General features: G+C 51.8%; 50 protein-coding genes (2 of these 50 only partly in view). 20 read left to right on the top strand and 30 right to left on the bottom strand.

What is annotated here, in order from left to right; all coding sequences use genetic code 11:
* The 3 genes from rplL to rpoC all read left to right on the top strand — a co-directional run.
* Positions 1-366: the 3' portion of a 50S ribosomal protein L7/L12 gene (gene rplL / locus N7E60_RS13185; RefSeq protein WP_069586999.1), read on the top strand. Its footprint begins 3 nt before the window's first position; the window shows 366 of its 369 coding nt (coding positions 4-369); its start codon lies off the left edge, out of view; the stop codon is at positions 364-366.
* Positions 367-595: 229 nt separating this feature from the next.
* The gene (rpoB, locus tag N7E60_RS13180; RefSeq protein WP_077456043.1) at positions 596-4,621 is read left to right on the top strand and encodes a DNA-directed RNA polymerase subunit beta; all 4,026 of its coding nucleotides are present in this window, start codon (positions 596-598) and stop codon (positions 4,619-4,621) included.
* Between the two features lie 84 nt (positions 4,622-4,705).
* On the top strand, positions 4,706-8,920 hold the full coding sequence (gene rpoC, locus N7E60_RS13175; protein ID WP_269597714.1) for a DNA-directed RNA polymerase subunit beta': 4,215 nt from the start codon (positions 4,706-4,708) through the stop codon (positions 8,918-8,920).
* A 107-nt stretch (positions 8,921-9,027) separates the two neighbouring features.
* On the opposite strand, the gene N7E60_RS13170 is transcribed toward rpoC, so the two are convergent.
* The gene (locus tag N7E60_RS13170) at positions 9,028-9,513 is read right to left on the bottom strand and encodes an Rsd/AlgQ family anti-sigma factor (protein WP_069586996.1); all 486 of its coding nucleotides are present in this window, start codon (positions 9,511-9,513) and stop codon (positions 9,028-9,030) included.
* A 144-nt stretch (positions 9,514-9,657) separates the two neighbouring features.
* Here N7E60_RS13170 and nudC point away from each other — a divergent pair, with 144 nt between their 5' ends.
* Together nudC and hemE are read left to right on the top strand one after the other, a co-directional pair.
* Positions 9,658-10,428 (top strand): NAD(+) diphosphatase, encoded by a 771-nt coding sequence (gene nudC, locus N7E60_RS13165; RefSeq protein ID WP_269597713.1) that lies wholly within the window; start codon positions 9,658-9,660, stop codon positions 10,426-10,428.
* A gap of 219 nt (positions 10,429-10,647) precedes the next feature.
* Positions 10,648-11,712, top strand: coding sequence for a uroporphyrinogen decarboxylase (gene hemE, locus N7E60_RS13160; protein WP_269597712.1), 1,065 nt, complete (start codon positions 10,648-10,650; stop codon positions 11,710-11,712).
* Between the two features lie 32 nt (positions 11,713-11,744).
* Here the strand turns inward: hemE and N7E60_RS13155 are convergent, their stop codons facing one another.
* Positions 11,745-12,341 carry a uracil-DNA glycosylase family protein gene (locus N7E60_RS13155; RefSeq protein ID WP_077456046.1) on the bottom strand — a complete coding sequence of 199 codons (597 nt, stop codon included), beginning with the start codon at positions 12,339-12,341 and terminating at the stop codon, positions 11,745-11,747.
* Positions 12,342-13,247: a D-2-hydroxyacid dehydrogenase gene (locus N7E60_RS13150; RefSeq protein WP_269597710.1), complete on the bottom strand. Its 906-nt coding sequence runs from the start codon at positions 13,245-13,247 to the stop codon at positions 12,342-12,344. It lies immediately after the preceding gene.
* A gap of 92 nt (positions 13,248-13,339) precedes the next feature.
* Between N7E60_RS13150 and N7E60_RS13145 the strand changes: the two genes are divergently transcribed.
* Positions 13,340-13,927, top strand: coding sequence for a YjaG family protein (locus N7E60_RS13145; RefSeq protein WP_077456048.1), 588 nt, complete (start codon positions 13,340-13,342; stop codon positions 13,925-13,927).
* A 51-nt stretch (positions 13,928-13,978) separates the two neighbouring features.
* Here the strand turns inward: N7E60_RS13145 and N7E60_RS13140 are convergent, their stop codons facing one another.
* The gene (locus N7E60_RS13140) at positions 13,979-15,073 is read right to left on the bottom strand and encodes a CNNM domain-containing protein (RefSeq protein ID WP_077640704.1); all 1,095 of its coding nucleotides are present in this window, start codon (positions 15,071-15,073) and stop codon (positions 13,979-13,981) included.
* 224 nt (positions 15,074-15,297) lie between these two features.
* Here N7E60_RS13140 and hupA point away from each other — a divergent pair, with 224 nt between their 5' ends.
* Both hupA and N7E60_RS13130 read left to right on the top strand, forming a co-directional pair.
* A complete protein-coding gene (hupA, locus tag N7E60_RS13135) occupies positions 15,298-15,570 on the top strand; it encodes a nucleoid-associated protein HU-alpha (protein WP_069586989.1) in 273 nt (90 codons plus the stop codon).
* Between the two features lie 62 nt (positions 15,571-15,632).
* The gene (locus tag N7E60_RS13130) at positions 15,633-16,304 is read left to right on the top strand and encodes a DUF1481 domain-containing protein (protein ID WP_269597709.1); all 672 of its coding nucleotides are present in this window, start codon (positions 15,633-15,635) and stop codon (positions 16,302-16,304) included.
* Positions 16,305-16,354: 50 nt separating this feature from the next.
* Here N7E60_RS13130 and purD read toward each other — a convergent pair whose 3' ends face one another.
* Together purD and purH are read right to left on the bottom strand one after the other, a co-directional pair.
* Positions 16,355-17,644 (bottom strand): phosphoribosylamine--glycine ligase, encoded by a 1,290-nt coding sequence (purD, locus tag N7E60_RS13125; RefSeq protein ID WP_269597708.1) that lies wholly within the window; start codon positions 17,642-17,644, stop codon positions 16,355-16,357.
* A gap of 21 nt (positions 17,645-17,665) precedes the next feature.
* Positions 17,666-19,255, bottom strand: coding sequence for a bifunctional phosphoribosylaminoimidazolecarboxamide formyltransferase/IMP cyclohydrolase (gene purH, locus N7E60_RS13120; RefSeq protein ID WP_269597707.1), 1,590 nt, complete (start codon positions 19,253-19,255; stop codon positions 17,666-17,668).
* Between the two features lie 270 nt (positions 19,256-19,525).
* Between purH and zntR the strand changes: the two genes are divergently transcribed.
* Positions 19,526-19,951 carry a Zn(2+)-responsive transcriptional regulator gene (gene zntR, locus N7E60_RS13115; RefSeq protein WP_394329759.1) on the top strand — a complete coding sequence of 142 codons (426 nt, stop codon included), beginning with the start codon at positions 19,526-19,528 and terminating at the stop codon, positions 19,949-19,951.
* A gap of 89 nt (positions 19,952-20,040) precedes the next feature.
* On the opposite strand, the gene fis is transcribed toward zntR, so the two are convergent.
* From fis to prmA, 3 genes are all read right to left on the bottom strand, one after another.
* The gene (gene fis, locus N7E60_RS13110) at positions 20,041-20,337 is read right to left on the bottom strand and encodes a DNA-binding transcriptional regulator Fis (RefSeq protein ID WP_002542007.1); all 297 of its coding nucleotides are present in this window, start codon (positions 20,335-20,337) and stop codon (positions 20,041-20,043) included.
* A gap of 22 nt (positions 20,338-20,359) precedes the next feature.
* Positions 20,360-21,325: a tRNA dihydrouridine synthase DusB gene (gene dusB, locus N7E60_RS13105; RefSeq protein WP_069587013.1), complete on the bottom strand. Its 966-nt coding sequence runs from the start codon at positions 21,323-21,325 to the stop codon at positions 20,360-20,362.
* 229 nt (positions 21,326-21,554) lie between these two features.
* Complete coding sequence (prmA, locus tag N7E60_RS13100; protein ID WP_077479071.1) at positions 21,555-22,442, bottom strand: 50S ribosomal protein L11 methyltransferase; 888 nt, start codon at positions 22,440-22,442, stop codon at positions 21,555-21,557.
* 245 nt (positions 22,443-22,687) lie between these two features.
* Between prmA and N7E60_RS13095 the strand changes: the two genes are divergently transcribed.
* The gene (locus N7E60_RS13095; RefSeq protein ID WP_269597704.1) at positions 22,688-24,646 is read left to right on the top strand and encodes a methyl-accepting chemotaxis protein; all 1,959 of its coding nucleotides are present in this window, start codon (positions 22,688-22,690) and stop codon (positions 24,644-24,646) included.
* Positions 24,647-24,699: 53 nt separating this feature from the next.
* Here N7E60_RS13095 and accC read toward each other — a convergent pair whose 3' ends face one another.
* From accC to N7E60_RS13065, 6 genes are all read right to left on the bottom strand, one after another.
* Entirely contained in the window at positions 24,700-26,043 is a 1,344-nt protein-coding gene (accC, locus tag N7E60_RS13090) for an acetyl-CoA carboxylase biotin carboxylase subunit (protein WP_096630164.1), read from the bottom strand.
* A gap of 11 nt (positions 26,044-26,054) precedes the next feature.
* Positions 26,055-26,516 carry an acetyl-CoA carboxylase biotin carboxyl carrier protein gene (gene accB, locus N7E60_RS13085; RefSeq protein ID WP_077456057.1) on the bottom strand — a complete coding sequence of 154 codons (462 nt, stop codon included), beginning with the start codon at positions 26,514-26,516 and terminating at the stop codon, positions 26,055-26,057.
* Positions 26,517-26,541: 25 nt separating this feature from the next.
* A complete protein-coding gene (gene aroQ / locus N7E60_RS13080) occupies positions 26,542-26,997 on the bottom strand; it encodes a type II 3-dehydroquinate dehydratase (RefSeq protein WP_069586980.1) in 456 nt (151 codons plus the stop codon).
* Between the two features lie 347 nt (positions 26,998-27,344).
* On the bottom strand, positions 27,345-29,294 hold the full coding sequence (acs, locus tag N7E60_RS13075; protein WP_069586979.1) for an acetate--CoA ligase: 1,950 nt from the start codon (positions 29,292-29,294) through the stop codon (positions 27,345-27,347).
* A 244-nt stretch (positions 29,295-29,538) separates the two neighbouring features.
* Positions 29,539-30,162 carry a 3'-5' exonuclease gene (locus tag N7E60_RS13070; protein WP_269597703.1) on the bottom strand — a complete coding sequence of 208 codons (624 nt, stop codon included), beginning with the start codon at positions 30,160-30,162 and terminating at the stop codon, positions 29,539-29,541.
* Between the two features lies 1 nt (position 30,163).
* Positions 30,164-31,960 (bottom strand): DUF294 nucleotidyltransferase-like domain-containing protein, encoded by a 1,797-nt coding sequence (locus tag N7E60_RS13065; RefSeq protein ID WP_269597702.1) that lies wholly within the window; start codon positions 31,958-31,960, stop codon positions 30,164-30,166.
* Positions 31,961-32,157: 197 nt separating this feature from the next.
* On the opposite strand from N7E60_RS13065, the gene N7E60_RS13060 reads away from it, so the two are divergent.
* The 3 genes from N7E60_RS13060 (at position 32,158) to N7E60_RS13050 (ending at position 37,113) form a co-directional block, all read left to right on the top strand.
* Positions 32,158-33,339, top strand: a complete 1,182-nt coding sequence (locus N7E60_RS13060; protein ID WP_077456060.1) for a 3-phenylpropionate MFS transporter — start codon at positions 32,158-32,160, stop codon at positions 33,337-33,339.
* 103 nt (positions 33,340-33,442) lie between these two features.
* On the top strand, positions 33,443-36,889 hold the full coding sequence (locus tag N7E60_RS13055; protein ID WP_269597700.1) for a hybrid sensor histidine kinase/response regulator: 3,447 nt from the start codon (positions 33,443-33,445) through the stop codon (positions 36,887-36,889).
* Complete coding sequence (locus N7E60_RS13050; RefSeq protein WP_269597698.1) at positions 36,889-37,113, top strand: hypothetical protein; 225 nt, start codon at positions 36,889-36,891, stop codon at positions 37,111-37,113. The genes N7E60_RS13055 and N7E60_RS13050 overlap by 1 nt, the downstream gene beginning before the upstream one ends.
* A gap of 6 nt (positions 37,114-37,119) precedes the next feature.
* On the opposite strand, the gene N7E60_RS13045 is transcribed toward N7E60_RS13050, so the two are convergent.
* From N7E60_RS13045 to N7E60_RS13015, 7 genes are all read right to left on the bottom strand, one after another.
* The gene (locus N7E60_RS13045) at positions 37,120-37,641 is read right to left on the bottom strand and encodes a hypothetical protein (protein ID WP_096630155.1); all 522 of its coding nucleotides are present in this window, start codon (positions 37,639-37,641) and stop codon (positions 37,120-37,122) included.
* A gap of 72 nt (positions 37,642-37,713) precedes the next feature.
* Entirely contained in the window at positions 37,714-39,441 is a 1,728-nt protein-coding gene (locus tag N7E60_RS13040; RefSeq protein WP_269597695.1) for a sodium:solute symporter family protein, read from the bottom strand.
* A gap of 12 nt (positions 39,442-39,453) precedes the next feature.
* Positions 39,454-39,720 carry a DUF4212 domain-containing protein gene (locus tag N7E60_RS13035; RefSeq protein ID WP_069586971.1) on the bottom strand — a complete coding sequence of 89 codons (267 nt, stop codon included), beginning with the start codon at positions 39,718-39,720 and terminating at the stop codon, positions 39,454-39,456.
* Positions 39,721-39,900: 180 nt separating this feature from the next.
* Positions 39,901-40,533 carry a MarC family protein gene (locus N7E60_RS13030; protein WP_069586970.1) on the bottom strand — a complete coding sequence of 211 codons (633 nt, stop codon included), beginning with the start codon at positions 40,531-40,533 and terminating at the stop codon, positions 39,901-39,903.
* A gap of 37 nt (positions 40,534-40,570) precedes the next feature.
* Positions 40,571-41,203 carry a response regulator transcription factor gene (locus N7E60_RS13025; RefSeq protein WP_077479082.1) on the bottom strand — a complete coding sequence of 211 codons (633 nt, stop codon included), beginning with the start codon at positions 41,201-41,203 and terminating at the stop codon, positions 40,571-40,573.
* An 87-nt stretch (positions 41,204-41,290) separates the two neighbouring features.
* On the bottom strand, positions 41,291-41,806 hold the full coding sequence (locus N7E60_RS13020; RefSeq protein WP_077640718.1) for a thioredoxin fold domain-containing protein: 516 nt from the start codon (positions 41,804-41,806) through the stop codon (positions 41,291-41,293).
* A gap of 48 nt (positions 41,807-41,854) precedes the next feature.
* The gene (locus N7E60_RS13015) at positions 41,855-42,829 is read right to left on the bottom strand and encodes a helix-turn-helix domain-containing protein (protein WP_269597691.1); all 975 of its coding nucleotides are present in this window, start codon (positions 42,827-42,829) and stop codon (positions 41,855-41,857) included.
* 185 nt (positions 42,830-43,014) lie between these two features.
* Between N7E60_RS13015 and N7E60_RS13010 the strand changes: the two genes are divergently transcribed.
* Together N7E60_RS13010 and N7E60_RS13005 are read left to right on the top strand one after the other, a co-directional pair.
* A complete protein-coding gene (locus tag N7E60_RS13010) occupies positions 43,015-45,027 on the top strand; it encodes a TonB-dependent receptor domain-containing protein (protein ID WP_269597689.1) in 2,013 nt (670 codons plus the stop codon).
* A gap of 43 nt (positions 45,028-45,070) precedes the next feature.
* Positions 45,071-45,364: a DUF2218 domain-containing protein gene (locus N7E60_RS13005; RefSeq protein WP_077640721.1), complete on the top strand. Its 294-nt coding sequence runs from the start codon at positions 45,071-45,073 to the stop codon at positions 45,362-45,364.
* Here the strand turns inward: N7E60_RS13005 and ykgO are convergent.
* Together ykgO and N7E60_RS12995 are read right to left on the bottom strand one after the other, a co-directional pair.
* Positions 45,361-45,504 carry a type B 50S ribosomal protein L36 gene (gene ykgO, locus N7E60_RS13000; protein ID WP_046074543.1) on the bottom strand — a complete coding sequence of 48 codons (144 nt, stop codon included), beginning with the start codon at positions 45,502-45,504 and terminating at the stop codon, positions 45,361-45,363. The genes N7E60_RS13005 and ykgO overlap by 4 nt on opposite strands.
* Positions 45,501-45,770 (bottom strand): type B 50S ribosomal protein L31, encoded by a 270-nt coding sequence (locus N7E60_RS12995; RefSeq protein WP_069586964.1) that lies wholly within the window; start codon positions 45,768-45,770, stop codon positions 45,501-45,503. The genes ykgO and N7E60_RS12995 overlap by 4 nt, the downstream gene beginning before the upstream one ends.
* Before the next feature lie 412 nt (positions 45,771-46,182).
* Between N7E60_RS12995 and N7E60_RS12990 the strand changes: the two genes are divergently transcribed.
* Positions 46,183-47,493, top strand: a complete 1,311-nt coding sequence (locus tag N7E60_RS12990; protein ID WP_077765153.1) for an anaerobic C4-dicarboxylate transporter family protein — start codon at positions 46,183-46,185, stop codon at positions 47,491-47,493.
* Between the two features lie 71 nt (positions 47,494-47,564).
* On the opposite strand, the gene aspA is transcribed toward N7E60_RS12990, so the two are convergent.
* On the bottom strand, positions 47,565-49,016 hold the full coding sequence (aspA, locus tag N7E60_RS12985; RefSeq protein WP_408642351.1) for an aspartate ammonia-lyase: 1,452 nt from the start codon (positions 49,014-49,016) through the stop codon (positions 47,565-47,567).
* Positions 49,017-49,322: 306 nt separating this feature from the next.
* Here aspA and N7E60_RS12980 point away from each other — a divergent pair, with 306 nt between their 5' ends.
* Complete coding sequence (locus N7E60_RS12980; protein WP_069586961.1) at positions 49,323-49,838, top strand: FxsA family protein; 516 nt, start codon at positions 49,323-49,325, stop codon at positions 49,836-49,838.
* A gap of 69 nt (positions 49,839-49,907) precedes the next feature.
* Here the strand turns inward: N7E60_RS12980 and N7E60_RS12975 are convergent, their stop codons facing one another.
* From N7E60_RS12975 to N7E60_RS12960, 4 genes are read right to left on the bottom strand one after another with little or no spacing between them, the layout of a single operon-like run.
* A complete protein-coding gene (locus N7E60_RS12975) occupies positions 49,908-51,866 on the bottom strand; it encodes an acetoacetate--CoA ligase (protein WP_269597687.1) in 1,959 nt (652 codons plus the stop codon).
* Positions 51,867-51,875: 9 nt separating this feature from the next.
* A complete protein-coding gene (gene maiA, locus N7E60_RS12970) occupies positions 51,876-52,496 on the bottom strand; it encodes a maleylacetoacetate isomerase (RefSeq protein WP_167314896.1) in 621 nt (206 codons plus the stop codon).
* 60 nt (positions 52,497-52,556) lie between these two features.
* Positions 52,557-53,543: a fumarylacetoacetate hydrolase family protein gene (locus tag N7E60_RS12965; protein WP_077663347.1), complete on the bottom strand. Its 987-nt coding sequence runs from the start codon at positions 53,541-53,543 to the stop codon at positions 52,557-52,559.
* A gap of 14 nt (positions 53,544-53,557) precedes the next feature.
* Positions 53,558-54,697, bottom strand: coding sequence for a homogentisate 1,2-dioxygenase (locus N7E60_RS12960; RefSeq protein WP_069586957.1), 1,140 nt, complete (start codon positions 54,695-54,697; stop codon positions 53,558-53,560).
* A 247-nt stretch (positions 54,698-54,944) separates the two neighbouring features.
* Here N7E60_RS12960 and N7E60_RS12955 point away from each other — a divergent pair, with 247 nt between their 5' ends.
* Positions 54,945-55,418, top strand: a complete 474-nt coding sequence (locus tag N7E60_RS12955; protein ID WP_069586956.1) for a MarR family winged helix-turn-helix transcriptional regulator — start codon at positions 54,945-54,947, stop codon at positions 55,416-55,418.
* On the opposite strand, the gene N7E60_RS12950 is transcribed toward N7E60_RS12955, so the two are convergent.
* Positions 55,388-56,737: an MATE family efflux transporter gene (locus tag N7E60_RS12950; RefSeq protein ID WP_269597686.1), complete on the bottom strand. Its 1,350-nt coding sequence runs from the start codon at positions 56,735-56,737 to the stop codon at positions 55,388-55,390. The two genes, N7E60_RS12955 and N7E60_RS12950, sit on opposite strands and share 31 nt — an antisense overlap.
* 219 nt (positions 56,738-56,956) lie before the next feature.
* Between N7E60_RS12950 and N7E60_RS12945 the strand changes: the two genes are divergently transcribed.
* Positions 56,957-57,247, top strand: a complete 291-nt coding sequence (locus N7E60_RS12945; protein WP_069586954.1) for a co-chaperone GroES — start codon at positions 56,957-56,959, stop codon at positions 57,245-57,247.
* Between the two features lie 43 nt (positions 57,248-57,290).
* A protein-coding gene (gene groL / locus N7E60_RS12940) for a chaperonin GroEL (RefSeq protein WP_077456079.1) crosses the window boundary here: on the top strand, positions 57,291-57,671 show its 5' end (the start). 1,266 nt of this gene lie beyond the right edge of the window; the window shows 381 of its 1,647 coding nt (coding positions 1-381); it begins with the start codon at positions 57,291-57,293; its stop codon lies off the right edge, out of view.

The raw sequence follows: 57,671 nt of genomic DNA, 5'->3' as shown, positions 1-57,671 counted from the left end.
TCTATCACTAACGAGCAAATCCTAGACGCAATTGCAGACATGTCTGTAATGCAAGTTGTTGAGCTAATCGAAGCAATGGAAGAAAAATTCGGCGTATCAGCTGCAGCAGCAGTTGTTGCTGGTGGTGCTGCTGAAGGCGGTGCTGCTGAAGAGCAAACCGAATTTGACGTAATCCTGAAAGAAGCTGGTGCTAACAAAGTAGCAGTTATCAAAGCGGTTCGTGGCGCAACTGGTCTAGGCCTGAAAGAAGCGAAAGCTCTGGTTGACGGCGCTCCTGCACCTCTGAAAGAAGGTGTTGAGAAAGAAGAAGCTGAAGCGCTTAAAGCTCAGCTAGAAGAAGCTGGTGCTTCTGTTGAAGTTAAGTAATTTATACTTAATTTCTTAGCCTGAAAGGGCATTGGCTGGTGGCTAAATAGCCACCGGCCTTTTTGCGCTGTAGGGCGGTAGTGAAATTTCCACCCCGTTTTATCACTGCTGACCATGCAAAAAAAATCAAAGCAAGCGCTTTGATTTTCCTACACTAAACGGTGGTTGTTTAGTCACTGTCCCTTGTACTGGACAGTTTGGGTCACTTATCAGCGAGCTGAGGAACCCTATGGTTTACTCTTATACCGAGAAAAAGCGTATCCGTAAGGATTTTGGTAAGCGTCCTCAAGTTCTGGACGTGCCATACTTGCTGTCGATCCAGCTTGAATCTTTTGAGAAGTTTATCGAGCAGGATCCAGAAGGGCAATACGGTCTTGAAGCTGCCTTTCGCTCTGTCTTTCCAATTCAGAGCTACAACGGCAATTCCGAGCTGCAATACGTTAGCTATCGTCTCGGTGAGCCAGTTTTCGATGTCAAAGAATGCCAAATTCGCGGCGTAACCTATTCGGCACCACTACGCGTGAAACTGCGCTTGGTGATGTTTGATAAAGATGCCCCGGCTGGTACCGTTAAAGACATCAAAGAACAAGAAGTCTATATGGGCGAAATTCCGCTCATGACTGAAAATGGTACCTTTGTCATCAATGGTACTGAGAGGGTTATCGTATCCCAGCTGCACCGTAGTCCGGGCGTCTTTTTCGACAGCGATAAGGGTAAAACCCATTCCTCAGGAAAAGTGCTATATAACGCACGCGTGATCCCATACCGTGGTTCATGGTTGGATTTCGAATTTGATCCTAAGGATATCGTTTACGTTCGTATCGACCGTCGTCGTAAGCTGCCTGCATCGATTATTCTGCGTGCGCTGGAATATACAACGGAAGAGATCCTGGATCTGTTCTTCGATAAAGTTGTCTTTGAAGTCAAAGGTAAAGCGCTAGTCATGGAACTGGTGCCTGATCGTCTACGTGGCGAAACAGCCAGCTTTGACATTGAAGCCAACGGCACCGTTTATGTTGAACAGGGTCGCCGTATTACCGCTCGCCACATCCGTCAGTTGGCGAAAGATAACGTCGATCACATCGAAGTGCCGGTTGAGTACATCGCAGGCAAGATTTCTGCACGTGATTACGTTAACCAAGACACAGGCGAAGTGATTGTCTCGGCTAACCAAGAGTTAAGCCTGGAGACACTGGCGCAATTGTCGCAAGCGGGTCACAAGAAAATCGAAACCCTGTTCACCAACGACTTAGATCATGGTCCGTACATGTCAGATACCTTGCGTATCGACAACACCACGGATCGTTTGACTGCGTTGGTTGAAATCTATCGCATGATGCGCCCAGGCGAGCCACCAACAAAAGAAGCGGCAGAACAACTGTTCGAAAGCCTCTTCTTCTCTGAAGATCGTTACGATCTATCAGCGGTGGGCCGTATGAAGTTCAACAGCTCATTAGGGCGTGATGAACTAACCGGTCCTGGCGTACTGAGCAAAGAAGACATCATTGAAGTGATGCGTAAACTGATCGATATCCGTAACGGTATCGGTGAAGTGGACGACATCGACCACCTAGGTAACCGTCGTATTCGTTCGGTTGGCGAAATGGCCGAGAACCAATTCCGTGTTGGTTTGGTACGTGTTGAGCGTGCGGTTAAAGAGCGTCTGAGCCTGGGTGACCTTGACAATGTGATGCCACAAGACCTGATCAACGCTAAGCCAATTTCGGCCGCGGTGAAAGAGTTCTTTGGTTCATCTCAGTTGTCACAATTTATGGACCAAAACAACCCGTTGTCTGAGGTGACGCACAAACGTCGTATCTCTGCATTGGGTCCAGGTGGTTTGACGCGTGAGCGCGCCGGCTTTGAAGTTCGAGACGTACACGCGACGCACTACGGTCGTCTCTGTCCGATCGAAACCCCTGAAGGTCCGAACATCGGTCTGATTAACTCACTGTCAGCGTTTGCGCGTTGTAACCCTTACGGCTTCTTGGAAACCCCATACCGTAAAGTGGTTGACGGTAAAGTGACCGATCAAATCGATTACCTGTCAGCGATTGAAGAAGGCCACTACGTGATTGCGCAGGCGAACGCCGCGCTGAACGAAGATGGCTCGTTCACTGATGAACTGATCACTGCGCGTGAGAAAGGGGAATCAGGTCTGCACCCACGTGACCATGTTCAGTACATGGACGTTGCAACCAACCAGGTTGTATCGGTGGCAGCCTCTCTGATCCCATTCCTTGAGCATGACGATGCGAACCGTGCCTTGATGGGTGCGAACATGCAACGTCAGGCCGTTCCAACATTGCGTGCGCAAAAGCCGCTGGTTGGTACGGGTATCGAGCGCAATGTGGCGGTTGACTCAGGTGTTACCGCGGTTGCGAAACGTGGCGGTATCATCCAGTCAGTTGATGCTTCGCGCATCGTACTGAAAGTGAATGAAGATGAGCTGGTACCTGGCGAAGCGGGTATCGACATCTACAACCTGACTAAGTACACCCGTTCTAACCAGAACACCTGTATTAACCAGCGTCCAACTGTGATGCCGGGCCACCAAGTGGCAAAAGGTGACGTACTGGCTGACGGCCCATCGACTGACTTGGGCGAGCTAGCACTGGGTCAGAACATGCGTATCGCGTTCATGCCGTGGAACGGTTATAACTTTGAGGATTCCATCCTTATTTCTGAGCGCGTCGCGCAGGAAGACCGTTTGACCACTATCCACATTCAAGAGCTTTCTTGTGTGGCGCGTGATACCAAGTTGGGCAGCGAAGAAATCACCGCGGACATTCCAAACGTGGGTGAAGCAGCGCTATCGAAACTGGATGAGTCAGGGGTTGTGTATATCGGTGCCGAAGTGAAAGGCGGCGATATCATGGTTGGTAAAGTGACGCCAAAAGGCGAAACGCAACTGACACCAGAAGAGAAACTGCTGCGTGCAATCTTCGGCGAAAAAGCCTCTGACGTGAAAGACTCGTCACTGCGTGTGCCGAACGGTGTATCAGGTACGGTTATCGATGTACAAGTCTTTACTCGCGATGGCGTAGAGAAAGACAAGCGTGCACTCGAAATCGAAGAGATGCAGCTGAAAGAAGCGAAGAAAGACCTGACCGAGGAGTTCTCTATCCTTGAAGGTGGTCTGCTAGCGCGTGTTCGCTCACTGCTTTCTCAAGCCGGTTATACCGACAACCAGTTAGACAGCATGGATCGTAAGACCATGTTGACACAAACACTGGATGATGAAGCACAGCAAACCCAGCTAGAGCAGTTGGCTGAGCAATACGACGAAATTAAAGCCGAGTTCGATAAGAAGTTCGAAACCAAGCGCCGTAAGATCACTCAAGGTGATGATTTGGCTCCTGGCGTACTGAAGATCGTTAAAGTCTACTTGGCCGTTAAACGTCGCATCCAGCCGGGTGACAAGATGGCCGGTCGTCACGGTAACAAAGGTGTAATCTCGAAGATTAACCCAGTTGAAGACATGCCTTACGACGAAAACGGTGTTCCTGTGGATCTGGTACTTAACCCGCTGGGTGTACCTTCACGTATGAACATCGGTCAGATCCTAGAAACACACATGGGTCTGGCGGCGAAAGGTATCGGTGACAAGATCAACCGCATGCTCAAAGAGCAGCAAGAGCTGGCGAAATTCCGCGAGTTCCTGCAGAAGGTCTATAGTCTGGGCGATACCCGTCAGAAAGTGGACATCAGTAAACTGACTGACGACGAAGTACGCACCTTGGTGAACAACCTGCGTGACGGTCTTCCAACGGCATCGCCTGTCTTTGACGGTGCACCAGAGCCGTTGATCAAAGAGCTACTCAAACTGGGTGATCTGCCAGAGTCAGGTCAGCTAGCGCTTTATGATGGCCGCACGGGTGAGAAGTTTGAGCGTCCAGTAACCGTGGGTTACATGTACATGCTGAAACTGAACCACTTGGTTGATGACAAGATGCACGCCCGTTCAACTGGCTCGTACAGCCTTGTAACTCAGCAGCCGCTGGGTGGTAAGGCACAGTTCGGTGGTCAGCGATTCGGTGAGATGGAAGTATGGGCACTGGAAGCATACGGTGCTGCCTATACCCTACAAGAAATGCTCACCGTGAAGTCGGATGACGTCAATGGCCGTACCAAGATGTATAAGAACATCGTGGATGGCGACCATCGTATGGAGCCGGGCATGCCGGAATCTTTCAACGTATTGCTGAAAGAAATCCGCTCGTTGGGTATCAACATCGAGCTGGAAGACGAGTAAGCCGCTGGCTGACTCTCTCCGGTAAGAATATGAAGGCGCTGCCTGTCAGCGCCTTTATGGGTCAACTCCTCACAGGAGCCGATTGTGAAAGACTTACTTAAGTTTCTGAAAGCACAGCATAAGACCGAAGAATTTGATTCGATCAAAATCGGTCTAGCCTCACCAGACATGATCCGTTCATGGTCGTTTGGTGAAGTGAAAAAGCCAGAAACCATCAACTACCGTACCTTTAAGCCTGAGCGTGACGGTTTGTTCTGTGCACGTATCTTCGGCCCGGTCAAAGACTACGAATGTCTTTGTGGTAAATACAAGCGCCTGAAGCACCGTGGCGTCATTTGTGAAAAATGTGGCGTTGAAGTTACTCAGACCAAAGTGCGCCGTGAGCGTATGGGTCACATTGAGCTGGCTTCACCTGTTGCCCACATTTGGTTCCTGAAGTCGCTACCATCACGCATTGGTTTGCTGATGGACATGCCGCTACGTGACATCGAGCGTGTGCTTTACTTTGAATCCTACGTGGTGATTGAGCCAGGTATGACCAACCTTGAGCGTGGTCAGATGCTGTCTGAAGAGCAGTACTTGGACGCGTTGGAAGAGTGGGGCGACGAATTTGATGCGCGCATGGGCGCAGAAGCAGTGAAAGCACTGCTGGCGAACATGGATCTGTCAGTTGAGACAGAGCAAATGCGTGAAGAGTTGGAAGAAACCAACTCTGAAACCAAACGTAAGAAGATCACTAAGCGTCTGAAGCTGGTGGAAGCCTTCTTGCAATCAGGTAACAACCCTGAGTGGATGATCCTGACTGTGCTGCCTGTGTTGCCGCCAGACTTGCGTCCATTGGTACCGTTGGACGGTGGTCGTTTTGCGACCTCGGATCTGAACGACCTTTACCGTCGTGTGATCAACCGTAACAACCGTTTGAAGCGCCTGCTTGATCTTGCTGCACCAGACATCATCGTGCGTAACGAAAAACGCATGCTGCAAGAGTCTGTGGATGCCCTGCTTGATAACGGTCGTCGTGGTCGTGCCATCACTGGCTCGAACAAGCGTCCGCTTAAATCGCTGGCCGACATGATCAAAGGTAAGCAGGGTCGTTTCCGTCAGAACCTGCTGGGTAAACGTGTTGACTACTCTGGCCGTTCGGTAATCACCGTAGGTCCATACTTGCGTCTGCATCAGTGTGGTCTGCCAAAGAAAATGGCACTAGAGCTATTTAAACCGTTTATCTACGGCAAGCTTGAGACTCGTGGTCTCGCGACCACCATCAAAGCCGCCAAGAAGATGGTTGAGCGCGAAGAAGCGGTCGTATGGGATATCTTGGATGAAGTCATCCGTGAACACCCTGTCCTGCTAAACCGTGCACCAACACTTCACCGTTTGGGTATCCAAGCGTTTGAACCTGTGCTTATCGAAGGTAAAGCGATTCAGCTACACCCATTGGTGTGTGCGGCCTATAACGCCGACTTCGATGGTGACCAGATGGCTGTTCACGTACCGCTGACGCTGGAAGCCCAGCTCGAAGCGCGTGCGTTAATGATGTCGACCAACAACATCCTATCGCCAGCATCCGGTGATCCTATCATCGTACCGTCTCAGGACGTGGTACTGGGTCTTTACTACATGACCCGTGAGAAGGTGAACGGCAAAGGCGAAGGCATGTACTTGGCAGGCCCAGGCGAAGCCGAAAAGGTTTACCGTACTGGCCATGCTGAACTGCATACGCGTGTAAAAGTGCGTATCAAGCAAGTTGATATCGATGAGATGGGCGCTCGTACCGAGAAAGTATCACTGGTTGATACCACCGTCGGTCGTGCCATGCTGTGGACCATCGTGCCGGAAGGCCTGTCATTTGACTTGGTTAACCAGCCGTTGGGTAAAAAGCAAATCTCTAACTTGCTCAACACCTGTTACCGTAAGCTGGGTCTGAAAGACACCGTTGTTTTTGCTGACCAAATCATGTACACCGGTTTTGCCTACGCGGCACTGTCGGGCACCTCTGTCGGTATCGACGATATGGTGATCCCACAAGCCAAGTACGACTTGATCGAAGCAGCAGAAGCAGAAGTTGCGGAAATCCAAGAGCAGTTCCAATCTGGTCTGGTTACCGCGGGCGAACGTTACAACAAAGTGATCGATATCTGGGCTGCAGCGAACGAACAAGTTGCAAAAGCCATGATGGATAACCTGTCTAACGAGACAGTGATTAACCGTGACGGCGAAGAAGAAACCCAGAAGTCGTTCAACAGTGTTTACATGATGGCCGACTCAGGCGCACGTGGTTCTGCTGCACAGATTCGTCAGCTAGCCGGTATGCGTGGTCTGATGGCGAAGCCAGATGGCTCTATCATCGAAACGCCAATCACGGCGAACTTCCGTGAAGGCCTGAACGTTCTTCAGTACTTTATCTCTACGCACGGTGCGCGTAAGGGTCTTGCAGATACCGCATTGAAGACAGCGAACTCAGGTTACCTGACTCGTCGTCTGGTTGACGTAGCCCAAGACGTGGTCGTGACCGAAACCGATTGTGGCACCGAAGGCGGTATCCACATGATGGCGGTTATCGAAGGCGGTGACGTGAAAGAAGCACTGCGTGAGCGTGTGCTGGGTCGTGTCGTCGCTGAAGACGTACTGAAGCCGGGTACTGACGAGGTGCTTGCACCACGTAACACCCTGCTGGATGAGAAGTGGTGTGACATTCTTGAGCAGCACTCTGTCGATAAGGTAAAAGTACGCTCTGTCGTAACCTGTGAAACTGACTTCGGTTGTTGTGCACACTGTTACGGTCGTGATTTGGCACGTGGTCACTTGGTGAACCACGGTGAGTCTGTGGGCGTTATCGCGGCACAGTCTATCGGTGAGCCAGGTACACAGCTGACCATGCGTACGTTCCACATCGGTGGTGCGGCATCGCGTGCGGCGGCAGAAAACAACATCCAGGTGAAGAACAAAGGTTCTATGCACCTGCACAATGTGAAATCCGTGACCAATAGCGACGGTAAGCTAGTGATTACCTCGCGTGCGTCAGAGATGACCATTGTTGATGAGTTCGGTCGTACGAAAGAAAGCTACAAAGTGCCTTACGGTGCCTTGCTGAGCAAGAAAGATGGTGAAGCGGTTGAAGCTGGCGACGTTGTTGCTAACTGGGATCCGCACACCATGCCAATCATCACCGAAGTAGAAGGTAGCGTTCGCTTCGTAGACATGATTGATGGCGTCACCATGCAGCGTCAAACTGATGAACTGACTGGCCTGTCTTCTATCGTGGTAATGGATGCCTCTGAGCGCCCATCATCCGGTAAAGATAAGCGTCCTGCAGTGAAACTGGTTGATGCGCAAGGCAATGACATGATGATCCCAGGCACTGATATGCCGGTTCAATACTTCTTGCCAGGTAACGCAATTGTTCAGCTGGATGACGGCACGAACGTTGGCATTGGTGACACCTTGGCGCGTATCCCGCAAGAAAGCGGCGGTACCAAGGATATCACCGGTGGTCTGCCACGCGTTGCTGATCTGTTTGAAGCGCGTAAGCCAAAAGAGCCAGCTATCTTGGCGGAGATCACAGGTACTGTTTCCTTCGGTAAAGAAACCAAAGGTAAACGTCGCCTGATCATCACCCCAGAAGAAGGCCAAGCCTACGAAGAGATGATTCCAAAATGGCGTCAGCTCAACGTATTCGAAGGTGAAAAAGTCGAGAAAGGTGATGTGATCGCGGATGGCCCAGAATCAGCGCACGACATCTTGCGTCTGCGTGGTGTTCACGCAGTGGCTGAGTACATCACCAACGAAGTTCAAGACGTTTACCGTCTGCAAGGCGTTAAGATCAACGATAAGCACATCGAGACCATCGTGCGTCAGATGCTGCGTAAGGTGACCATTAAGTCTGCGGGCGATACCGACTTCTTGGAAGGCGAGCAAGTGGAATACTCACGCGTGACCATTGCTAACCGTGAACTTGAAGCGGAAGGCAAGCGTCCAGCGACCTATGGTCGTGACCTGCTGGGTATCACTAAAGCCTCGTTGGCGACTGAGTCATTCATCTCAGCGGCATCGTTCCAGGAAACCACGCGCGTGCTGACAGAAGCAGCCGTAGCGGGTAAACGTGATGACTTACGTGGTCTGAAAGAGAACGTGATTGTGGGTCGTTTGATCCCAGCCGGTACTGGTTTCGCGTATCATAAAGATCGTCAAGCCAAACGTGCTGAGCCTGAACAGCCTGTTGCACCACAGATTGATGCTGAGCAAGCCTCACAAGATCTGGCAGCACTGTTGAATGCAGGACTGAACGACGACAATTAATTGATTGTCTCGCACCATTGAAAAGGCACCTCCTCGGAGGTGCCTTTTGTGTTTCTGCCCTAGAGCAAAAAAACGCCGCCAAGAGGCGACGGATTCGGTGCTTATTTTTAGGCGCCCGGCGGGTGGGCCAAACTGTCTGCAATGACACGAATCAGCGTGTCTTCTAACTCGAAACGTTGTTCCAGCAGTTCACCGACCGATGAGATGTCTTCATCAAAGTCGGGGAAGTGATAGTCCTCATCATCCCAATCAAGCTCACTAAACTTGTCGTTGAAATCGAGCAGGGGATCCGTGGTGTCAACAATACGGAAATACAAGTTATCGGTTTCTTGTGTTGCCGAAAAGCCGGTAGACTGCCATCGCTCCATGACCATGTTATAAATCTTAAAATGTCCCGTGGAGATGTAATCGACCAAGTGATCGCAGAAGCGGTCAATTTCTTCTTTGCTCGGCAGATTCTGCTTCTTTTTTACCGCGACACCTGCCACGTTGTAGTATTCAACCAGCAGCTGACGACGTAACTCGAGCCAGTAATCGATGACGTCATCGTAACCGCTCCATTGTGCTTTAGTACGTTCAAGTTTTTTCAGCATGATCGGCGTCCTCGTGATCGATCAGCGAATGGGTGGCACTATATACGGCCAACTTAAAATTAACGGGCTGCTCAATCCTTTGCATCACGTTATGAAGTTAGATTGCCAGTATTCAAGTATAGCTGCAAGGCTAAGGAAGTGACCATGTCTCAGAATCAACAAGCCGTCTATTTGTGCGCGATTGTCGACGGAAAACTCTGGCTCCCTCAGGGTACATTGCCTTTGTTACCCCTATCAGAATTGCCGTTTACGGTGCGGACGACGATCACCGTTGGTCATTATCAACACATCCCAGTGGTGGGGGCATGGAATTGTAACACCATGCTACCGAGTGATGAGATGGCGGGCTTGAGAGCGCTATTATCGGATTTACCAGCTGACTTATTTGCGCTAGTGGGACGAGTGGTTCAGCTTGATGTGATGCAAAAGCAGCAAGCATTTTGCGGTCGCTGTGGCCACCGTGCGGCATTGGATACACAGTCGGTGGCGATGTGGTGCGCCGTCTGTCAGCGTCATGATTATCCGCGTGTCTCGCCTTGTGTGATCGTGGCGGTACGCGATGATAAGCGACTACTGCTGGCACAGCATCCACGGCATAAAACCGGTATGTATACCGTGATTGCCGGATTCGTTGAGCCCGGTGAAACGCTCGAACAGTGCGTGGCGCGCGAGGTCAAAGAGGAAACGGGGGTTGAGGTGAAAGATATCCGTTATATGGATAGCCAGCCGTGGGCCTTTCCTTCCAATGTTATGATGGGCTTTTTGGCCGACTATGCAGGCGGTCAGCTACGGCCAGATTATGAGGAATTGACGGATGCTCAATGGTTTGACTGCCAATCACTCCCGCCAGTCGCACCTCAAGGGACCATTGCGCGGCGCTTGATTGATGCAAGCTGCGCACTCGCGCAGGAATAAAAAAACCCGGCCGTAGGGAAGCCGGGGTAAGATGCGAACATAATTGTCTTTCGCAGACCTATTGTCGTTATGCGTTGGTTGTATCATGTGGTGAGAAAAGCAGCAATCATCGCCCACCCTTAGGATGACAGTTTTATGATCCTGTTAACAAAGCTTCGCTTTTGTTGCGACTCGACAGTGATACAATGGCGCCTCTTTTCGCTCACAGGCTTTAACACAATGACTGAACTGAAAAACGATCGCTATTTACGCGCTTTACTCAAACAGCCAGTGGATTGCACCCCCGTGTGGATGATGCGTCAAGCTGGTCGCTATCTGCCAGAATACCGCGAAGTACGTGCGCAAGCCGGTGATTTTCTGTCATTGTGTAAAAATGCAGAGCTGGCGTGTGAAGTGACTTTACAACCATTACGCCGCTTTGATCTCGATGCCGCTATCCTGTTCTCCGACATTTTGACCATTCCCGATGCGATGGGACTGGGCTTGTATTTTGAGACCGGAGAGGGGCCGAAGTTTGAGCGCCCGATTACCTGTAAGGCGGACGTCGATAAAATTGGCATTCCCGACCCTGAAGGCGAGCTGCAATATGTGATGAATGCTGTACGCACCATTCGTCGCGGATTGAACGGAGACGTTCCCTTGATTGGTTTTTCCGGCAGCCCTTGGACGCTCGCTACCTACATGGTCGAAGGAGGCAGTTCGAAAGCCTTTACCAAGCTCAAGAAGATGATGTATGCCGAGCCACAAACTCTGCATGCATTACTCGATAAGCTTGCTGATAGTGTGGCCAGCTATTTGAATGCGCAAATCAAAGCGGGCGCCCAATCGGTGATGATTTTTGATACTTGGGGTGGGGTATTAACCCCGCGTGATTATCACGACTTCTCACTCCAATACATGCATAAAATAGTGGATGGCCTGATCCGTGAGCATGAAGGCCGTCGTGTCCCGGTGACCTTGTTTACCAAAAACGGCGGAATGTGGCTTGAGAAAATCGCGGCGACCGGTTGTGATGGTGTGGGGTTAGATTGGACAATCGATATTGCCGATGCCAAAGCACGGATTGGCGATAAAGTGGCCTTGCAAGGCAATATGGACCCGTCCATCCTCTATGCTCAGCCTGATCGTATCCGTCAAGAGGTTGCGACTATCCTAGAAGGATTTGGCGAAGGGACAGGCCATGTCTTTAATCTCGGCCACGGGATCCACCTTGATGTCCCGCCGGAAAACGCCGGTGTGTTTGTCGATGCGGTGCATGAGCTGTCCCGTCCGTATCACGACTAAGCTAGCACGCTCGCCAATGGCGAGCGTTTTTTTTACCTCGGTGCAGTGAACAACGCCTGTTGGATCTGCGTTTGCAAGGCTGGCACTACCTGTTCTTCAAACCATGGGTGACGACGTAGCCATAACGTATTTCTGGGCGAGGGGTGAGGCAGCACAAAAGTGTGCGGTGCCCACCGCCGCCAGTGTTTGACGGTTTCGGTCAATGTTTTGGGCTTATTGGCTAAATAGTACTGCTGAGCATACTGGCCAATCAGCAAGGTCACCGCAACGTTAGGGAGGAGCGCTTTGATTGCCTTGTGCCACACAGGCGCACAAATGCGGGCAGGCGGCAGATCGCCCGATTTACCTTTGCCTGGATAACAGAGCCCCATCGGCATAATGGCAAATAAGTCGGGCTGATAGAATTGCTCGCGCGTGACCCCCAGCCATTCTCGTAAGCGGTCGCCACTGGGATCATTAAAAGGCAGGCCACTGTCATGGACGCGCCTACCGGGTGCTTGGCCGATAATCAGTACCCGCGCATCCGTACTGGCTTGGATCACGGGACGAGGTCCATCGGATAGCCAATGTTGGCACAATTGGCATGCTTGTGCTGCGGATAACGCCGTCTCCAAATCCGAAAACGTCATCTAGTACCCTTTGTCAAAATCGACGTGGTGGAGCAAAGGCTCGCCAGCATGCCAGCGCCGATAGTTATCCGTAAACAGCGTAAAGACCTGATCGGGGAAGCTAACGGCAGCAATATGCGGTGTCACTGTCACCTTGGGGTGTGTCCAAAACGGATGCGGCTCGGGCAGGGGCTCCTGTTGCATCACATCCAAGACCGCGCCGCGAAGCTGCTTCGCCTCCAGTGCGTGGATCAGGGCGGGCTCATCCACGGTGGCACCGCGCCCGACGTTAATAAAGAAAAGATCCTGCGCATGCTGCCAAAACGCCGCATTCAGGCATTGGTGTGTTTTGTCTGTGGCGGGCAAGGTGCTAACTAACACATCAACCTCATGCAACCGTTGCTGCAATTCGGGCAGTGTCATGGTGTGATCAAACGCCTCGACAGGCCGGCCGGTTTGGTTGGTGCCCAGTACTGTCATGCCAAACGCGTGAGCGACGGTCGCGATATGCTGGCCAATTGCCCCTGTGCCTAAAATGGCGAGCGTTTGCCCATGCAATGACTGATAGGGCTGAGGCTGCCAGTGACACTGCGCTTGCTGTTTGGCGTACTGACCAATATGGCGAGTATTCGTCAGTAGGTGTCCGAAAACATATTCGGCCATTAAGGGGCCAAAAATACCGCGCACATTGGTGAGCTGATAGTGGCGGAACGGCGCCTGAATCAGCGCATCGGTCCCAGCGAAGGTGGATTGCAACCAGCGCAACGCGTTGGCATGAGGCAGCTTTGACACGGCAAGCGGTGGGTCAGCTAGCCAGATCGTGGCCTCTTCTGCGTTATGCGTGAGGGCGAGATCGGGGAGTTGGGCCGTCGCCAGTAATTGATGGTAGGTCGCGGCATGCTCACTGATCACATAAACTTTATCCACAAAGGCTCCTTTTTATAGGGCAGTGAATCAAGTACACTTGCACCCAATTTACCGACGGACAATTGTCCCCCGTTATTTAAGATCAATTGGCTATGTTAAGAAACCCCTTACAACTGCGTTTGGAAAAATGTGAGACTTGGCAGCACGTCAGTTTTATGGCTGCACTGGTGGAGCGTATGTACCCTAACTATGCCCTTTACTGTGCGCAAACTGAATTTGCTGACCCTCAAGCGTTTCGCAATATTCTTGATGCAGTGTGGGAATCACAAACAGTGAAAGGGGCCAAAATTGACTTTGAGCGACAGCTAGAAAAGCTGGAGCCATTGATCCCTGCGCTCACCGATGACGCGATTTACCTCACGTACCCAGCCATTGATGCCTGTGCGGCGTTATCACACCTTCTTCACGCCTTGCTTGACCGTGATGAAATGCTGACCATTACGCTGAAAGTGAGTCAGCAGTCGGTGATGAGTGTCGCGCAACTGGAAGAAGCACAAACCGGCGATGCGGTCACCGATGAAAACCAGAAGGCGAATGAAGCTGTGTGTGACGAATGGGACGCGCAGTGGGCGATCTTCCGCGTACTGAAAAGTGCGGATACCCGCGACGTTGAGATGCTCAAAGGCATTCGCCAAGAGTTACGCGAAGCGGGTGTGAGCAACTTAGGATTAAGCCTTTGAACGGCGGAAAATGAGATAAAAAGGCGGCTTCGTCCGCCTTTTGTGTTTAGGTTACCCCGATGACTCATCCGATTGACGCTGTACGGGCGGTTCATCGTCGTCTTGGCTCTCAATCATCTTATGCTGCTTTTTCCATGACTCCCAACGCTGGTAGGCCAACTGCTGCATATCGGTGACCGTGTCCGCTTCATCAATGATCTCGCGACCAGTTAAGTACTCAAAAATATCTTCCAGCGTGATAATCCCTTGTACTGTCCCGTACTCGTCCACAATCATTGCCAATTGCGCGCGGCGGATCATTAAAATATCGAACGCTTGTAATACGCTATTGCCGGGTAAAATCACCGCGAGTGGGCGCATCAGGTTACCCAAGGTGGTGCGCCGAGCTCCGCGTGTCTTAGCGGCATAGATATCGGATTTGTGGACAAAACCTAAAATATCATCACGCTGTTCGCCATAAATCAACGGGCGCGAGAAGGGACAGTCACTGTGTTCGGTTAAAAAGGTATCTACGCTCATCTCCGCAGGGACACGAAAAAGCACCGGACGTGGGGTCATCAACTGCGTGGCAGGGAGCTCACGCAGTTTCAACATGTTGTTGAGCATCTGGGTTTCATCTTCACCCATTTCACCACTTTCTGAGGCGAGCATCGCCATGGCCGAGATTTCATCACGCAGTTTGACATGGGTTGCGTCAGAGCTAAGACGCTTGGTTATTTGCTCGGATACCCACACAAAGGGGGTCAGGCCCCATACCATCCACTTCAATACAATCGCCGCCCCTGGCGCCAATTGCGGCCAGAAGTTGGCACCAATGGTTTTTGGGATAATCTCGGAGAGTAATAAAATAGCCAGTGTGAGTACTGCGGAGAATACCCCAACCCATGCATCGCCAAACACATTGGCCGCTTGTGCCCCTGCCCCTGCTGCCCCCACGGTGTGCGCAATGGTGTTTAAGGTGAGGATCGAAGCCAGTGGTCGGTCGATATTATCTTTTAAGGCGGTCAGTTTCGCCGCGGCTGGGTGTTCTTGCTGACGGAGATTCGCCAAATAGCTTGGCGTAATACTCAATAGGATTGCTTCAAGCACAGAACAAATGAAAGATACACCAATAGATAATGAGATAAATAGGACAAGAGTCAGCATATATTCCCGAGTATGAAAGCCAGTCGTCCCCTTAAAGATCAGGCCTGTGGCGGGCTTTTACAACCATTCAAATGAGAAAAAGCGCAACAAATTGTGAGATCGCGCTCAGTTTGTGGTTAAAGAGCCTCCATATAGTCTCACCAAGCGCCACAAACCTTTGCCAGTCGGGCTTCTTTTGAATTAGAGTGAGCTCGTCTCTAAAAAAACCTAGAAGGGAAGACATAATGAACAAGACCCAACTGATCGACCTGATCGCTGAAAAAGCCGACCTTTCAAAAGCGCAAGCAAAAGCAGCACTGGAAGCGACTTTGGGCGGAATTGAAGGTGCCCTAAAAGAAGGCGAGCAGGTACAACTGATTGGCTTCGGTACGTTTAAAGTAAACCACCGTGCGGCGCGCACGGGTCGTAACCCACAGACGGGTCAAGAGATCCAAATTTCAGCGGCTAACGTGCCAGCCTTTGTGGCAGGTAAAGCACTGAAAGATGCGGTTAAGTAAGCGTCAATCGTCATTATCGCCATAGCCTCTGCTATGGCGTTTTTGTCTCTGGGTGACGCAAAATGCGAAGAGTATGGGCGTTATCGCTGATCATACTGCTCACGGCTTGTAGCCGTGGCGAACCCCCTAAGCCTGTCACACGGGTAACAGCCTCTGTTGCGGGTGACCACAGTGCGGTCTATTGGCTCGATAGCCAACAGGGGCGCCCAATCAGCTTGTCAGAGCATGTTTGGCAAGGGGATTACGGCGAGTACCGCGGCGAATATGTGTGGCGAGATGGCCAATTACGTGCCTTAAAGCGTGAAGGTGAACAGCTCGCAGATAATACGCGTGTCCCTTTTTCTCTCCATGTCCGTTTTGATGCCAGTGGCGAACCTGTATTTCAACGCTATCGCCAAGATGGCGCGATTATTCCCCTCGACAGTGCTGAGTTAACGCGCCTGTATCAAGAGTCCAATCAGATCCTCGACCAAGCCCAAGGCCAAATCGCGCGTAATGTGTCTGTCTTGCAGGGACAGCGAATAGGTGAATATTGGGTAGATTGCCGTGGCGAACGGCAGCGTTGGGTCTTTGATGATGCGATCCCGCCTGTGGTGGTGAGCAAGCTGCTCCAGCCGGGTACCTTTGTGATTGGCGCTGGGAATCCCGGTATTGGCAAAGATACCATCGATGCCTTGGTCTTGGTGCGCCGTGAAAAGGCGTGCTTAACCCGTCCTCAGCTATTGGCAGAATAAAAAATGCGCCCCGAGGGCGCATTGTGGCAGAGTCTCGGTCACTGATTTACTTATGATGTAGCGTTTTCGCGTGCGATGGCGCGATGGGCAATATCACGGCGATAAAAGCAGCCCGGCCACTGGATCATGGCAGCCAGCGCATCAGCTCTTTGTTTTGCGATAGTGACACTCTCGCCTAATGCCGTAGCGCAAAGCACCCGCCCACCAGCAGTGACGATGTCGCCGTCTTTCAGCGCGGTACCAGCATGAAATACTTTGGCGGTCTCGCTATCGGTGGGCAACCCAGAGATACGATCCCCTTTGCGATAGTCACCCGGATAGCCGCCTGCTGCCAATACCACGCCCACGGCTGCACGCGGATCCCACTTGGACTCGACCTTATCAAGGCGTCCTTGCGTGCCTGCCAGGCAAAGCTCAACCAAGTCAGATTGCAAGCGCATCATAATCGGCTGGGTTTCCGGGTCGCCAAAGCGACAGTTAAACTCGATCACTTTTGGCGTCCCATCGGCACTGATCATCAAGCCTGCATACAGAAAGCCCGTATACGGCACACCATCGGCGCGCATGCCTTCTACTGTTGGCATGATCACCTCGTCCATCACACGTTGATAGATTGCATCGGTGACCACTGGAGCGGGCGAGTATGCACCCATACCGCCGGTATTAAGGCCGGTATCGCCTTCTCCGACACGTTTGTGGTCTTGGCTGGTGGCCATTGGCAGCACATGCTCACCATCGACCATGACGATAAAGCTTGCTTCTTCACCTTGCAGAAATTCCTCGATGACCACGCGGTGACCCGCTTCACCAAACGCATTGCCTGAGAGCATATCGCGCACTGCCTCGGTGGCTTCTTGCTCGGTCATCGCCACAATGACCCCTTTACCGGCGGCAAGACCATCGGCTTTGACCACAATGGGCGCACCTTTTTCGGCGATGTAGGCTAGCGCGGGCTCTACCGTCGAAAAAGTTTGGTAGTCAGCGGTGGGAATACCGTGACGCGCTAAAAAGTCTTTACTGAAGGCTTTCGAGCCCTCAAGTTGCGCTGCCGCTTGAGTAGGACCAAAGATGGCCAAGCCGTGCTCACGGAAGGCATCGACCACGCCTAACACCAAGGGGGCTTCAGGGCCCACGATGGTCAAATCAATTTGTTGCTCTCGGGCAAAGGCCAGTAACCCTTCAACGTCATCAGCCGCGATCGCAATATTACTCAACTTGGTTTCATGCGCGGTGCCGGCGTTTCCCGGCGCGCAATACACGAGATCAACGTTGGATGACTGGGCGGCTTTCCACGCCAGCGCATGTTCGCGGCCACCGCCACCAATAACTAATACCTTCATGTGTTCTCCTTCATCGCCCACTTAGTGGCGGAAATGGCGCATACCGGTAAAGACCATCGCCATGCCATGCTCATTGGCGGCAGCAATCACTTCGTCATCACGCATCGAACCGCCCGGTTGGATCACGCAGGTGATCCCAGCTTTTGCTGCGGCATCAATGCCGTCACGGAAAGGGAAGAAGGCATCGGAGGCCATCACGCTACCGGCCACTTCGAGCTGCTCATCGGCCGCTTTAATGCCGGCTATTTTCGCCGAGTAGACGCGGCTCATTTGGCCGGCGCCCACGCCGATGGTCATGCTGTCTTTGGCATACACAATCGCGTTTGATTTCACGTATTTTGCCACTTTCCAGCAAAATAGCGCATCGCTTAGCTCTTTGTCTGTGGGCTGACGCTCAGTGACAATACGCAAATCGTCTAAACCGACCATACCTTGGTCGCGTGCTTGGACTAACAAGCCGCCATTGACGCGCTTGCTATCCCACCCTGTGGTGCGCGCTTGCCATTGGCCACACTCGAGAAGACGGACGTTTTTCTTTGCTGCAACCGCTGCTTTGGCGGCCTCACTGACACGAGGTGCGATGATCACTTCAACAAATTGACGTTCAACAATGGCGTGTGCCGTGTCGCCGTCCAACTCACGGTTAAAGGCAATAATGCCACCAAATGCTGAGGTCGGATCGGTCTGATAAGCACGTTGATAGGCGCTGAGTAAGTCTTCGCCAATGGCAACGCCACAGGGGTTGGCGTGCTTTACAATCACACAGGCAGGCTGTTCAAACTCTTTTACGCACTCTAATGCCGCATCGGTGTCAGCGATATTGTTATAAGACAGCGCTTTGCCCTGTAGTTGGGTCGCCGTTGCCACCGAGGCTTCTTGCGGTTGGACTTCGGTATAAAACGCACCCGCCTGGTGGCTGTTTTCGCCGTAGCGCATGTCTTGCTTTTTAACCCAATGTTGGGTCAGGGTGCGTGGGAATGGCGAGTCTTGGCTCTCTTCTGCCTGATGATAGGCAGGCACTTGGGTGCCAAAGTAATTCGCAATCATGGCATCGTAGGCTGCGGTGTGCTCAAACGCGGCAATGGCTAAATCAAAGCGCGTGGCATGTGTCAAAGAGTGCTGATGCTGATCCATCTCGGTAAGCACGCGATCATAGTCTTGGCTGTTCACCACAATGGTGACGTCGGCATGGTTTTTCGCCGCTGAGCGCACCATGGTTGGGCCGCCGATATCGATATTCTCGATGGCTTGCTCACGTGTGCAATCTGGGTTGGCAACGGTTTGTGCGAACGGGTAGAGATTCACCACCACCATATCAATCGGTGCGATTTGATGCTGTTCCATCACCGCATCGTCTTGACCGCGTCGGCCCAAAATGCCGCCGTGAATTTTCGGGTGGAGGGTTTTCACGCGGCCATCCATCATTTCTGGGAAGCCGGTATGCTCGGAGACTTCGGTGACCGCGAGGCCGTTTTCTGCGAGTAAACGGGCAGTACCGCCGGTCGATAGCAGTTCGACACCGCGTTGGGCGAGTGCTTGGGCAAACTCGACCACACCGGTTTTATCAGACACGCTGAGTAACGCGCGACGAATAGGACGCAGATTTTCCATGGCTTAGTTCTCTTCACTGACAGATTGAATGCTTATCAAAGCCCATCGTGTCTATCAACACGGATAAGCTTTATTAAACCGCCAATTGTCAAAGCGGCGACATTCTATCTGATTTTGTTTGCGCAATCGATTGCTATTTGCTGATGGCGACATTTTTATTGTTTTTGTCCGTCTGTCGTTGCTCGCCTTCATGCAACGCTGGTCATAAGAGCCCGCCTTTGCTACAAAAAGAGGGTTCATCCAACATGAAAAGGAGCGGTGATGACCAAGTTGCTGCAAATCGGTGAGCTTGCCAAGCACTGTGGTGTCTCCACCGATACGCTGCGTTTTTATGAAAAATCAGGCTTGCTAGCACCGAGTGCGCGCACAGAAGGTGGATACCGGCTTTATGCCGATGATGCCATTAGCCAAGTAATGTTCATTTTGCGCGGCAAAGAAATGGGGTTATCGCTTGATGAAATTCACGAGCTGTCTGACATTCGCGAAGAAGCGACGTTACACACCTGTGCAGAAGTCAAAGGGATCACCCAGCGGCGCCTGAATGAGGTCTCAGAGAAGATAGCCGCGCTTGAGCGGGTCAAGCATGCACTGACACGCTTAAATGCCGCCTGCTGCGGTATGGACGACGATGACGCGACCCATTGCTCAATATTAGAAACCCTAGCGGACAGCGAAGATTCCAACTCATGCTGTTAAGGGAAGGTGCGTTGCACCATCAGAGAAAACAAAAACGGGCCAACCGATTGACGGCTAGCCCGTTTTATAACAGCCAAACCAATGATTGATTAGTTCATGCCGTATTTTTTCAGTTTCTTACGCAATGTACCGCGGTTGATGCCCATCATGGTGGCTGCGCGGGTTTGGTTACCGCGGGTGTATTGCATGATGGTATCCAGCAGTGGCTGCTCAACTTCTGCGAGGACAAGCTCATACAGATCGTTGACTTCCTGGCCATTCAATTGCGCTAGGTAGTTCTTCAGGGATGCTTTTACAGAGTCACGAAGTGGCTTTTGCGTAATTTGATCTTGTGAAGTTACAGTCGTTACTGTCAATGCTTCGGAAGTCAGGTTTTGTTCGAACATATTCTGTCAGCTCTTCTCGTATTTATGCAACGTTGTCGAAGTAGCCTTGCAGCGCATCGATCTGCTGTTGTGCATCTTCGATTGCGTTGAAGGTTCGGCGAAAATCGCCAATTTGATCATGCTCTTTCAGGTACCAACCCACGTGCTTACGGGCGATACGTAATCCTTTGAGCTCCCCATAAAAGTGATGAAGCTCTTGAACATGACCCAACAAAATCGTCCTAACCTCTTCTAGTGAAGGGGCAGGCAGGTACTCACCAGTGGTGAGATAGTGGTGGATTTCGCGAAAAATCCACGGGCGTCCTTGAGCAGGACGACCAATCATTAATGCATCAGCACCTGTGTAATCCAGCACATAACGTGCTTTTTCCGGAGAATCAATGTCGCCATTGGCTATCACCGGGATCGACACAGCCGCTTTGGCTGCTTTAATGCTGTCGTACTCCGCTTCCCCTTTGTACATGCAGGCGCGCGTGCGGCCATGCAGGGCAAGGGCTTGGATACCACAATCTTCCGCCATCCGGGCGATCTCTACACAGTTCTTATTGTCCGGGTCCCAACCTGTACGGGTTTTCAATGTCACCGGCACATCCACCGCGTTTACCGTGGCTTTGAGGATTTGCTCAATGAGGTCCGGTCGCGTTAGCAAGGCAGAGCCGGCTAACTTCTTATTGACCTTTTTCACTGGGCAACCCATGTTGATGTCGATCACTTGTGCCCCGTTTTCGACACAAAAGCGGGCCGCCTCGGCCATTAGCTCTGGCTCGGCACCGGCGATCTGAACCGAACGAAGGCCAGACTCGTCAATATGAACCATGCGCTTTTGCGATTTGTTCGTTCGCCATAAGGCTGGATTAGACGACATCATTTCACTGACAGCCATGCCTGCGCCGTGCGCAAGACATAACTCACGAAAAGGTCGGTCCGTGACACCTGCCATTGGGGCAACGATCAACGGGACATCCAGGTTATAAGGTCCGATACGCAAAAGCTCTAAATCCTCTGTCAGCCGCTCTGAGTCAGCAAGGGCGCGCATTTTACGCATTTTTGACGCGTCTGAAAAGGACAATATTTGAGCATTGATGGCTTGATTTTTACAGCACTTTTTGTATCAGTCGCGTTTCGCTGATTAATCAAGCATTTCGAGTAGCACGTCAACAATGACTTACCGACCTTGTTAAGGGTACGGTAAGCCGTTTGTACGACGATGTGAACGATTAAGCGGGTAACTGACCGCTAATTCGGCACCACTCTTCACGTTCTACGATCGGGTCGATAGTGAGGCTGTCGCGGTAGTGATTGGCGACGTCTTCTGCTTGGGTATCGAGGACACCAGACATCGCTAATTGGCCGCCGGGTTTGATGAGTCCTTTGATCACGCCAGACAGCTCACGGAGTGGACCGGCCAGAATATTGGCCACCACCACATCGGCTTGGAGATCGGCCGGTTGGTCTTTAGGCAAATACAAGTGCAGTTGGTCGGCGACACCGTTGCGCTCTGCGTTATCTTTGGACGCCAGTAGTGCTTGAGGATCGATATCAATGCCAATCACACGCTCGGCACCGAGTTTGATGGCGGCAATCGCAAGGATCCCAGAGCCACAACCGAAGTCGATTACCGTTTTACCGCTGAGGTCGAGTCCGTCGAGCCACTCGAGGCAAAGCGCGGTGGTCGGGTGTGATCCTGTGCCAAAGGCGAGGCCCGGATCGAGCATCACGTTGACGGCATTATCATCAGGGACTTCACACCAAGTTGGGCAGATCCATAAGCGCTCACCAAACTGCATTGGCTTGAAGTTATCCATCCAAGCGCGTTCCCAGTCTTTATCCTCAAGCTGTTCGACCTTGTGGGCAAAGTTGTCCGCCAACAATGGGCTTGCGTTTAACACTGCCAACACGGTCGACATGTCCGCTTGGGCGTCGTATAACGCCATGATGTCGGTTTCGCCCCACAGACGGGTTTCACCAGGCAAAGGTTCAAAAACAGGCGTGTCTTTGGCATCTAAAAAGGTGACGGAAAGGGCGCCCGCTTCTTCCATTAGTAGGTCGCCAATGGCTTCTGCATTTTCAGCAGTTGCATTTAGTTTTAATTGGATCCAAGGCATGGTGAATCTCGTGTCGGAAAATATCTCCCCATTTTATCAGACTGGCACCCAAACCGCTTATGTTCTCCGCTTCGCAATTCGATTTGCATTTTGCTTTTAACTTAGTTCTCGTGCGCAAATTGGCAACTTTGCGTAGTTAAAAAATACGCAAAGGTTTGATCATATAGACTTAAAACATATCGGCACAAAAATTGAACAGTTTAGTCAGTGTAAACGTCATTAGCATCAGCGAGGAGAGGATCACCATGCGGGATAATGGAGCAGTTACACAAAAAGAAGTGCGGTTTGAGGGGCGCGGGGAGCTTGTGTCGCGCACCGATTTACGCGGCAAAATCCAATACGTCAATGACGCGTTTGTTTCTATCAGTGGCTTTACGCGTGATGAATTAATGGGCAGTGATCACAATCTGGTTCGCCACAAAGACATGCCGCCAGCCGCGTTTGCTGATATGTGGAAAACCATTAAAGCGGGCAAAAACTGGCGTGGTATGGTGAAAAACCGCTGTAAAAATGGCGATCATTATTGGGTACAAGCTTTTGTTTCGCCTGTGATTAAAAACGGCAATATGGTTGGGTTTCAATCTGTGCGCAGTGAGCCAAGCCGCGAAGAGATTGAACAGGCTGAGAGTTTGTATCAAAAAATGCGGCAGAATCCATCGCTAGAATTACCGAAGCCATCAGTTACTCAGCGCATCCAACTTCGCCACTTTTTTCACGCCGTTTTGATAGTGATGTGCATGCTTGGCTTGGTTGGTGGTTATATGGCGTATTCCCAAGAAAACTATATCGTCATGGGACTGCTCGGCACTATGGTCGCTCTGTCAGTAGTGAGCTCGTGGGTGGTACAAAACCGTGTAATTGCAGCCATCAAAATGACCAGTGAGGCCTTAAATAACTTAGCCTCTGGAAACCTTGAAAATGCCAATGAGCCGGTTAGATATGACGAAATGGGCCAGCTGGCGGATAATTTTAAAATGGTAAAAGCACGCTTTGGTGCGATTATTGGTCAAGTGATTGAGAACACCCACTCGCTTATCGCTCAGGCTGACACATTATCGGATAAAGGGCATGGCGTGCAACATACGATGGAGGCGCAGGTATCACAGACGACACAAGTGGCCAGTGCTATGTCACAAATGACTTCCACCGTTGATGAAGTTGCGCAGAATATGAATCGTACGGCGGAAACAATTGAACAAACGCAAGAGCGGGTGAATGAGGGCGCGGGCGTCGTTACCCAAGCGACGACGAGTATGGAAACCTTTATCAGCGAACTGGAAGCGACCATCGAGCAGATCCAAAAGAGCGCGGATGAGAGCCAAAAGATTACGACCGTGACAGAGACCATCAGTGATATTGCCGAGCAAACTAATTTGCTGGCCCTTAATGCTGCTATTGAAGCCGCCCGAGCGGGCGAACAAGGACGCGGATTTGCCGTGGTGGCCGATGAAGTACGCGGCTTAGCTCAGCGCACACAGCAAGCAACGGGTGACATCCGAGAGATGCTTGAGGGGTTGCAATCGGGTATTCGTCAGTCCTCAGAGCGGATTGTGAGCAATAATCAAACAGCACAACAAACACTCACGTATGTGACCGAGTCGAACCAGGTACTCAATGACATATTGGATAAAGTTAATGATGTCAAACAAATGGGCATTCAGGTCGCGGCGGCGGCAGATCAGCAAGCCAGTGTGACGAAAGAGATGAGCGAAGCGGTGGAAAGAATTCACACTCAAAGCCAAAGCGCCAGCAGTGAAGCAACAGAGACGTCATACATTGCTCGTCAATTGACGGAACAATCTCATAGCTTAAGTAACACATTGAGTGATTTTACCGTCAGTGGACAGTCGTCGAAAGCACATGACTTTAGTGCGATTAAAAATGCCCATTTGGCTTGGAAAACTAAAGTAAGAGACTTCTTAAGTGGTGACAGTGGTGCCATGAATCGTGAGGTTGCTTGCTCGCATCACAAGTGTGCACTCGGACAGTGGTACTACGGGGAAGGTAAAGCGCAGTATGGCCAACTCAATAGCTATCGTGCACTCGAGAAACCACATGCTGAGTTGCATCGCACGATAAAATCGATTATTGAACTTGATGAGAAGGGCGATCGCGCGGGTGCGGAAAAGAAATACTTACAGATTGAACCGCTTTCTAAGCAAGTGGTGGCGGGAATTGAAGCGTTAGAACGCGAGATGAAGTAAAAGCATGAAAAAGCCGCCGGTTCAACGGCGGCTTTTTCAATGCAATGTCTTATTTATGACAATCCGAGTTTCTTCTCGAGATAGTGAATGTTGGCCCCACCGTGTTGGAAGTGCTCATCGTTCATAATATCGATTTGCAGCGGGATATTGGTTTTAATGCCATCAATCACGGTTTCGGCCAGCGCATTGCGCATACGAGCAATAGCAACGTCGCGATTCTCACCGTAACAAATCAGCTTACCAATCATGGAGTCATAGTGAGGGGGAACACGGTAGCCCGCATAAACATGTGACTCCCAACGCACACCCATACCGCCTGGTGAGTGGAAACGCTCGATTTTACCCGGGCTCGGAATAAAGCGCTCTGGGTCTTCGGCATTAATACGACATTCGACGGCATGGCCGCGAATACGAATGTCATCTTGGGTAAACGACAGAGGCTGACCCGCTGCAATGCGCAGTTGCTCTTTGACCAGATCCACACCGGTAACCATTTCGGTGACAGGGTGTTCAACTTGGATACGGGTGTTCATCTCGATAAAGAAGAACTCGCCGTTTTCGTACAAGAATTCAAAGGTACCTGCGCCGCGATAACCGATTTCGATACAGGCACGGCAGCAACGCTCGCCGATAAACTTACGCATTTCAGCGGTAATACCCGGCGCTGGCGCTTCTTCAACCACCTTTTGGTGACGGCGTTGCATCGAGCAATCACGCTCACCGAGATGAATGGCACCACCTTGGCCGTCCGCCAAGACTTGCACTTCGACGTGGCGTGGGTTCTCAAGGAATTTCTCCATGTACACCATGTCGTTGCTAAACGCGGCTTTTGCTTCGGCGCGGGTCATCGCAATGGCATCCACCAGTTCGGCTTCAGAGCGAACCACACGCATACCACGGCCACCGCCGCCGCCTGACGCTTTGATGATCACCGGGTAGCCAATACGTTTGGCGATGGTTTTGTTCTTTTCCTGATCGCTACCCAATGGGCCGTCAGAGCCAGGGACACAAGGGACGCCTGCTTTTTTCATCGCTTCGATTGCAGAGACCTTGTCACCCATCAGACGAATAGTGTCGGCTTTGGGGCCGACAAAGACAAAGCCAGAGCGCTCTACTTGCTCAGCAAAATCGGCGTTTTCCGACAAGAAGCCATAACCTGGGTGAATCGCCACCGCGCCGGTGATTTCAGCGGCGCTGATGATACGAGGAATATTTAGGTAGCTTTGGTTGCTCGGCGCTGGGCCGATACAAACCGTTTCATCCGCTAACAGGACGTGCTTTAAATCGCGGTCTGCAGTGGAGTGTACCGCCACCGTTTTAATGCCGAGTTCTTTACAAGCACGCAAGATCCGCAGCGCGATTTCACCGCGGTTGGCGATAACAATTTTATCTAACATACGGCCCTCGCTTATTCGATGATTACGAGTGGTTCGTCGAACTCAACTGGCTGGCCGTCTTCACACAGAATCGCTTTTACCACACCGCTCTTATCTGCTTGGATCTGGTTCATCATCTTCATTGCTTCAACGATACACAAGGCATCACCTGCATTGACTTGGCTGCCAACTTCAACAAACGGTGCTGCATCTGGGCTTGGCGCGCGATAGAAAGTACCCACCATTGGCGAAAGAACTTGGTGACCCGTCGGCTCTGGTGCGCTTGCCGGCGCTGCGGCTGGCGCTTCTGCGGCCGTTGCTGCTGGAGCGGCAGGCGCAGGGGCTGGCATGGCATACTGTGGTGCAGCAAACTGAGGCGCGGCAGGTGATGAACGGCTGATACGTACCGACTCTTCGCCCTCAGAAATTTCGAGCTCAGCAATGCCTGACTCTTCAACCAGTTCGATCAATTTTTTGATTTTACGGATATCCATGGTGTCGTCTCTTCTTGTGTTTGTTTTACTGAGCTGCAAACGCCAAATGGCGCGCAGCTGCCGTTAATGCGAATTCGTAGCCATCTGCTCCCAACCCACAAATTACACCGACAGCCTTGTCAGAGAGGTAGGAATGATGACGGAAGGGTTCTCGAGCATGCACATTGGAAAGGTGCACCTCGATAAACGGGATCCCAACACCGAGCAACGCGTCGCGCAGGGCGACGGAGGTGTGCGTAAAAGCGGCAGGATTGATAATGATAAAATCCACCTCACCCATGGCTTGGTGAATGGCATCAATCAGGTTGGCTTCACTGTTGGATTGTAAGTGCTCAAGGTGAAGCCCTAAGGTTGCCGCTTGGGCATGCAACGCGGCGACAATTTGATCGAGCGTTTGGCTACCGTAATGATCGGGTTCACGTTGGCCTAGCAAATTGAGGTTTGGGCCATTTAAGACTAAAACACGGTTATTTGTAGACATCTTGACGCTTACTTCTCCTATTTGCTGTCAATGTGCAGCATTTTGTGGATTCCAGCCTGATGGCATGCTGAATGGGCTTCAAGCACGCCGATTTGTCCTTAGTGGGCTCAATTATAGAGAATTCACCGCAAATCGCAGCAAAATACTGGTCTAATCAGCACACTTTCCCTTTATGGTGTAGCAAAAACTGTCGCGATTGTCGATTGCTGCACTGTCAAGGTTGTGTGTTTTTTATCGACAATAAGGATAGGAGTGGTGTGTGCCCAGACAGTTCAGTGGTACAGATCATAAAAACAAAAAAAGCCGCCCGTAGGCGGCAAAGGTTGCTAAGCAATCGTGTCGTTGCGCTACACCACGTTTTCTTTCTCGGCAATGAGCTTATCGACCACACTCGGATCGGCCAGCGTTGAGGTGTCGCCAAGGCTACCGGTATCACCGGTGGCGATTTTGCGCAGAATACGGCGCATGATTTTTCCGGAACGCGTTTTGGGTAAGGCGTCGGTCCAATGGATAAAATCGGGCGTCGCAATAGGGCCAATCTCTTTGCGTACCCACTCTTTCACTTCTTTATGTAGCTCGGCGCTGGGCACCTCACCGGCGTTCAGAGTGATGTAGGCATAAATCGCTTGGCCTTTGATGTCGTGTGGCACACCCACGATGGCGGCTTCGGCAATTTTATCAAAGGCCACTAACGCGGATTCAATTTCTGCTGTCCCCATTCGGTGTCCGGATACGTTAAGGACATCATCGACACGACCTGTAATCCAGTAGTAGCCGTCTTCATCGCGACGCGCGCCGTCACCGGTAAAGTACATGCCCTTGAAGGTTGAGAAATACGTTTGCTCAAAGCGGTCGTGGTCGCCAAACACGGTACGCATTTGTCCCGGCCACGAGTCCAACATCACCAAATTCCCTTCAGCCGCACCGTCGACAATGTTGCCGACGTTATCAACCAACGCAGGTTGTACGCCAAAGAAGGGTCGGGTGGCAGAACCGGGTTTGAGGGCGGTCGCGCCGGGCAAGGGGGTGATCAATATGCCGCCGGTTTCTGTTTGCCACCACGTATCCACAATCGGGCTTTGCCGATTGCCAATGGTGGTGTAGTACCATTCCCAGGCTTCCGGGTTAATGGGTTCACCCACCGAGCCCATAATGCGCAGCGAGCTACGTGTCGTTCCCTCAACGGCTTCATTGCCTTTGGCCATCAACGCGCGGATGGCGGTCGGTGCGGTGTATAAAATATTCACTTGGTGTTTATCAACCACTTCGCTCATACGTGCAGTGGATGGGTAGGTGGGCACGCCTTCAAATAAAATCGTCTTCGCGCCATTAGCTAGCGGGCCATAAATGAGATAGCTGTGGCCGGTGATCCAACCCACATCGGCGGTACACCAGAACACCTCGCCGTCTTGATAATCAAAAACGTATTTGAAGGTCATCGCGGCATACACGAGGTAGCCGCCTGTGGTATGCAGTACCCCTTTTGGCGTCCCGGTTGAGCCAGATGTATAGAGGATAAATAAAGGGTCTTCGGCATTCATTTCTTCGGGAGGGCAATCGGTTGATGCGTTTGCGGTGGCTTCATGCCACCACACGTCGCGACCTTCGTGCCAATCAACTTGTCCCCCTGTGCGTTTGAAAACCAGCACGTTATTGACTGACGTGACTTTGCTGTTGGCAAGGGCTTCATCGACGTTCTTTTTCAATGGTACTGCACGGCCGCCACGAACGCCTTCATCCGCGGTAACCACGACTTTAGCGTTGGAGTCGATAATACGTCCCGCCAGCGCTTCAGGTGAGAAACCGCCAAATACCACTGTGTGCACGGCGCCAATACGGGCACAAGCGAGCATCGCGACCGCGGCTTCCATGACCATCGGCATATAAAGACAGACTACATCGCCTTTTTTGACCCCATTGTCTTTAAGCGCATTAGCAAATTGGCACACCTGTTGGTGGAGCTGCTTGTAGGTCAGCGTGGCATCGTCCTTTGGATCGTCTCCTTCCCAAATTAAGGCAACCTGATCGCCTTTGTCTTGCAGATGACGATCGATACAGTTGGCGGCCACATTCAAGGTACCATCTTCAAACCAACGAATATCGACGTGGCCGGTATCGAAAGAGGTATGTTTCACCTTGGTATAGGGTTTGATCCAATCAAGAATTTGCCCGTGTTCGCGCCAAAAGCCTTCGGGGTCGGTCACTGATTGCTGATAAAGCGCTTGGTAGGTGGCTTCATCCGCGTGTGCCTTTTGTGCAATTGAAGGCATGACGGGGTATACGTGACTATCGCTCATCCTGTTTCTCCTCGTGTCCGCGTAATCTCATGCGGCGCTTCCATGTCGTGAGATGTCAGGCTGTACCGCTGCCTGGCAAATGAAAACCATGCTCTTAAAGGTGTGATAGTTCGTGGGATCCGGCAATTAGACTTTAGGATGAGGCCATTGATTTATAAGTGGTTTGTGCGCTTGTTGGACCATAGATTGGGGGATTGATCTCACTTTTTGTGCAATACGTGTCGTAAGGCAGGATCGCTGTTGGCTATTGCGAACGTAGCATAGGCATGTCGCCATATTGCAAACGCACGTAAATCAAAGCGGCGGCGATGGTGTCGTCCAGTGCATCATGACGGGCGGGCAAAGGGAGGTCTAAATGGCGACTGATCGCTTCCATACTGATGTCATGGTAGGCATTGGGCAGTAAACGCTCTAATTGACGTTGATAAATATCGCTAACCTCGATCACGGGATTGGGTAACGGAAAGCCTAAAAAACGCCGTGCGTAGCGATCTAAGATCGTTTTGTCGTAGCGAATGTGATAGCCAACCAAAGGATGGTTATGGATGAAGGCGATTAACGTCGTCATGGCTTGCTCAGCGCTAACACCCTGTTCAAGATCTTGATGGCGCAACTGATGAATACGGACCGAGCCAGCGTTCAAGCTTTTTGGCGCCACTAAGGTCAAGGTGAGCGCTTGGCTGGTGAGTATTCGATTCCCTTGAATTGGAGTGGCGGCGATAGTAACGAGTTCTGCACGCTCTGGATCTAAGCTGGTGGTTTCGCAGTCGAGCGAGATCACTGTGCTGCGATCCGAGGGTAAGAAGAGCGCGCGGTAGGACGATGCCCGCAATCGGTAGCGGTACCATTGACGTGACAACCAGTTCACTCTAGTCCCTCACATGGTAGTGGTAGGCGAGGGATTCTTTGAATTTTTTTACCACGTGGAGGCCGTGGCGTAAAAGATCTCGCTCGCTGGAAGGAAGCGCAGAGACATCGATATAGTTACTCTGTTGCTCACCACTTAATTGTTGGCGTAACCGCAGTCGGATAAATAGCTTCAGCGCCTCGGCGAGGTTCTCTGCCGTTTCTTCGGCCAGTGTCCCTATGTTAGCCAGCCTCTCAATCCGCTCAAAGGTATTGGTTTCGCTGACCCCTTTTTCTAGGCTCATGGTGCGAATGCCGTGCACAATCGGAAAGATGCCGCCTTTTTTGATGTCGAGCCCTTCTTTACCACTCTTTAATGAGCCAAACACCGTCAAAGGGACTTTGAACGCTAATGCCGGGCGCACAAAGGTATTTAAGGTCAGCATATTATCGGTGAGCGAGGCTTTAAGTGGCGTTTGAATCGCGTCGATAAGCTGGCTGTCGCCCGCAACAGGATGCGCATCGGCGAGAATGGCTAAATCCATCACGCTTTGATGATTAGCACTTTGCGCTAAGTTCCGAATGGTTTGTTGCCATTGAGACGCGCTTTTCACCCACTTGGGATTGCTGACCATCACCTGCCCAGGGCAGGGCGGATAGCCGAGTAGATTTAAGGTATGTGAAAAGGCCTCCATCACGGTTTGGCACTCGGGCCAAGTGAGATCATCGGCCAAAATGAGTGCGTTATCTTGATCGGTTTTAAGTACTTGCTCGCTGCGTCCTTCCGAGCCCATCACCACCAAACAGCATTGCTGCTGATAGGGCTCGGGCACGATGAGGCGAAACGCTTTTTCCATGATTTGTTCATTCACGGTCGCGATGAGCTTCATCACAAAGCGGGTGTGGATACCGTTGTTAAACAGGGTATGAACCAATTTGCTTTGGCTATTTGCCGCTAACACCAGTTCATCGACGGTTTGTGCGCGCGCAATGCGTAAGTTGAGCACATGAGAATGGGTGGAGAATAAGCTCAACACTTGCGGCAGGTCGAGCGTGCCGACGGTCTGTTCCTGATCATCGACGACACGGACACGCTTCACTCGCTGACGCGTCATGGTGATCATGGCATGAAAGAGAAAGTCACCTCGCTCGACACTGATCACAGGGCGGGTAGCGATATTTCCCACTGGGACCGATTGATCATGGCCGTCGAGCACCAAGGCATGCAGCAGATTGGTGCGGGTAATAATGCCGCAACTTCCGTCCTCGTAATCGACCAAGGCACAATCACAGCGTTGTGCTTTCATTTTTGCGGTGGCGTCCCTAAGAGGAACATCGGGGGTCACACGCAGCGCCGGTTGAATATTGGTGTCGTCAATGCGAGTGAGCATGAACTCGGCTAAGTTCTGTTGCTGGCGAGCCTGTGCGATTAACTGCTGACGACGCTGCAAGTTAGTATCAAAGTAAGCACTAAAATCTTGATTGGTATGATAAATGGCGAGGAACACGTCGGCAGGCAGTAAGTGACATAAGGTGTCTTCTAGGGCGCGATATTGGTGCTTGGCGGTACCGTTTAATATCGCTGGGACATCAAATAGATCATCCGTGGTGTAGTGCGAAAAGGTTTCTTTGCCGTCTTCCGACACCTCTTCCACACTGCCTTTGATAATGATAAAGAGCTGATCGCCACTATCACCGGCGGCGAGCAGGGTATCACCACGTCGGAAGTAGGCAACGTCTATGGCTTGGCGGCATTGCTTGACTTGGGACGCCGTCAGGCAATCAAACGGTGCATGAGAGGTGTCAAACGGTTCAGGCATAATCGCACTCCCCACAATAATATTTCTAGTGTGTCGCACGTTATCTGTTCCGGCTAGCCGACTTTAGTCTAGCCAGTTGCGACGAAACCTAGGCGGAGATCAACGAAGTGATGAGGATATTCACTGAGTAGGGCTTTTTTTCATGTCAAAGAGTTGAGACACTTAGCCGCGAATCTATCTTGATGTGAAGTAATGAAATGAGCTTGTCCCACTGTTCTCCTTTTCGTTGGCTGTCAGAGTACTTTGGCGGTTTCTTTTTCTCTTACGGTGTCTACTTGCCGTTTTGGGCGGTTTGGTTTGATTACATGGGGTTGCATGCCGGGGTGATTGGTACGCTGATTGGCTTGGGCTTTGCGACCCGTTGTGTGGCCAACTTAGTGTTTACTCCCAAAGTGCAGCGGGTGGAGTCGTTACTGCCTGCACTGCGTGGCTTAACCTTAATGGCGTTGTTGACCTGTGCGTTGCATCCTGTGATGGGAGCGAACATTGCGTGGCTCGCGTTGGTGACTGTGCTCTTTAATCTGGCGATTGGGCCATCGGTGCCTTTGTCCGACGCGTTAGCGAACTATTATGCGCGCCATCAGATTATCGACTATGGTCGAACACGCTTGTGGGGATCGATTGCTTTTATTGTCGGATCAAGTTTGACGGGATGGCTGGTGACCGAGGAAACCGCCGCGATCATCCCTTGGGTTGCGATTGGAGGCTTGTCGGCTTGCTTGCTGTTAACCTTACGTCGGCCGACAGTGATGCCGGAAAGTGAGCATGACGCGGCCCACAGTAAGGTGTCGATGCGCCAACTTTTTCGTGACCCTCACATCGTGGTATTCCTGCTGATCGCCTCCTTGCTACAAGGCAGTCATGCCGCGTATTACAGTTTTAGCGCTATCTATTGGAAGCATGCCGGTTACAGCGAGAGCATCGTGGGCTATTTGTGGAGTCTGGGTGTGGTCTCGGAAGTGGCGGTTTTTGCGCTGGGCGCACGTCTTTTTGGTGGGTGGTCTGCCAAAGCCTTGTTCCGTCTTGCCGCGCTCGGCGTGTTAGTTCGATGGGGGATCACTGGCTCGACGACAGCCTTGGCGCCAGTGATAATGGTACAACTGCTCCACGGGATCACCTTTGCCGCCGCCCATTTGGGTGCCATGCAATACATTCAGCGCGAATGTGGGACGCGCCTTGTCGCGGTACAAGCCGCCTATAACGCCCTCCCCATGGGCGCGGTGGTTGCGGCGCTGACGGCAGCTAGCGGTTGGGTGTATGACTTTTCTCCAGCGTGGACCTTCTATGCGATGGCGTTGCTGGCACTGCCGGCGCTGTTACTGCCTTTGCATGAACCTCAGTACCAACAAGCAAGAAAGGCCCGCTTGCAGCAAAGTTAGCCACGAGGTCCACAAAGCCGAGATAGGAAGATTGAGCCGGTGTCTGTCGCGTGTTACACCCTTCTAGGCGGACGAAAAATACGCAGGGGTCAGGAAGGGAGTCATGACACAAGGCTGGGTAATTGTCTCGGTTTCACTATTGTACATGGGGACGCTGTTTGCCATCGCATGGTATGGCGACAGTCGCCCGCGTTGGCTACGAACGTGGCGCCCTTGGATCTATAGCCTTTCTATCGCGGTCTATTGTACCTCGTGGACTTTCTTCGGTACGGTCGGTCAAGCCTCTAGCTCGCCGTGGTCGTTTTTACCTATCTATTTAGCGCCCATTTTAGTGTTCACGCTGGGATGGCGCTTTCTCGCCCGCATGATCTTAATTGCCAAACGAGAGCACATCACTTCGATTGCCGACTTTATCGCGGCACGTTATGGCAAATCACAAGGATTGGCGGTAGCCGTCACTTTGATTGCAGTCATCGGTGTTCTGCCTTACATCGCGCTGCAGCTACGCGGTATCGCCATGGGGTTAGATGTGCTTTCGCCTGAGCTCGGAGCCAGCATTGGCTTAGAGCAGCCCCAAATAGCATGGTTGGTATGCATCTCGCTCGCGATGTTCACCGTGTTATTCGGCACACGGCATATCGATAGCACCGAGCACCATCGCGGTATGATGATGGCGATTGCGTTTGAATCGGTGATCAAACTGGTCGCGTTTTTGGGTATTGGCGTGTTTGTGGTGGTGCTCTTGTTTCAAGCGCCGAGCTTGCCCATGAGCCTTGAAGAGTCTGGCGTGATCGGGCGGCCGCATATAGGCAATTTAATCATTCACACCTTTCTAACGGCCGCAGCCATTATTTGTTTGCCGCGTCAGTTTCATACCATGGTGGTGGAGAATACCCGTGCCAGCGACCTCAATACTGCCCGAAAAGTGTTTCCGACCTATTTGTTGCTGATGTTGGTATTCGTTTTGCCGCTCGCGTACGCCGGACAGATGTTGATCCCGGATGCCCCTGCGGATACGTATGTGATTCGTTTGCCCTTATCGGTGGGTGCCGAAGGCATGGCGTTATTGGCTTTCATGGGGGGCGCATCAGCGGCGAGTGGTATGGTCATTGTCTCGACCATTGCGCTGGCTATTATGGTTTCGAATGATCTGGTATTACCCCTTTTGCTGCGGCGGATGAAGATGACGTCGCGTAACTTCACGCAGTTCTCTGGCCTTTTGCTCAACGTCCGTCGCGCCTTAATTTTCCTGATTCTTATTGCCGCTTGGGGCTTTTACCACCTGATTTTAACGGTGCCAACATTATCAGAAATTGGCTTTCTCTCTTTTGCGGCCATTGCGCAGTTTGCTCCCGCGATGATTGGTGCCTTGTATTGGCGCCAAGGTAATAAGAAAGGCGTGTATGCGGGCTTGGCGGTAGGATTTAGCTTGTGGCTGATCACCATGATGACGCAAACCGGCATGCTTGCCGGCGATGGGCAGAGCAACCTGTTGATTTGGGTGATCACACCACCGGCGATTGCGCCTATCGCAACGCTAGATCCCATTGATTGGGGCTTGGCATTTAGTGTGTTAATGAACGCTGCCAGTTTTGTGGCCGTGTCACTGTTAACCCGACCGTCTTTGAGTGAGCGATTGCAGGCCGCCGCGTTTGTGGGCATGCCGCTACCAGAAAGTGAAGATGCACGCCTATACCAAAGCCGAGTCACGGTGGCAGAGCTGGAAATGCTCGCGGCCCGTTTTGTCGGCCGGCGGCGGATGCGTCAGGCATTTAGCCAATTTGCCGATCAACGTGGTGAAGACTTGATCCCGCAACAGCAGGCGAGTTCTCCCTTGATTCGCCATACTGAACGCGTGTTAGCGGGGGTGTTTGGGGCATCGTCTGCGCGGTTGGTGCTATCGTCTGCCTTACAAGGGCGAAATATGCAATTGGAAGAAATTGCCACCATTGTTGATGAAGCGTCTGAGTTGTTCGATTTCTCTCGCGGTTTGCTCCAAGGCGCTATTGAACATATCAATCAAGGGATCTCGGTGGTCGACAAACAGCTACGGCTGGTGGCGTGGAACCAACGTTATATTGATATGTTTCAGTTTCCACCCGGATTGATTCAGGTGGGACGCCCGGTGGCTGATTTGATTCGCTTTAATGCCCAACGCGGACTCTGTGGACCGGGCGATCCGGAAGAGCATGTCGAGAAACGAGTCCATCATTTAACACGCCGTCAGCCGCATACCTCCTCACGTGTGCACCCTGATGGACGGGTCATTGAGCTCCAAGGTAACCCCATGCCCGGCGGTGGGTTCGTGATGACCTTCACCGATATTACTGCGTTTCGCCAAGCGGAGGCGGCGCTTAAGCAATCCAATGAAACCTTGGAAGCACGAGTGACGGAGCGCACCCGTGAGCTTGAATCCCTCAATAGCCGGCTGATTGATGCCACACGCAAGGCTGAATCCGCCTCACAGTCGAAAAGCCGTTTTCTCGCGGCGGTCAGTCACGATTTGATGCAGCCTTTGAATGCGGCACGCTTATTTGCCTCCTCGCTATCGGAGATTGCCCATAATGCCGACACGCAACGGGTTGCTGGCCACATCGAAAGCGCACTGGAAGGGGCGGAGGATTTGATTGGTGACTTGCTGGATATCTCGCGATTAGAGTCGGGCAAGATGAAAGCGCGGATTGAACACTTTGCATTGAATGATGTACTCACGGCATTAGAAGCAGAGTTTGGCGTATTGGCCAACCAACAAGGCATGCGCTTTGATGTACAACACTGCCAAGGCTGGGTACGTTCAGATAAAAAACTGCTCCGTCGCGTACTGCAAAACTTTTTGACCAATGCCTTTCGCTATAACCCGAGAGGACGGGTGTTATTGGGAGTACGTCGCGAAGAAAACCGATACCGTATTGAAGTGTGGGATGATGGTGACGGGATCCCGCATGATCGTCAGCAAGATATTTTCCAAGAGTTTACTCGCCTTGACCGTCAAGGTGCAGAGCAAGGGTTAGGGCTGGGACTTGCGATAGCGAGGGGGATCAGCCAGATCTTGCAGCAGCCGCTTGGGTTGCGCTCTTGGCCCGGCAAAGGCACGGTTTTTTCTATCTCGGTAGATCAAGGCACGCCCGAGGCCGTGGTGTCTGCCGAGCCGCGTTCACCCAGTGCTGTTTCGGCGAGTGCGCTAAAAGGATGCCGCGTGCTGTGTGTGGATAATGAAACCGATATTCTTACCGGTATGGCACAGTTGTTATCGCGCTGGGGGTGTGATGTGCGTTGTGCGCCTGATGTCAGTGGTGCGATGCAACAAATTGATGATGATTGGCACCCAGAGTTTGTGCTTAGTGACTACCATTTAGCTAATCAACAAACGGGATTGCAGGTCTTACAACAATGTCAGTTGCGTTTAGGGCGCTGTTTCCGTGGCGCGATTATCAGCGCAGATCGCAGTGCTGACATTCAACAGTCGGTCACTGGACTGGGGTTTGCGTACATTTCCAAGCCAGTCAAGCCACTCAAACTTCGCGCCTTATTACAACAACGAGGACAGTAATGGATCCATTTAGTATTTCTCGTCTCGACACAGACATTGGCACGGTCCGAGTGGAAGGTCGGTTTAACCCCGTGGATGGACATATCGACATCGACGATCTTGCTCATTTGGACAGTCATGGTTGGGCGGACGTGAACCATTGGCTGACAGAGCAGGCTTATGAGCATAAAGTCGCCACGATCTTGCACGCCATTCGTGGCTACTTAATCGGAAGCGATGCGTAGCAAAGGCTAGGACGCGTCCTGTGCTTTCTGATGCTCGCTGTAGAATGTTTTATGCTCAATAAAAGTGGTTGGTGCCTCAGCAAAGTAGTAGCTACCATCCACACTCACCGCGAGACGAATTTGCGCTTGTGCATCGGTGGGAGCGGGAAGCGACACCTGCCAAGCCTTGCCTGTTTCATCTGTTGCTTGCATTGACTGTGGCTGAGGCTCAGTGCCTGTATGCGCCATGCTGATCCTCGCGCCTTCGAGGGGTAACGCGCTCGCTAAACGCAGTGTTAGCCTATCATTCTGCACGCCGTCAGACTCTAATTTTAGCTTTATATCGCCATTTTCAAGCTGACAAAAGCCACTGGTGTAGCGGCAATTTGAGCGCACCGCAAGCGGGTAACTTTGTCCTGACTGGGCCGCCTGAGGGGGCTCAGACACACTGGCATCGACCGCAAAATAGGCGATGATGGCTAAAACTGGTGCAACCAGCATCGCAATGACGACATGCTTGTTCGTTAATAATCGTGTGACCGTTGACATCAGGCCTCTCCTTGGCTGGAAGTAACCAACAGTATAAAAGCCCCCGTAGGGGCTTGATAGGTTAATACCGTATTAGTGTGATTGCGCATCGCCTGCGCCCGATGGCATGCGAACGTGTTCGACCAAATCTTGTACCTCTTGTGGGGTTTCTTTAGTCACGCGAGAAACGAGGATGGCTACCACAAAGTTACAGATTGCACCGACGGCACCAAAGGCATTGGGTTCAATCCCCAAGATCCAGTTGCTGCCAAGGCTTTCTAGGTATGTCCATTCAGGGATAAATAGGATCCCTTTGTGTTGGAACACATAGAATAGGGTGACACTGATCCCTGCAACCATCCCGGCGATCGCGCCTTCCTTGTTGATGGTCTTGGTAAAGATCCCCATCATCAGGACTGGGAAGATTGATGAGGCGGCGAGACCGAAGGCCAGTGCCACTGTCCCAGCGGCGAAGCCAGGCGGATTCAGTCCCAAATAGCCAGCACCGGCGATGGCTAATGCCATGGATATCCGGCTCGCCATGAGTTCGCCTTTTTCACTGATATTCGGGTTAACGACCCCTTTGATTAAGTCGTGGGATATTGCTGACGATATCGCAAGCAACAATCCCGCAGCAGTCGACAGTGCCGCAGCAAGACCACCGGCAGCCACTAGTGCAATGACCCAGTTAGGCAGCTTGGCAATTTCGGGGTTGGCGAGCACCATGATATCGCGGTCAACACGCAGCTCATTGGTCTCTGGGTCAGAGGTGTACTGAATTTTCTGGTCACCGTTTTTGTCTTCAAAACCGAGCAGGCCAGTGGTTTCCCAGTTTTTAAACCAGTCCGGACGCTCGTCGTACAGCAAATTATCACCATTAGGTAGATTGACGGTATCCATCAAGTTTAAGCGAGCCATCGCAGCGACGGCAGGTGCTGAGGTATACAAAATCGCGATAAAAAAGAGTGCCCAGCCAGCAGAGGTTCGCGCATCGCGCACCTTAGGGACGGTGAAAAAGCGAATAATCACGTGAGGTAGACCTGCGGTACCGATCATCAGTGACATGGTGTAGGCAAACATATTGAGCGTACTGCCACGCACCGCGGTAGTGTATTCGACAAAACCGAGCTCAGTGACCACTTGGTCGAGTCGGTCGAGCAAATACTGATCCGTACCTGCCATGGTGCTACCCAGACCTAACTGCGGGAACGGGTTGCCGGTGAGTTTCAGCGAGATAAAAATAGCAGGGATCGTATACGCCAAAATAAGCACGCAATACTGAGCAATTTGGGTATAAGTAATGCCTTTCATCCCGCCCATCACGGAATACATAAAGACAATCACCATACCGATTAACAGCCCGGTGGAGTAATCGACTTCCAAGAAGCGTCCAAATGCGACCCCAACCCCTTTCATCTGACCGATAACATAAGTGACCGAAGCGATAATCAAGCAAACCACCGCCACAATACGCGCGGTTTTCGAATAAAAGCGCTCACCGACAAACTCGGGGACGGTAAACTTGCCAAATTTACGCAGGTAAGGTGCGAGGAGTAGGGCGAGCAGCACAAAGCCACCGGTCCAGCCCATCAAAAAGACCGAGCCGCCATACCCCATAAAGGCAATCAAACCGGCCATGGAAATGAACGACGCGGCGGACATCCAGTCGGCAGCGGTTGCCATCCCGTTTGCAACGGGGTTAACCCCACCGCCAGCCACATAAAACTCTTTGGTTGACCCTGCTCGAGCCCAGATCGCAATCCCGATATAGAGGGCGAACGTGAACCCGACAACAATGTAAGTAATGGTTCTTAAATCCATGCGTGTGTCCTCTTACTCGTCGTCTACACCGAACTCGCGATCGAGTTTGCGCATCTGTTTGGCATACACAAAAATGATGCCAAGGAAGGTATAAATTGACCCTTGTTGAGCGAACCAAAATCCCAACTTATAGCCTGCGATTTGAATCGTGTTGAGGGCATCCACGAATAAGATCCCAAAACCGAATGAGACAACAAACCAGACAATCAGCAAGCTGATCATCAGTTTTACGTTTCTCTCCCAGTAGGCTTTCGCGTGTTCCTTGCTTTGAAACGCCATCGCCATCTCCTTGTTTAACACGTTAATGGAATGTTACATAAAGACGATAGCAGTGGATGGGCAAAGCGACATTGCAACTTTAGTCGAGCCACAAGCGTGCCAATATGGCGAAAAGACAGGATTTTTGTGAGCTAGGTTGGGCTAGCTCGGGTTGAGCTAGCCACAACTTGCGCCAAAGGTCTAAGTCAGGTGATAAAACTTTTGGATCCCTTCGAGCAAATTAGCAACGGCGACGGAGGCGAGGATTAGCCCCATGACACGACTGACAATCGAGGCGCCGACATTACCGATCACTTTGTGTATTACATTGGCCCCGAGGAGTAAGACCAAGGTCGCGACTAAGACTAAGAACATCACTCCGGCTGTAATGGCTTGCTCAGCAATGGCATAGCGATTGTTATCCGTGAGCATGACAATGGCCATCATCGCGCCGGGTGAGGCGATAGACGGCACCGCTAAGGGATACACCGCAGTTGCGGCTATCTCGGCCTTATCCACGTTTTCGCTGAGCATTTTGGCTTCTTGACTAGGCTTGCCTTCGCCGAAAATCATGGTTAAAGAAAATAACAGCAATACCAGCCCGCCTGCCGCTTGAAAGGCGGGCAAAGGGATTTGCATGGCTTCGAGTAAAATCTGGCCGACAATTAAGAAGAACAATAAAATCGCGAAAGCGATCGCTACCGCTTTCACTGCCACGCGGCGCTTTTGTTTGGGGGTCATGTGGCTGGTTTGCGACAGATAGATGGGCACGCTACCGATAGGATCGATCACGGCCCATAAAATCACGAATTGCGTAGCAAGAATACTTAACATAAGCGGCGCTCCAAGGTCGAGATGTGGCGCTAGCGTATCAAAGTTCGATATTCGATTGCTGCAATAAAATCACTGCTTGAGTACGATTTTTTACCCCGAGCTTGCGAAAAATCGCTGTCATGTGTGCTTTGATGGTGGCCTCGGAGACTGCCAAGTCGTAAGCGATCTGCTTATTCAGCAAGCCATCGCAAAGCATACGTAGTACTTTGTATTGTTGCGGCGTTAAGGCGGCTAATTTGCTCGACAAGCATTCACTGTCGTCATCGTCACCTAAGTCATCAGGAAAGCAGGGAGTGCCCTCAAGGACTTGGGTTAACGATTGCACCAGCGTACGCATATCGCTGGATTTTGGGATAAAACCAAATGCGCCATGGGAGCGGACTTGGCGGATCACGCTGGGCTCTTCACTGGCGGAGACCACCACAATCGGCAGCGTCGGGTATTGGTGACGCAGGGCAATCAACCCCGACATGCCATTGGCGCCCGGCATTTTTAGATCCAGTAGCACTAAATCGACCTCGGCATCCCGTGCCAACAGATCGTTTAAACTATCCAGACTATCTGCTTCGAGTAGATTCGCGCCGCTGACCGCCATATGCACTGATTGAAATAAGGCATTTCGAAACAGCGGATGGTCGTCAGCGATCACAATGGTATGTTGCGCTTCCATGGTGTTTATGCCGCTCCCGTGTTTCTTTCAACGCTACCACTGGGTGTGCGGTTTATCAATTTTGTAACAAAGGAACTAAGAGATTGATCATTCCTCGCTTTTATCCCGAACCATGAGTCCGTGTTCAGAAAGATGGGAAAGAAATGTCTCGGGAGGTAAAAAGCCGGTAACGCGTGCGGTTTCATCCCGTTCACCACTGGGTAACCAAAAGTCGAGGGTGGGCAAACCCGCCACATTTTGGCGACGCATAAGGGCAAAATCTTCAGGACGATTATGGCTAAGGTTCACTTTAATCCGGTGCATGCGGTTAAGTTGCTGGGCCACGTCGGGATCGGTAAAGGTTTGTGTGGCGAACTGCTTACACGGAATGCACCAATCGGCGTAGTAATCGACAAAGGCGATTTTCTGACTCGCGGCTGCGTTGGCGAGCTCTGCATCAAGCGCTGTTTGGCTGTTGACGGTCACAAACGTTGGCGCCGCGACGGTATGCGATGCGTTTGCAGGCGCGGTGGCTTGTTGCGAGTGAACAATATAAAGCGCACTGGCGCCTAATGCGGCAATCAACGCCCCAGCCGTCAGTGCGAAGCGGCGACCCTGTCTCATACTTTTTCCTTTTCATGCTAATAGGATGAGTATACACAAATACCATGATCACACCGCATGGGTGTGCGACTGGATCAACTGACCGGGCGTCATACCAAACTGACGCTTAAATGCGGTGACGAAATTAGAGGGATGATGGTAGCCCGCCCAGTAAGCCGCTTCGCCAATTGACATTGCCTCATGCAGTAACTTTTCTTTGACCACCGCGAGCCGGCGGCGCCGAATGTAATCAGACACGGGCACGCCCAGATGGGTACGAAAACGACGCTGCAGTGTGCTGCGACTCAGGCCGCACGCCTGAGAGATGGTCGATAAGGTCAATGCGGTATGCAGTCTGGTCTCAATATACGCGACGGCTTTTGCGACTTGTGGTTCATGGGTGGTAGGGATGTGTTCGACAACAGGCTCAATGATCAGATGAGCGGCTTGGTCACACAGATACTTGATGATGGTGAGTGCATGTAGATGCTGGGTCAGGGGATCAGCCTCATGTTGCCGATTAATACTGGGTAATAAGGCGCGAATGGAGTCAAGTATGGAGGTACTCGGTTGCCAGCGTACATAGCCTAAATGATGGCGATGCAAGCCACTAAGCAGTGGCAAGGCTTGCTCGTCTGCATAGCCATTAAGCCATTCGGGGGGTAGCAATATGTTCACTTTTTTCAGGTGGTTCCCCTCAATTAAGCGACGGCGAAAGGTGCTATCACGACCCACGGAGACGGCAAGCGCTTGGGGCTGGTGGCGTGCATCACACCGATAGGTGTGACCATCGTAGGCAAACTCTAGCACGCCCTCGAGGACTATCACTAGCGTGATCCCCAGATGGGCACGGTGGAGCACATTGGCATCACATAACTCATCGGTGATCCCGCCATCGACCTGCAACCCTCCCGGACATAAGGTATGTGAGAACTGCCCTCGCACCAGAGATTGCGTCCGTTGCGAGTGGTTAGCCATGATCTCGGCGTGACCCTCTGCGCTGGATTCTCGTTGTGTGCAAACAACAGACACGGGTGCTGCCATAGTGTTCCCCCTTAACATGCTGCATCAACGCGCTATGCATAAAAGCTCTGCACATAAAAGCTCTGCGCATAAAAGCTTGATGCACGCGCATAACTCTTTTTTCTTCCTGAAAACCACTTAAACAGTAACATAAATGCGAATTAGTATCATTTGGTTGTTTGGGTTGCCCAAGAAGGAAATGAATTATGACGTTGTTACTTCCCGCCAAGGCGCGTCCGGCTTTGCTTGCGCTGAGCATTGCCAGTGCTTTGTGTCCCTCTGCGATGGCTGATAGCCCCGAAGGTGAAAGCATAGAAACGGTGTCCGTGTGGGGCACAAAAGTGTCTAGCTCCTCCCGTTACCTGGGGGAGGCCGATCTTACCGTGAAGCAGCCCGATCACCTCTCTGACTTATTGCGTGATATTCCCGGTGTGGATGTGGGCGGCACGCACTCGCTCACCCAGCGCATTAATATCCGTGGCTTTACCGAACAAGATCTGGATATCACCGTCGATGGCGCCTCACAAGGCGGTAAAATGTTCCACCACATCAGCAACCTCACTTTAAATCCTGACATTTTGCAGCGTGTTGATGTCGCGGTGGGCGCATCGTCGATTCTCACTAGCGAGCTGGGGGGCGCGGTCGCGTTTGAAACCAAAGATCCGTACGATCTCTTGCGTGCGAATGAGACATTTGGGGCACGCCTAAGTGGGGGCTGGGGCAGTAACGATTACCAGCAAGGCTCGTTGACCGTTTATGGGTTGTTGAGTGATGAATGGGATGCGATGGCATATATTAGCCGTTTTGATCGCGACAACTTTAAAGATGGTGACGGTAATCGCACCTTTGGCGGTGAGGGAGAGATCACTAATGGCTTAGTAAAAGTAGGCTGGGAGCCTGCAAGTGGGCATCGCTTTGAACTCAGTTATGATAAGTATCGCGATAAGGGCGATTACCTGCCGCGTCCTGATATGGGCGTGAGCTTCAACCGCAATCGCACGGGCGAAATGATCCTGCCAGTGACCTACGATCGTGATACCGCGACGATCAACTATGAATACACGCCGTCACAAACCATCGAATTAAAAGCACTGGCTTATTATAACCAGCTGTCACTCACCCGTGATGAAACCGAATTTGCGACCCACCCATTTCTGGCTGACCGCAAAGGCGTCAACGTGGCGGAAGACACGAATATTGGGGTAAAACTCAGTGTGTCGCAGCGTATTGGCGATCATCAGCTCGCGTACGGTGCGCACTATGAAAACCAAGACAACGACACCCAATTTGCCAAACCGGGTGTACAGATTTTGGAGTCGGCCGACAAGATTGCGCTGTATGTGGAAGACAAGATAGCGCTGACCTCACGCTTTTCGGTGACACCAGCGGTACGTTATGACAGCTTTGATCGTCGAGCGACCAGCTCGAGTCAGCGTTACGATGATGTGTCGCTGGCGTTGGGTGCAGAGTTTGTCGCTAACGACTATCTCACCCTGTTTGCCAACAGTCGAGAGCTGCACAAAGCGCCGCCGTTGAATGAATCATTCACCACCACAGCACTGAGTGAAAGCGCGGATAAAGACTTGAAAGCCGAGCATGGCCGGACCGATGAAATTGGTGTGCGCTTCTCAAACGCAGCGGCGCAAAAAGACTACTTGTTAACCGCCAATCTGACGGTGTTTCGCACTGAGCTCGATGATGAAATTGTGGTGCGTAGTTACAAAGATGGCAGTGGTAATTGGGCTTATGAAACCACCAACCGTGGCGATGCCACCTATCGTGGCTTTGAGGCCAGTATCTATTGGGCATGGCAGCAGTGGACGGCGTCAGCCAGTTACAGTCGCACGGATGTGAGTTATTCAGAGGCGTATCAACTGGATCAAATTTTTGGTCGCGCTCGCCACCTCGGCGATACCCTTGCCTTGAATGCGGATTACGCGTTGAACCGTTGGGATGTGCTGCTGGGGTGGCACACCCAAATTCAGCGCTCGACCACCGTTCCTGATAGCAACTTGACCAAACCGGGCTACACAGTACACAACGTGTTCGCTCAGTGGCAACCGATGGCGGTAGACGGGTTCACTTTGACGGCTGGGGTCGACAACTTGTTTGACAGTCGCTATCGCTCGCATGCGTCAACGTCAGGTGAACGAGGCGCAGAAATCCTCGATTACGAGCCCGGCCGCAATATTAAATTGACGGCGTCCTATCAATTTTAACGCGATGAGGCTGGCATTCATGCCAGCCTACCAAGGAGAACGTATGCCTAGTATGACAACGATGATTGAGTCCGAGCATGCCCCTCGTTACTTGCAGACCTTGTGTCGTCACTTTGGTCGCAAAGTCGAGGCGAGCTGGGATGAGCAAACAGGACGCGTGCATTTCCCTGCGGGTGTGTGCGATATGCGGGTGCAAGGGACCCAGTTGCGTGTTACATGCCATGCCGACGATGAGGCGAACTTAACCTTAGTGACTGAAACGGTCAGTAGCCACATCGAGATGTTTGCCCGCCGAGAAGCACTGCCCCATCAGTGGCAGTGCGTCGCCGACGCTTAGCTGCGTTTTTTTGCCCGCCCCTGCACGGCTTTAAAACGTGGATTGGTTTTGCAAATAACAAACATGCGCCCGCGACGACGGACAACCTGACAATCAGGGTGACGCTGGCGGGCGCTTTTCAGTGAGTTCACGACCTTCATGACGACTCCTTGTGACTGCGACCCACTTGGCCAAACTTGCGGGCGAAGTGTGCCGCGCGTCCTTCTTTGTTTGTGACCCGCTGTTTACCCGTGTACACCGGATGCGATGCACTCGAGACGTCGAGTGGAAAATAGGGATAGGTTTTACCGTCGTGCCATTCGATGGTACGTGACGTTTGCAAGGTTGAACCAACCATAAAATAGGTATCGACACTGGTGTCATGAAACACGACTTGTTGATACGGAGGGTGGATATCTTTTTTCACCGTGAAGTGCCTCTTTTCGTTGCGCTTAATTGTTATGTTATATCATAACAATTAAGAATGAGAAAGCGGTGAATTGATCAATAACCCAGCAGGCATTGGCGAAACAATCTGCGTTAAAGATCTCATTTTACGAACTTTTTGTTATGAAGGACGCAAAAGTGTTAGTTTTTATTACTTATATCAACACGCGTGTTACTGCTCACGGATAGCCTGTCATCCATGATGCTGCGCATGCGTGCACATCCCCTTCACGGAAGGCAAACATCATGATGATGCACAGACAAGGAACCGTCTCGACACTCATATCCCAATAACACTGGTTAACGTTGGCGACATCAGGGCGAAATGACAGACGATCATGGCGTTGGCTAGTAAGGAAATTGGGCCCAACTATCCAGAGTAGGAGAGCGTTATGTTTTTGGTTGAGTTTTTAGTAGTACTCAGCTGCATCTTGATTGGTGCCCGAATTGGCGGCATTGGTTTAGGTGTGATGGGCGGGGTTGGCCTCGCGATATTAAGTTTTGGGTTTGGTATGCAACCCACGCACCCACCGATTGATGTCATGCTGATGATCATGGCAGTCGTTGCCGCTGCGGCCAGTATGCAGGCTGCCGGTGGTCTCGATTTTCTGATTAAAATTGCCACGGGCATTTTGCGTAAAAACCCGCGTCACATTACCTTTATTGCCCCCTTAGTGACCTATGTCTTTACCATGATGGCGGGGACAGGACACGTTGCTTATTCCGTGTTGCCTGTGATTGCGGAAGTGAGCCGCCGTAGTGGCATTCGCCCAGCACGCCCATTAAGTATGGCGGTTATCGCCTCGCAATTTGCGATTGTGGCCAGCCCCATCGCTGCTGCTGTGGTGGCCTGCGTGGCCTTTTTAGAGCCACAAGGGATTACGCTCACCGATGTACTGTCAGTGACCATTCCCAGTACCTTTATCGGTCTTGCGCTTGCGTGTGTGATCGTCAATAAGCTTGGCAAAGAGCTTAAAGACGATCCTGAGTACCAACGCCGCCTTCAAGACCCTGCATTTCGCGCAGAAATGGAAGCATCGTCGACCGTGGAAGAGGTCGAGGTGACGCCGGAAGCGAAAAAATCGGTGACCTTATTTTTACTCGGGGCCATTACCGTGGTGCTAATGGGGGCGTTTCCTTCGTTGCGCCCAGCGTTTGACGGCGAGCCTCTGGGCATGGCGCACACCATTGAAATTGTGATGCTGTCAGTCGGTGCACTGATCATCTTGACCTGTAAACCGGATGGCAATGCGATTAGCCAAGGTTCGGTGTTTCATGCGGGTATGCGTGCCATTGTCGCTATCTTTGGTATTGCGTGGCTGGGTGACACCTTGATTGGTGGGCATGCGGATATGGTAAAAGAAGCCGTGTCTGGCTTGGTTGAGGTGGCGCCTTGGACGTTCGCCTTTGCCTTGTTTGCGCTATCGGTCATGGTGAATAGCCAAGGTGCAACAACGGCTGTGCTGGTGCCAGTAGCGATTACACTGGGTCTGCCACCCTCAATTATCATCGCGACCTTTGTGGCGGTAAATGGTTACTTCTTTATCCCCAATTATGGCCCTATCATTGCTTCTATTGATTTTGACCGAACAGGGACAACTCAGATTGGTAAATATGTGTTCAACCACAGCTTTATGGTGCCGGGGTTGCTCAGTATGGTCTTCAGTATTGCCTGCGGTTTGTTACTCACTCAGGTGCTGTAAGCCAATAGAAAGACAGGCGAATAAAAAAGGGCGCATTGAGCGCCCTTGTTGATCAGATAACCGTTATTCACTTAGGCGTTAAAGCGTTTACCGCGATACTTGGGATGCATCAGGTTGTCGACCGAAAAGATGTCTTCAAGTTCTTCTTCGGTCATTAACCCGCGTTCTAGCACTACTTCTTTCACGCTCTTTCCTGTCTCAGCACAAATCTTGCCGACAATATCGCCCTCGTGGTGGCCGATAAAGGGGTTGAGATAAGTGATAATGCCAATCGAGTTGTGCACATAGTGCTCGCACACTTCTTGGTTGACGGTAATCCCGCTCACGCACTTCTCACCCAAGTTCCGGCAGCCATTCGCCAGAATGGAAATAGACTCAAACAGTGCCTGCCCAATCACGGGCTCCATCACGTTAAGCTGAAGTTGGCCTGCTTCGGCGGCAAACGTAATGGTGGTATCGTTGCCCATCACCTTAAAGCACACTTGGTTGACTACCTCGGGGATCACTGGGTTTACCTTGGCGGGCATGATGGATGAACCTGCCTGCATTTCTGGTAGGTTGATCTCATTGAGTCCCGCACGTGGGCCCGAGGAGAGCAGGCGCAAGTCGTTGCAGATCTTCGATAGTTTCACCGCCAAGCGTTTCAGCGCGCCATGGACCATGACATACGCGCCACAGTCTGAGGTGGCTTCAATCAAATCTTCGGCCGGGATACATGGCAGACCTGTGATCTCAGCTAGGTGTTTTACCGCCAATTGCTGATAGCCTTCTGCGGCATTCAACTTGGTGCCAATCGCGGTCGCGCCGAGGTTAACTTCGAGCAGCAGTGCGGCGGTATATTTGATGTTTTTAATCTCTTCACGCAGTAGTACCGAAAAGGCTTTGAGCTCTTGTCCGACCGTCATCGGTACTGCGTCTTGCAGCTGGGTGCGGCCCATTTTCAGTACGTGAGAGTAAGTCTCCGCTTTTTTGTTGAATTCGTTTTGCAGATAATCAATCGCATCCATCAATTTGAGAATGCTGTTGTAGACTGCAATTCGGAAGCCGGTGGGGTACGCACAGTTGGTCGATTGGCTCTTATTGACGTGGTCGTTGGGGTTAATCACATCATAGTCACCTTTCTCATGCCCCATCAGTTCAAGCGCAAGGTTGGCAATCACCTCGTTAGCATTCATGTTCACTGAGGTGCCTGCGCCGCCTTGGAAGACATCCGAGGGGAACTGATCCATGCATTTACCCGTTTCCAAAATCTGGTCACAGGCTTTGATAATGTAGTCACCGACATCAGAGGGGATCACGCCGAGTTCTTGGTTTGCCATCGCTGCGGCTTTTTTGGTGTAAACCATGCCGCGTACGAAATCGGGAATGTCTGAAATACGGGTACTTGAGATAGTAAAGTTCTCAATGGCGCGCAAGGTGTGAATACCGTAATACGCATCGGCTGGAACAGCGCGTTGACCGAGTAAGTCTTCTTCAAGGCGGGTTGCAGTAGTCAGCGTAGGGGTATCATTGGGTGTAATAATCGTCTGAGACATGTGTTGGCCTTAACATCAAAGTTATTATAATGATTAAAACGTCGCCACAAATTTTGCTGTAGAATCCATTCCTCAGAGATTTTGGCTGGATGTATCGTCTCTTACATCCTTTCGCCGCTATTAGAGCATATGATGCGGTGAAAAGGGCTGACACCGGTCACAGCACTAAGAGGAGGCGATAACAAAATGCGCTTTCTTGCCGCGAGATTCAAGCAGTAAATCCACTTTCCCGATTCGGCTTTTGCGTGATTTTGATGTTAGGATGAAAAGTGAATTTCCAGTGCGAGGTGAACCGTGTTTCCAGTTTTATTACTGCTATTTATTTTGGTGCCAGTGATCGAAATTGGCCTGTTTATTCAGGTTGGTGGCTGGCTGGGGCTGTGGCCCACACTGGCACTGGTTTTGATTACCGCGTTTGTCGGTGCGTCTTTGGTGCGAAGCCAAGGCATTATGACCTTGGCTTCGGTGCAAGACAGGCTCAACCGAGGGGAATTACCCGCTCAGCAAATCCTTGAAGGCGTGATGCTGGCCGTCGCCGGTGTGCTGCTGTTAACGCCAGGTTTTATGACCGATGCGATGGGGATGTTGGTGCTTTTACCTGGGCCGCGAGCCGCGCTTGCCAAACAAGTGATGAAGCGCGTCACTGTGTCTCAAGCGGGTTTTAGCCAAGGTGGTTTCCATCAAGGGGACAATGCGCAAGGTCCTTTTGGGGAGGACCCGTTCCGTCGCGGAGGCCGTGGTGAGGATGGCAATACCTTTGAGGGTGAATATGAGCGTAAAGATGACGATGATGACCATCGCCTGCGCTAAGTCATGTTGGGATTAAACCCAGCCAAAAGGCCGCATGAGGATGCGGCCTTTTTCGATCATGGCGTCAGCTTACTCGGTGAGCTCGGGGCGCTGACGGTATTGGTCGAGTGATGCTGGGTTATCCAGTGCGCTTAACTGTGCCACGTCTTGGCCATGGACCACATCGCGCACCGCCAGCTCGGCCAGTTTCCCTGACTTGGTGCGCGGAATATCGCTCACCTCGGCAATCACGGCGGGAACGTGACGCGGTGTGCACTGTGTACGGATGGTTTTTTTGATGGCTTGCTTGAGTGGCTCATCCAGTGTCACGCCGGCGGCGAGTTTGACGAACAGCACCACGCGGACATCATTTTGCCATTGCTGACCAATGACCACCGAATCCATGATCTCGCTAAGCTGATTCACATGGCGATAGATTTCTGCCGTGCCAATTCGTACCCCGCCAGGGTTCAATACCGCATCAGACCGACCATAAAACACCATGCCACCTTGTGCGGTCAGGCGCACATAGTCACCATGGAACCAGATGTCATCAATCTTGCTCCAGTAGGCATTGTGATAGCGACTGCCATCGGTATCGTGCCAAAAGCCAACCGGCTGGTTGGGGAAGCTATTACAGCACACCAGCTCCCCTTTCTGCTCCTCGACCGCTTGGCCTTGGGCGTTAAACACTTGTACATCGAGCGCCAAGCCGCGCTTTTGGCTTTCGCCGCGATAAACCGGTGACAGCGGGCTGCCAAGGACAAAGCAGCCACAAATGTCGGTGCCACCCGCAATCGAGCTTAACTGCAGATCAGACTTTATCTTTTGATAGACATAATCAAACTGCTCGGGCGCAAGTACCGAGCCAGTCGAGCACAGGACACGTAACGACGCCAGCGAGTAATCATCTTTCGGTGCCACCCCTTGTTTTTCCAATGCTTCTAAGTACTTTGCCGCCGTACCAAAAAGGGTGAGCTGTTGCTGCTCGGCCAGTCGCCATAGTACCCCCGCATCGGGATAAAACGGTGAGCCATCATAAAGCACCAAGGTTGCGCCGCTTGCCAAGGCACTGACCTGCCAATTCCACATCATCCAGCCGCAGGTGGTGAAGTAGAAAAAGCGATCACCGGGGCGCACATCCGAATGGAGCTGATGCTCTTTCAAATGATTGAGCAATATCCCCCCTACCGAATGAATAATGCACTTGGGCTTACCCGTGGTGCCGGAAGAGTACAGCACAAAGAGTGGGGCATTGAACGCCACGCGGGTAAAGCGAAGCGGCGGCGCGTCCTTGGCTAATAAGTCTTGCCAGTTATCCACGCCAGCAGGTAAAGAAGGTCGATCGCCATCAAAAGGGATCACCACTAGGCGCTCAATGGCCGGTACGTTATCCACCACCTGCTGTGCTTTATTCAGGCAGTCATAGGTTTTGCCGTTGTAGTGGTAATGATCGGTGGTAAACAGCACTTTGGGCTCGGTTTGGCCAAAACGGTCTAACACACTGTCGACGCCAAAGTCCGGTGAGGTTGAGGTCCAAATCGCGCCCAGTGCTGCGGTGGCAAGCATTGCAATCACGGTTTCAGGCAGATTAGGTAAATAGCCAGCAACCACATCGCCCGGCTGAACACCTTGCATATCTAGGTAGTGACGGATGGCCGCGACCTGATCGACGAGCTCACGCCAAGTGAGGGTGCGTGCTACCTCATGCTCACCGCTAAAAATCATCGCTGGTTGGTCGGCATATTGCTCTGCGTGCTTGAGCAGGTTTTCGGCATAGTTCAGACGTGCGGTGGGAAACCAGTGGCTATCTTGATTAGGGTGCTCGGGATCGATATCGCACACTCTCTCGCCCGGATCGCCGATCACGCCGGCAAATTGCCATAACTGTTGCCAAAAATCGCCGCTTTGACGTACTGACCATGCATAGAGATCGTCATAACCACTCAGCTGGGTATCGTGAGTCTGATTCACGGCACGGATAAACGCGGCGAGTAACGTGTGGGTTTGACGTTCCTTATCCGGCGCCCACAACAATCCGTCTTTCATGTTCTCTCCTTAGCTCTTATCAGGGTGTGCCTGTATAAATGCATCCAGCGTTTGGCACTGTGCCTCAATGCGCGTCAAAGTTGGGTAGGTCGTTAAATCAAACGCAAATCGGCGTGCATTAAAAAGCTGCGGTACCAAACAAATATCGGCCAAATTGGGCGCCTCTCCGCCGATAAAGGGGCTGTCTAATCCCTGTAGTTTGGCTTCCAAGCCATCGAACCCTTGTTTTAGCCAATGGTGATACCAAGTAATTTTGTCATCATCACTGTGGCCAAAGGGGCCGGTTAAGTATTGCAGAACCCGTAAGTTATTGAGTGGATGCACATCACAGGCAATATCGAGCGCCAGAGATCGGCACTGGGCTTTTTGCACTGGATCACTGGGGAGCAGTTTTACCTGCGGATAGCGCTCATCGAGGTATTCAATAATGGCCAGTGATTGGCTCAAGGTGACATCGCCATCGACCAAGGTAGGCACTAAACCGGCGGGATTGAGCGAGCGATAGGCGTCGCTGTGCTGGTGTTTATCCAGCAAAGACACGGTTTCTCGTTGGTAGGAGAGGCCTTTAAGGCCAAGGGCGATGCGGACGCGGTAGGCCGCGGTCGACTTACTGTAATCATAAAGCAGCATACAAGCTCCTAGACGGCATCAACGTCACGCGCGCCTAGAGGTACTAGGCGCGCATCAAGGTTATTCTGCGATGTAACGGGTCACGGTTTGCTCAATGGCGCCGAAAATAGACGCATCTTGGCTGTCGCGCATATCGATGGTGACGCTATCGCCAAAGGTCATAAACGGGGTTTTTGCCTCGCCTTGGTCGATAATTTCCAGCATACGCTTTTCGGCTAAGCAGCAAGAGCCTTTACTGCGATCGGTATTGGAGACGGTGCCGGAGCCAATAATGGTCCCAGCGCTGACATGGCGGCTTTTCGCCACATGCGCGACCAACTGGGCAAAATCAAAGGTCATATCGACACCCGCGTCGGGTGACCCGAACCATTCGCCGTTGAGGGTGACATGCATCGGTAAGTGGACTTTATGGTCGCGCCAGTGATCGCCCAGCTCATCTGGGGTAACCGCCACCGGTGAAAATGCAGAGGCGGGCTTAGATTGGAAAAAGCCGAACCCTTTGGCAAGCTCGCCGGGGATCAGGTTGCGCAGGGAAACGTCGTTGACCAGCATCAGCAGTTTAATGTGTTGGCCCGCTTTATCAGCACTAAGGTGCATGGGCACATCATCGGTGACGACAGCAAGCTCGGCTTCAAAGTCACAGCCCCACGCATCATCCACCAATTCAATCTCGTCACGTGGACCGAGAAAGCCATCAGACATGCCTTGGTACATCAATGGATCAGTCCAAAAACTCTCAGGCATTTGTGCGCCGCGCGCTTTGCGCACCAGTTCAACGTGGTTAACGTAGGCGCTACCATCTGCCCACTGATAGGCGCGGGGCAGTGGTGAGTCGCAGACACTGGGGTCAAAGGCAAAGGACTCACTGACTTGGTTGTCATTGAGCGCGTCGTAGCGCTGAGTCAGTTTGGGCGCCAGTGTCGCCCAATTATCGAGTGCCGCTTGTAGTGTGGGTGCAATATCGTCGGCGTGGACGGCGCGAGTAAGGTCACGAGAGACCAAAATCAATTTGCCATCACGTCCGTGTTTGAGTGAAGCCAGTTTCATTGCTTTCTCCTTCGCTATTCTGCGTCACTTGGCGTGCGCCAAGAGTAAACATAATCGGTCAGTTCGGTGGCTTTCGCCGCGTCGCCCATATCAAGAGGCATGCGGGTATCGATCATCACCGCCACTTCATCGGTCTCTTTTTTCTGATGCTTTTTGCCCGCGGCGAACGCTTTTGGGTGAGGGCCATGCGGGAAGCCACAAGGGTGTAATGTCACCATGCCGGCATCAATGTTATCGCGGCTGAAAAAGTCACCTTGGTGATAGAAAAGTACCTCATCATAGTCATCGTTATTGTGGTAGAAAGGCACCTTCAGTGCGCCAGGATCCGACTCGATCGGGCGGGGGACAAAGGTGCAAATCACAAAACCTTGCGCGACAAAGGTGGTGTGTGCGGATGGCGGTAAGTGATAACGATGGCTCATCAACGGGCGGATATCTCGCCAGTTGAGTCGGAATACAGTGAGGTTGCCTTTCCAGCCTACCGCATCGAGTGGGTTATAAGGATAGGTGACACGGTTAAGCTGTTGGCGCGATTTGATCATCACCTGCCAGCTTTCGTTATCGGATTGCTGGGCTTTAAAGCTATCGTCAATGCGCGCATGTTCTAACACCGCAGGGTCAAACACCGCATGTTCGCCGACGATGCCTCGTTCGGCGCTCATGTAGGAGCCATGTGTCGCTTCAATCATCAACAAGGTGGTGGCCTCATCCGGCACCAGTCGCCAGCTGGTGGCGCGAGGGATGATCAAATAATCGCCTTTGGTGTAGCGCAAGTGGCCATAATCGCAATACAGCGAGCCTTCGCCTTGGTGGACAAATAAGCAATCGTCGCCATCGCTGTTGCGCACTAGATAAGACATGGCGGTATCGGTGCGCCATAAGCGAACCTGAACGTTGGCATTGGATAACAGCACAGGCGCATCCATTGGCGACGTGCCTTGAGTTTCAACTCGGTTGGTGTCAAAAGCATGCGGTCGCAATGGGCCTTCCCACTCGCTCCAGCCCGTCGGGGGATGGCGGTGATACATATGACTGGCCGGGCCAAAAAAGCCTTCCTTGCCACACTCGCGCTCATAGGTTCCCTCGGGAAAGTCGCAGTGGGCTTGACGTGAGGCATCCCCTTCACGAATGGGGAATGAAAACCACTTTCGCATAACTCGCTCCTTGTGCTGGGCGGCCGTGCTCACCGGGACGGCCAAATAGTTTCAAAAGAAACAATCTATCCGTTTATACTAGCGATCAGAGACGAGAAAAAGCAACGCGCTGTTAACAAATATTTTACCTCATGTGTTCAGTATTTTTGCCGCCTAAAAATCATAAGTGTAAACAAAGCACTACCTTTGCATCTTATCGAAGCCTCTCGTAAAGTAGGTTATATGATTTCATTTGAAACTAACTGATATGACCCTTCCTCATTTAGCACTCGATAGCTTTTTGCCTTATAAGTTGGTCCACACGGCGGAGTTGGTCGCCGACAGTCTTGCGGCACGTTATGAAGCAGAGTTTGGATTGTCGCGTCCAGAATGGCGCGTGCTGGCCTCTTTGGGCGCACGTGATGGCGTGATGGCGAAAGATTTAGCCGCAGAAACGCGGTTGGATAAAGTAAAAGTGTCGCGCTTGCTTACTCGTTTAGAGCGGCATCAGTTGGTAGAGCGACGCGCGTGCCAAGGTGATCAGCGCGCCGCGTTAGTCCATTTGACCGACAAAGGCCGCACCCATTATCAGACCATTGTTCCCAAGGTGCTGGAGTGGGAAAAAGCCATGCTCGAGGGACTCAGTGCGGCGCAGTATCAAGCGCTTTATCAGGCGTTAGATGCGTTGCAGCACCGCGTTCATGAGCTGGCTCAGACGGACAGTGACGCCGCGAGTGTCTGACGGCGCAGCACCACGGCATACAGGTACGCCATAATACCGGCCAGTAGATTGGCAATGGCGATTCCCGCAAACAGGCCATGGGTGCCGTTGACCATGCCGCCCAGCCATGCACAGGGCACTAAGAAGACAAACAAACGCACTAGGTTGCAGGCGAACGAATGTAGCGAACGCTTCATGGCATTCAGGCCACCGACCAATAACATCAAGGTGCCTTGTAAACCGTAACTGGCCGGGACCACCATTAAATAGTGGGCAATTTCTTGTTGAACCCGCACATCGTCACTGAATACATTCGCAATCAGATCGATAAAAGGCCACAGCGACAAGTACAAGGCAAACTGAAACAAGATGGCAAAGCGCATCGCGCTAAACAGCGCTTGAAAGGCCCGTTGATGGTATTGCGCACCAAAGTTTTGCGACATTAAGGGCGTGAGCGATGACGTCATCGCCATCATCACAATTAATAAAATGGCTTCAATACGCTGAGCGGCGCCATAGGCGGCAACGCTTTCTGTTCCCTGTGAGGCGAGCATCATCATTAAAATGGCGCCTGCGGCTGGGTTTAAGGCATTGGTCATTCCAGCCGGCATGCCAATTTTGAGGATCTGACGCACGTCAGTCGCTAGCTTGGTCCATTGCGGCGCCATCAACAGTCGCTCGCGGCGGATAAGAATACTCAACGCGGCAACTAATGCCCCCGCCCAACTGACGGCACTGGCGATGGCCGCCCCTTGCACTCCCAGTTCTGGAAATGGGCCCAAGCCAAAAATCAGTAAGGGGTCGAGCGCTCCATTAATCAGGCCGGAGACCATCATGATTTTTGCTGGGGTTTTTGTATCGCCCGTGGCGCGGATAGCCGCGTTCCCTGCCATCGGCACGACGAGCAATGGAATAGTGAGATACCACACCTGCATGTAATCGTGGATTAACGGCAATAAGTTATCGCTTGCCCCCAACGCTGAGAACACCGGATTGATGGTGGCGGCTCCTAACCAACCGACGACCATCACCATGAGTACCGCCAAGATCAAACCATGACTCGAGACCCGCGCGGCATCTTGATGATCACCCTGGCCGAGTAATCGCGCGACCAAGGCGGCAATGCCGACCCCTAATCCTAGCGTGATGGAGTTAACCGCAAAGGTGATGGGAAAGGTGAAGCTCACCGCGGCTAATGCTTCCGTGCCAAGCAGTGAAATAAAGAAGGTATCCACCACATTGAACATGATGATCGCAAATAGCCCAAATACCATGGGGACGGTCATCTTACGCAATGTGAGGTTGATCGGGGCGGACAGCAGCCCGTGTTTGTCGTTCATAATCTCTGATCACTGGGTTGGGACGGCTTACCCTAGCGGATCGCACCTAGGTGAGGAAGCTGCCGGGTAAAAAAAATCAAAAAAATTGCTGTAAAACCCTTGGGAAAGAAAAAGGGCGTCCCCACATAGGGAGTTACATCAGGAACCGGACGCATGAACGGCCTGTGTGCATACTTACTTCATCAAACGGAACATCATTACTAATTCAGGAGACGACCGATGAACATTCGTCCACTACATGATCGCGTTATCGTTGAGCGCCAAGAAGCTGAGTCTAAATCAGCAGGCGGCATCGTGTTAACTGGTTCTGCTGCAGAAAAGTCTACTCGCGGTAAAGTACTGGCGGTAGGCAATGGCCGTATTCTTGAAAACGGCAACGTGCAGCCATTGGACGTTAAAGTGGGTGACACTGTTATCTTCTCTGAAGGCTTCGGTACTAAGAGTGAAAAAATCGACGGTAAAGAAGTCCTGATCCTGTCAGAAAGCGACATTATGGCAATCGTTGAGTAATTCATTTCACCTCCAATCAAGAACGTAAGAAAGGAATAGAATCATGGCTGCTAAAGACGTTAAATTTAGTGACGACGCGCGCGCGAAAATGCTCGAAGGTGTGAATGTTCTGGCGGATGCCGTGAAAGTCACACTAGGCCCTAAAGGTCGTAACGTTGTTCTAGACAAATCATTCGGTGCGCCAACCATCACCAAAGACGGCGTGTCTGTTGCCCGTGAAATCGAGCTGGAAGACAAGTTCCAGAACATGGGCGCACAAATGGTAAAAGAAGTCGCTTCACAAGCAAATGATGCGGCAGGTGACGGTACGACCACTGCAACTGTATTGGCGCAATCTATCGTCAATGAAGGCTTGAAAGCGGTTGCAGCGGGCATGAACCCAATGGATCTGAAGCGTGGTATCGACAAAGCGGTGGTTGCTGCG

The sequence above is a fragment of the Salinivibrio proteolyticus genome, from assembly GCF_027286365.1.
GTDB lineage: Bacteria > Pseudomonadota > Gammaproteobacteria > Enterobacterales > Vibrionaceae > Salinivibrio > Salinivibrio proteolyticus.
Note: the sequence above shows the minus strand (reverse complement) of the source record. Positions and strands in the feature narration are given on the sequence as shown.

Coding starts and splice junctions, on each gene's coding strand:
- N7E60_RS13030 (WP_069586970.1), bottom strand. CDS start 40,533: ATGTTAAGTATTCTTGCTACGCAATTCGTGATTTTATGGGCCGTGATC.
- N7E60_RS13020 (WP_077640718.1), bottom strand. CDS start 41,806: ATGAGACAGGGTCGCCGCTTCGCACTGACGGCTGGGGCGTTGATTGCC.
- N7E60_RS13035 (WP_069586971.1), bottom strand. CDS start 39,720: ATGGCGTTTCAAAGCAAGGAACACGCGAAAGCCTACTGGGAGAGAAAC.
- N7E60_RS13045 (WP_096630155.1), bottom strand. CDS start 37,641: ATGTCAACGGTCACACGATTATTAACGAACAAGCATGTCGTCATTGCG.
- N7E60_RS13025 (WP_077479082.1), bottom strand. CDS start 41,203: ATGGAAGCGCAACATACCATTGTGATCGCTGACGACCATCCGCTGTTT.
- hemE (WP_269597712.1), top strand. CDS start 10,648: ATGACTGAACTGAAAAACGATCGCTATTTACGCGCTTTACTCAAACAG.
- N7E60_RS13015 (WP_269597691.1), bottom strand. CDS start 42,829: ATGGCAGCACCCGTGTCTGTTGTTTGCACACAACGAGAATCCAGCGCA.
- N7E60_RS12950 (WP_269597686.1), bottom strand. CDS start 56,737: ATGAACGACAAACACGGGCTGCTGTCCGCCCCGATCAACCTCACATTG.
- N7E60_RS13050 (WP_269597698.1), top strand. CDS start 36,889: ATGGATCCATTTAGTATTTCTCGTCTCGACACAGACATTGGCACGGTC.
- aroQ (WP_069586980.1), bottom strand. CDS start 26,997: ATGTCTACAAATAACCGTGTTTTAGTCTTAAATGGCCCAAACCTCAAT.
- prmA (WP_077479071.1), bottom strand. CDS start 22,442: ATGCCTTGGATCCAATTAAAACTAAATGCAACTGCTGAAAATGCAGAA.
- rpoB (WP_077456043.1), top strand. CDS start 596: ATGGTTTACTCTTATACCGAGAAAAAGCGTATCCGTAAGGATTTTGGT.
- purD (WP_269597708.1), bottom strand. CDS start 17,644: ATGAAGGTATTAGTTATTGGTGGCGGTGGCCGCGAACATGCGCTGGCG.
- purH (WP_269597707.1), bottom strand. CDS start 19,255: ATGGAAAATCTGCGTCCTATTCGTCGCGCGTTACTCAGCGTGTCTGAT.
- acs (WP_069586979.1), bottom strand. CDS start 29,294: ATGAGCGATAGTCACGTATACCCCGTCATGCCTTCAATTGCACAAAAG.
- N7E60_RS13145 (WP_077456048.1), top strand. CDS start 13,340: ATGTTAAGAAACCCCTTACAACTGCGTTTGGAAAAATGTGAGACTTGG.
- N7E60_RS13170 (WP_069586996.1), bottom strand. CDS start 9,513: ATGCTGAAAAAACTTGAACGTACTAAAGCACAATGGAGCGGTTACGAT.
- N7E60_RS12990 (WP_077765153.1), top strand. CDS start 46,183: ATGTTTTTGGTTGAGTTTTTAGTAGTACTCAGCTGCATCTTGATTGGT.
- N7E60_RS13095 (WP_269597704.1), top strand. CDS start 22,688: ATGCGGGATAATGGAGCAGTTACACAAAAAGAAGTGCGGTTTGAGGGG.
- nudC (WP_269597713.1), top strand. CDS start 9,658: ATGTCTCAGAATCAACAAGCCGTCTATTTGTGCGCGATTGTCGACGGA.
- N7E60_RS12945 (WP_069586954.1), top strand. CDS start 56,957: ATGAACATTCGTCCACTACATGATCGCGTTATCGTTGAGCGCCAAGAA.
- N7E60_RS13065 (WP_269597702.1), bottom strand. CDS start 31,960: ATGCCTGAACCGTTTGACACCTCTCATGCACCGTTTGATTGCCTGACG.
- fis (WP_002542007.1), bottom strand. CDS start 20,337: ATGTTCGAACAAAACCTGACTTCCGAAGCATTGACAGTAACGACTGTA.
- maiA (WP_167314896.1), bottom strand. CDS start 52,496: ATGCTGCTTTATGATTACAGTAAGTCGACCGCGGCCTACCGCGTCCGC.
- N7E60_RS13005 (WP_077640721.1), top strand. CDS start 45,071: ATGCCTAGTATGACAACGATGATTGAGTCCGAGCATGCCCCTCGTTAC.
- N7E60_RS13010 (WP_269597689.1), top strand. CDS start 43,015: ATGACGTTGTTACTTCCCGCCAAGGCGCGTCCGGCTTTGCTTGCGCTG.
- accC (WP_096630164.1), bottom strand. CDS start 26,043: ATGTTAGATAAAATTGTTATCGCCAACCGCGGTGAAATCGCGCTGCGG.
- N7E60_RS12960 (WP_069586957.1), bottom strand. CDS start 54,697: ATGCGAAAGTGGTTTTCATTCCCCATTCGTGAAGGGGATGCCTCACGT.
- N7E60_RS13130 (WP_269597709.1), top strand. CDS start 15,633: ATGCGAAGAGTATGGGCGTTATCGCTGATCATACTGCTCACGGCTTGT.
- N7E60_RS12955 (WP_069586956.1), top strand. CDS start 54,945: ATGACCCTTCCTCATTTAGCACTCGATAGCTTTTTGCCTTATAAGTTG.
- N7E60_RS13040 (WP_269597695.1), bottom strand. CDS start 39,441: ATGGATTTAAGAACCATTACTTACATTGTTGTCGGGTTCACGTTCGCC.
- N7E60_RS12975 (WP_269597687.1), bottom strand. CDS start 51,866: ATGAAAGACGGATTGTTGTGGGCGCCGGATAAGGAACGTCAAACCCAC.
- N7E60_RS13055 (WP_269597700.1), top strand. CDS start 33,443: ATGACACAAGGCTGGGTAATTGTCTCGGTTTCACTATTGTACATGGGG.
- N7E60_RS13155 (WP_077456046.1), bottom strand. CDS start 12,341: ATGACGTTTTCGGATTTGGAGACGGCGTTATCCGCAGCACAAGCATGC.
- N7E60_RS13140 (WP_077640704.1), bottom strand. CDS start 15,073: ATGCTGACTCTTGTCCTATTTATCTCATTATCTATTGGTGTATCTTTC.
- hupA (WP_069586989.1), top strand. CDS start 15,298: ATGAACAAGACCCAACTGATCGACCTGATCGCTGAAAAAGCCGACCTT.
- ykgO (WP_046074543.1), bottom strand. CDS start 45,504: ATGAAGGTCGTGAACTCACTGAAAAGCGCCCGCCAGCGTCACCCTGAT.
- N7E60_RS13060 (WP_077456060.1), top strand. CDS start 32,158: ATGAGCTTGTCCCACTGTTCTCCTTTTCGTTGGCTGTCAGAGTACTTT.
- accB (WP_077456057.1), bottom strand. CDS start 26,516: ATGGATATCCGTAAAATCAAAAAATTGATCGAACTGGTTGAAGAGTCA.
- N7E60_RS12965 (WP_077663347.1), bottom strand. CDS start 53,543: ATGAAACTGGCTTCACTCAAACACGGACGTGATGGCAAATTGATTTTG.